The following is a 51807-nucleotide window of genomic DNA, read 5'->3' on the forward strand; positions in this document are numbered from 1 at the left end:
GGCGACGCTTGCGAGGAACTTCCAACACGCTTGATTCCGTCATGATAAGTGTCCACTTATTGATAGGTGGACATCTAACGTGACGGAATTCAGGACTCTGCGGTAGATGGGATCACCGGTCGCTTACCGATACCCGCCAGATAGCGCCAGTTGCCCCAGTTGGAGGCGACGTCGTGATCCAGTAGCTGATGCTCGAACCAGGCCGCTCCCTGGCGCCAGTCCACGCCAAGGTCCTTGACCAGAAAGCTCGCCACGTTCTGGCGCATCCGGTTGCTCAGCCAGCCGGTAGCCGCCAGTTCGCGCATGCCGGCATCGACCCACGGCACCCCGGTCATTCCGCTCTGCCAGCGTTCAAGCGCTTCCGACGCCAGCTCGTGGCTTTGCGGCTGAGCCGCGTCGTGGCCTGGGGACTCGCCCGTGAAGGTGTGTCTGCCCAGCCGCCGTGCATCCCAGTGGAAGTATTCGCGCCATAACAGCTCGACGCGGATCCAGTCGCTGTCCTTGAAAGCTGCCTGCGGATGCGCGCAGTGCTCGGGCAGCGTGGTCTGAAAGCGGTGCAGCGCGTCCAGTATTCGTCGCGGCGACAGACAGCCCAGTGCCAGCCACACGGAGAAGCGGGTCGAGAAACCTGCGCCGCTGAGGCGATTGCGGGTGGTCTTGTACTGGCCGGCGAAGGCCGGGTCCAAGTAATCCTGCAGGCGCTGCAAGCCGGCGGGCTCTCCAAGGGCAAAGGGGTACTCGCCGCGGGAGTCGGCCTGCCAGTGGCGAGCCTTGAGCAGGTGCTTAGCCGCGTCCTGAAAGCCTCGAGGGGCGGCCTCTGGCCAACCGGGAAGCGTGGATGGCGCGTCCAGTGGGGCGGGCATGTCGGGGAGGCTCGGGCGAGCCTTCTCCAGCTTGCGCCGGAAGGCACTGAAACTCTCGGGGAGTGCGGTGAGTGGTTCCGGCAGCTCGTTTTCGTCCAGCAGCAAACCGCTGTTCAATTGCCGCAGGCGACACTGGCTTGCCACCGCGCGTTGCTGGCGTTGTTCCACCAAGCCCGTGGCGCGGCGCGTGATGACGCCCCGACAGCCATATTGCCTTGCCAGCTGCGGAATCAGTCGTGCCGCTTCGCCGTGGAGGATCAGAAGGTCACTTCCCAGCGCCTGAAGTCGCGTGCGCAGCGATTCCAGACTTTCGAGCAGGGCGTGTTGTCGCCCCATGCTGAGCGGCTGCAGGCGTGACTCTCCGGCACTGACGCTGCCGAAGGGCTGAAAGGTTGTCTCCGCCACCACGTGCACGACCAGCAGGTGCGAGGCTCTCTCCTCGAGTGCGGCCTGCCACAACGGGTTGTCATCCAAGCGCAGGTCCTCGTTCAACCATACCAGCCAGAGGTCAGTGGACGTCATCGCGCGCCTCCCGTGCCAGCTGGCGTGCGTTGCGACGACAGCGCTGACTGCAATGGCGTACGTCGTCCCAACAGTCCTGCCACTTTTTGCGCCATGTGAAGGGGCGCTGGCAGGTCTGACATAGTTTGCTGGGCAGGGGCGGTTTGCGATGCATGCTGGCAAGGCTCCTTAAAATCATTACATAACCTATACCATAATTGTACATTGCGCGAAATGGCGGCCAGAAAATCCCCTGTCATCCTGTTGACGAGCGCCTTGCATGCCTGACTCAGTCGCTGCCCAGCAGTTGATCCAGTTGTCGCTCCAGAGTCTGCATGGTGAGCAGCAGATCACGGTATTGGCGTGCATTGACGGCGCCGAGCAGCTCATCCTCGAAACGCCGCGCTTCGGGAATCAGCTCGGCGAGCATGGCCTCTCCCTCGGCGGTGAGAACGAGCAACTGCGCACGCTGGTCCTGCTCGCTCGGGCGACGCAGGATCAGTTCACGGCTCTCCAGTGATTTGACGGCGCGCGAGACGCGTACCTTGTCCATGTGGGTGCGCAGGCTGATTTCCCGCGCGGTCATCGGCACGCCGCGGCTCAACCAGGCCAGCAGACGCCACTCGGCGACATTGATGGCGAAGCGCTCGCCATAGCGGGCGAACATCGCCTCACTGGTACGCTCGGCCAGTCGGTTGAGGCGATAGGGCAGGAACTGGTCAAGATCCAGCTCGCTGTGGGACCGGTCCTGTGAGGCTTCCCCATCAAGGGCATCGCGCGCTTCGGGAGTGTCATCGGTGCGTTGCATCGAGAGTTACCTGTCTCGGTGAGGGGGCTGACCAGCGTTGTCACGACAGTGCATTGCGGTCGAATTAGGTTACCAATGTTACCACTTTCGATAGCGAGCAAGACAAAAGTCGATCACTTGGGAGATTGCTAAGGTATGAATCTGGCTATATGGTTTCATGTGTAACTAATTGGGGCAGTGGCGGTATGTCGTGCCGTGGATGCCCCAGGTCATCAGGAGCCGCGAGCCCACAAGGAGATGAATCGTCATGCGCGAGCGCAACGCTGAGTGTCATTATCACGCCGGTTTTCGAAATCATGTCTCCAGCGAGGCGTTGCCTGGCGCCTTACCGCAGGGCCAGAACTCTCCCCAGCGTTGCCCCTACGGCCTGTACGCGGAGCAGTTGAGCGGCTCGGCCTTCACCGCGCCGCGTAGCCACAATCTGCGCAGCTGGCTTTACCGCATTCGGCCCTCGGTGGTGCAGGGCGCCTATCAGCCCATGGAGATGCCGCAGGTCGCCACCGCACCGCTGGCCGAGAGAAAGCCGGATCCCAACCCGATGCGCTGGGACCCCATCGCGTTCTGCGCTGGCGATTTTCTGGAAGGCCTGATCACGCTGGCGGTCAATGGGGATGCCCAGGCGCAGCAGGGCTGTGCCACGCATCTCTACGCCTTCTCTTGCGGCATGCAGCAGCGCTTTTTCTATAACGCCGATGGCGAATTGCTGATCGTGCCGCAGCAGGGTGCCATCGAGGTGCGCAGCGAGCTGGGCCTGCTGGAAGTCGCCAGCGGCGAGATCGTCGTGATTCCGCGTGGTATCAAGTTCCAGCTCAATCCGCTGGCGGGCCATGCGGAGGGCTGTCGAGGCTATGTGGCCGAGAACTATGGCGCGCCTCTCGAGTTGCCATCGCTGGGGCCCATCGGAAGCAATGGACTGGCCAACCCGCGTGACTTCCTCGCGCCATCGGCACGTTTCGAGGACAAAGCCGGTGACTTCACGCTGGTGGCCAAGTTCGGCGGGCGTTTCTGGCGCGCGAGCCTGGATCATTCACCGCTGGATGTCGTGGCCTGGCACGGCAACTACGCGCCCTACAAATATGATCTGGCGACCTTCAATACGATCAATACGGTCAGCTTCGATCATCCTGACCCTTCGATCTTCACCGTGCTGACATCACCGTCGGACACCGCCGGGGTCGCCAACCTCGACTTCGTGATCTTCCCGCCACGCTGGATGGTCGCCGAGAACACCTTCCGGCCGCCGTACTTCCATCGCAACCTGATGAGTGAGTTGATGGGGCTGATCCATGGCGAATATGACGCCAAGCGCGAAGGCTTCCGTCCGGGCGGCGCGAGTCTGCACAACGCCATGACCCCGCATGGCCCTGACACTGCCACCTTCGAGGCGGCCAGTCAGGCAGAGCTCGCTCCTCGCTATCAGGGCAATACGCTCGCCTTCATGTTCGAGAGTCGCTATCTGTTCCAGTCCACCCCACAGGCCCTGTCGTCGAGCGCTCGGCAGCGCGACTACGGCTCGGTCTGGCAGGGGCTCGCGTCTCACTTTACGCCTCACACCACTCCTCAATCCACCCCTTGATTCACTCCTTAATTCACCCTGCATCAGCGATGAACTTTGACTGTTCATCGTCATCCGACCCCAGGCAATTCCTGCATTATTGCTCACGTTGCTCTTCAAGGAGGCACCCATGAAATTCGCTACCTACCAGGATGGTTCCCGCGATGGAACACTGCTGCTGGTCTCCCGTGACCTGACCCGCGCCGTCAAGGTCGCGGATGTCGCCACGACGCTGCAGGCGCTGCTGGAAGACTGGGCCTCGCTGGCGCCCGGGCTCGAGCAACGCTACGCGGCGCTCAATGATGGCACGCTGACGGACGCCTTTGCGCTGGAAAGCCAGGCGCTGCATTCCCCGCTGCCGCGCAGTTATCAGTGGGCAGACGGCTCGGCGTATCTGAACCATGTCCAGTTGGTGCGTCAGGCGCGTGGCGCCGAGATGCCCGAGACCTTCTGGCATGACCCGCTGATGTATCAGGGCGGCAGCGACAGCTTCCTGGCCCCCGGCGCCGATATCGTGTGTGTCAGTGAGGAGCATGGCATCGATTTCGAAGGCGAGATCGCCGTCATCACCGATGATGTGCCGATGCACGTCAGTCCGGAGCAGGCCGAGGACCACATTCGCCTGTTGATGCTGGTCAATGATGTAAGTCTGCGTGGGCTGATCCCTGGCGAACTGGCCAAGGGCTTCGGCTTCTTCCAGGCCAAGCCGTCGTCAAGCTTCTCGCCCATCGCCGTGACGCCGGATGAGCTGGGGGATGCCTGGCAGCAGGGGCGCGTGCATCTGCCGCTCAGCGTGCATCTCAATGGTGAGAAGTTCGGTGAGCCAGAGTCCGGGCCAGACATGATCTTCAGCTTCCCGCAGCTGGTGGCGCACGCCGCGAAGACTCGCCCCCTGGGCGCCGGCGCGATCATCGGCTCAGGCACCGTGTCCAATCCCGGCAAGGATGGCGGCCCCGGCAAACCGATCAGCGAAGGGGGCGTGGGCTACAGCTGTCTGGCCGAAGTCCGCATGGTCGAGAAGATCCTGTTCGATGAGATTCGCACGCCCTTCATGCGTTTCGGTGATCGCATCCGCATCGAGATGTTTGATCGAGATGGCCAGAGCATCTTCGGCGCCATTGATCAGCAGGTGACGCAGTTGGACGCCTGATGGCGGCGTCGAGAGGCAGAGCTTCTCAGAGACATGTCTCGGGAAGACGTCGTGTACCGGTAAGCCTCAAGCCAACTGGGTGCGAGGTAGTGCGAAGGGGCGGCCGGCATCCAACCGCGTCACAGGGGAGTGCAGCATGAGTTCAATGAGCCTGTATGGCTATTACCGTTCATCTACCAGCTATCGGGTAAGAATCGCGCTGGCGCTCAAGGGGATAGAGGTCGCTCAGGTGCCGGTCAATCTGCTCAAGGGCGAACAGCGCAGCGCGGACTATCTGGCCATCAACCCCCAGGGACTGGTGCCGACCCTGATGGTGGGAGATACCCCCGCACCGGTGGCCCTGACCCAGTCGCTCGCGATCATGGAATATCTGGAGGAGCGCTGGCCCACCCCGGCGCTGTTGCCCTCAGCGCCGGAAGCGCGTGCGAAGGTGCGCTCACTGTGCCAGTTCATGGCCTGTGAGATGCATCCGCTCAACAATCCGCGCGTTCTCAATTATCTGACCGATCGGCTTGAGGTCACCCAGCAGCAGCGCCTTGAGTGGTACCGACACTGGGTCGCTGAGGGCTTCGCGCGTCTGGAAGTGATGCTGGCGGAAAGTGCGGGACGTTTCTGTTATGGAGATAGCCCGGGCATGGCGGATGCCTGCCTGATGCCCCAGCTCTACAATGCGCGCCGCTTCGAGTGTGAACTCAAGGACTACCCGAGGATTCTGGCCATCGAGGCGGCCTGTCAGTCACTGGAAGCCTTCCAGCAGGCCCATCCCGAGCGTCAGCCAGATTGTCCGGCGGCATGATCATTGTCGGTATCCCGAGATGAAAGCGCCTCAGCGGTCTCGACGAGGCGCTTTCATATCTCAGGCCATCGTCTCAACGACAGCACTTGCTGGAGTCGCCGCTGGCGGGTGTCTGCTCGACCACCACGGCAGACGTGGGTGGGGCGCAACAACTGCGGGTGGCGCAGGATGATGGCGGAGCGTCAGGGGCTTGGGAGCTTGCGTCTTGCTCATGCGCAGCTTGCACGCTTTCGGCCTGCTTGGCCTCGCCAAGCTCAACTCGCGCATCGCGAATCACCTGCCAGGCGGACTGCAGGAAGAGGGCGGCAATCGCCGCCCCCAGCAGCACATCCGGCCAGCGGGAACCTGTCCAGCCGACCAGTAGTGCGGCGCCGAAGACCGAGGCATTGGCGATGATGTCATTGCGTGAACATAGCCAGGTGGAGCGCATGTTCAGATCATCCGATTTGAAGCGCCACAGCAGGCCGAAGCAGACCAGATTGACGGCCAGCGCCAGCAGGGCGAAGGCACCCATGCCGTGTGCGGCTGGGGTGACGCCATGGAGGGCCTGATAGCCTGCCTCGCCAAGGACGATCACACCCAGCGCCAGCATCACGATGCCTTTCACCAGCGCGCTCAAGGCACGTTCACGCACGCTGCGGTGCAGGACATAGAGGGTCAGGGCGTAGACGCTGGCATCGCCGAACATGTCGAGTGAATCCCCCAGCAGTGCGGTGGAGCCCAGCCACCAGGCTGCGGTGAATTCGATGAAGAACATGCTGGCATTCAGTGCCAGCAATATCTTGAGTACCTTGCTCTGAGCTCTGCCAGCTCGCCGGACTTGCTTTCGCAACAGCTTTTCATAAGGGGTCTTGGCCTCCTGTCGTATTGCTGACAGCATGGAGGTTATAGTCACTATAAGGTCAAGTCTCATGACACAAGGAACCGAGCGCGAGCCGGGGACAGCAGCGCAAGACCCGCAAAGATCAGCGGCTTTCACAATGTCTGACACAGAGGCTGTCACAGGGGCGATGAGCATCGGTCAGCTGGCCAAGGCCTCAGACGTCCAGGCGGTGACGATCCGCTACTACGAGAAGCAGGGTCTGTTGGCCCCGCAGCGGCGTGCGGCCAACGGCTATCGCGAATATGGCAATGCACAACTGCGCCGGTTGACCTTCATCCGCCGTTGTCGGCGTCTGGGTTTCTCGCTGGATGATATCCGCGCCTTGCTGGGGCTGGCGGATCAGCAGGCGTTGCCGTGCGATCAGATAGACGCGCGCATCGAGGCGCAGCTGGCCGAGGTGCGCAAGCGTCAGCGCGATCTCGCCGTCATGGAGGAGGAGTTGCAGCGCCTGACGCACTGCTGCGCCGGCGGGGTGGTGGCGCAGTGCCGTATCGTCGAGTCACTGTCCGAGACCGAGGAGTAAGGCCCTGGCATTTTCGCGCGCGCAAGGATGACTGAAGGCCGCTGATCGCGCCCGCCTCTGTTGCCGCGCCGCGCCAGCCGCTACAATGCGCGCCATTCGTCTTGTTCTGCTATTCACCCAACAGTGCGCGCGGCGTGCCTCACGTCGGGCCGGATGCCTTTCAGCTCATGTCAGATTCCCAGATTGCCAAGGCGGCGGATGTACGCCGTACATTCGCCATCATCTCTCACCCGGATGCCGGTAAGACCACCATCACCGAGAAGCTGCTGCTGTTCGGGAATGCCATCCAGATGGCCGGCTCGGTCAAGAGCAAGCGGGCCGATCGCCACGCGACCTCTGACTGGATGAAGATGGAGCAGGAGCGTGGCATCTCCGTGACCACCTCCGTGATGCAGTTCCCCTACAAGGACCGCATGGTCAACCTGCTGGATACCCCCGGGCACGAGGACTTCTCCGAAGATACCTACCGGACGCTGACGGCCGTCGATTCGGCACTGATGGTCATCGATGGTGCCAAGGGTGTCGAGGACCGCACCATCAAGCTGATGGAAGTCTGCCGCCTGCGCACCACGCCGATCCTGACCTTCGTCAACAAGATGGACCGCGAGACGCGTGACCCCATCGAGGTGATGGACGAAGTCGAGACGGTGCTCAACATCCAGTGCGCGCCGATGACCTGGCCGATCGGCGTCGGCAAGGGCTTCAAGGGCGTCTACCACCTGCTCAATGACGAGATCCACCTCTACAAGCAGGGCCAGGGCAACCGCATTCCCGATGACGTGCGCATCAAGGGCCTCGATAGCCCGGAAGCCATCGAAGTGCTGGGCGAGGACCTGATCGAAGAGCTGAGCATGGAAGTCGAGCTGGTGCGCGGCGCCTCACACGAGTTCGATCTCGAGGCCTATCGTCGCGGTGATCTGACGCCAGTCTACTTCGGTACCGCCATGGGCAACTTCGGCGTGCGCGAGATGCTCGACGGCTTCGTCGAATATGCCCCGCCGCCCCAGCCGCGTGATACCGATACCCGCGAAGTCACGGCCCACGATGAGCGCTTCACCGGCTTCGTGTTCAAGATCCAGGCCAACATGGACCCGAAACACCGTGACCGTGTCGCCTTCCTGCGTGTCTGCTCCGGCAAGTACGAGAAGAACATGAAGATGCGCCACGTGCGCATCAACAAGGACGTCAAGATTCCTGACGCCCTGACCTTCATGGCGGCGGACCGCTCCCACGTGGAAGAGGCCTGGCCGGGCGATATCATCGGCCTGCACAACCACGGCACCATCCAGATCGGTGACACCTTCACCATCGGTGAGGACATGCGTTTCACCGGCATTCCGCACTTCGCGCCGGAACTGTTCAAGCGCGTGCGCCTGAAGGACCCGCTGAAGATGAAGGCGCTGCAGAAAGGCCTGCAGCAGCTCTCCGAGGAGGGCGCGACCCAGGTCTTCCAGCCCTTCGATAACAACGACCTGATCGTCGGTGCCGTCGGTACGCTGCAGTTTGACGTGGTCGCTCACCGCCTGAAGGAAGAGTACAAGGTCGAGTGTATCTATGAGGCGATCAACGTGCAGACCGCACGCTGGATCTACTGCGATGACACCAAGATGCTGGAAGACTTCAAGCGCAAGGCCAGTGCCAACCTGGCCTACGACGGCGGCGGCTGGCTGACCTACATCGCGCCGACCCGCGTCAATCTGCAGCTGACCCAGGAACGCTGGCCGGACATCACCTTCCGCGCGACCCGTGAGCACTGAGACAGTTGCCGCAACGGAGTTGCCACAACGGCGTTGCCACAGCGGCGCTGCGCTAGCGAGACTGTCGATCACGACATGAAGAACGCCACCCCTCGGGGTGGCGTTTTTGTATGCCCGGATAAAAGGTGGCACTTTTTGTGGCCAGACATGCGTGTAACCCTACGTTTACACAGCCAACCCATGGCGTGGCATCAGCACGGCATAATGTTCGGGTCATGTTGTCTTGCTGGCATCCGTGTGATGAAGCTTGCTGGGGCGAAGGTCGGTAGGGCGCAGACAATGACAACACAATGGCGTGGGATGTGTCTCAGTGCGGGCCATGCATGATGCGTGGCAATCCACCGGATGGTTAGCGAGTGACAGGAGATGACAGATGTCCGGATTCATGCAGGAATTTCGTGATTTTGCCGTCAAGGGAAGCGTCGTCGACATGGCGGTCGGCATCATCATCGGCGGGGCATTCACACTGATCGTCAAGAGTCTGGTCGGTGACATGCTCAACCCGCTGATCGGGCTGCTGATCGGCGGAGTCGATTTCGCCAACTTCTTTGTCGTCCTCAAGGAAGGCGCTCAGGCCGCGCCCTACGCCAGTCTCGAGGCGGCCAAGGAAGCGGGAGCCGTCACGCTGAACTATGGCTTGTTCATCAATGCCATCATCAGCTTTGCTCTGGTGGCGCTGGCGGTGTTCGTGTTGATCCGACAGATCAACAAGCTCAAGAAGGAAGCCGAGGAAGCGCCGGAAGAGGTCACCGACAAGGATTGCCCGTATTGTCTTTCCAAGGTACCGCTGGCGGCGACCCGTTGTGGTCATTGCACCTCCGAGCTGGCGCCGGCAGCGCCGGTGGAGGCGGCCTAGGCCATCTGCGTCAGTCACGACGACTGGCAAGCAATATCGACACTCGTCCTCAAGGGACCGGCCACCAGGCCGGTCCCTTCGTTTGTCTGACACACGCTGATATAGCACGATGGCTGTACGACCATCCCCGGGAGATTCCATGCTGATCGACAGCCATTGCCATCTGGATTTCGCTGACTTCACGCCGGATCGTGAGGCGGTCATCGCGCGTGCCGAGCAGGAAGATGTCTCGGCCTTCGTGGTGCCCGCCACCACGGTGGCAAGCTTCCCGGCAGTGCTGGCGCTGGTGGATTCATCGGCGCGTATCTTTGGCGCCCTGGGACTGCATCCCTATTTTCTGTCCGAGCATGGCGATGACGCGCTGGCGGCGCTTCATCAGGCCCTCGATCAGCATGCTGGCCAGGTCGTCGCGTTGGGCGAATGTGGCTTCGATGCGCGACTGGCCGATCATGATGCCCAATGGCAGCTGTTCGAGGTCCAGCTGAGCATGGCACGCGAATTCTCCCTGCCTGTCATCGTGCACTGCGTGCGCGCCAATGACGAAGTCGCCAAGCGTATCAAGCAGGCACGACTCACCCGTGGCGGCATCATCCACGCCTTCGCGGGCAGTCAGGTGCAGGCGGAGCGCTTTCTCGAGCTTGGCTTCGTGCTGGGGCTGGGCGGCAGCGTGACCTACCCGCGTGCCAACAAGCTGCGCGGAGTGGTGGCGTCACTGCCCGATGATGGCTTCGTGCTGGAAACCGATAGCCCCGACATGCCGCTGTGCGGGTTTCAAGGTCAGCGCAATGAGCCATCGCGTGTGGCCAAGGTCGCGGATGTGGTGGCGGAACTCCGTTCGAGCAGTCGCCACGATATCGCGTTATCCACCACGACGAATGTGCAGCGTATTCTTCAACTGAACGTCTGATCTAGACTGACCTCAAAGGCCAGGCGACAGCCTGCCGACCCGGTTCAGGAGGTCGCCTCATCATCGGTAAATCAATGTCAGATTCTTCAGCATCGCGTTCCTCCTCTCGTGTGCCGGCACACGAGTCTTCTGCTGTCTTCGCGCACGCCTCCCTGCCTGCTGGCCCCCGCTATCGGATGTACCTGCTGCCGCTGCTGTTGCTGGCGGCATTGCTGGCCACCGCCTGGTTGACGGCCAGCCAGATCACGCAATCCCGCGAGGCGGATCGTGAGTCCGACAGGCAGCGGCTGGCCTTGTGGGTCCAGAGTGAACAGCGCCTGCTCGCGGGACAGTTGCAGGAAAACGGCTACTGGGAAGAAGCCGTGACCAGGTTTCTGCGCGAGCCCGAGCTCGACACGACCTGGCTCGAGTACATGTATGGCCCCGAGTTCGCCATCAATACCGGCATACATCTGATCTCTGCCGTGCGTGGCGATGGACAGGTGGCCGCCTGGGTGCAGCACAATGCCGGGTCGCCGGGGGCCGACTGGCTGGGCAAGCAGCCGGTGAGCTGGCGTCGTGCGCTCGCCCCTGTCATGCAGGCGGCCCGCCAGTCACCGACACAACCTCAGCTGGTCTGGTTGATCGTCGACAACCAGCCATGGCTGATCGGCATGCAGGGGCTCTACGAGGATGAGGAGGCCTTGCCAGCGCAGGAAGAGCAGGGGCTGTTGATTCTGGGCATGCCGCTCACGACAGGCCTGCTGGACGAGCAGGCGGCCGTGCTGGGCTTGAAGGGTCTGCAGGTCGTCAGCAACGCCATGCCACAGCCCATCGCGACGCAGCAGGTCTGCGTGGCCTTGCCCGCATCCAGCCGTGCCGATCGCTACAACCATGCCAAGGCCTGCTGGCAGGATGAAAATCGCGTCGCTCAGTTGCTGCAGGAGATGGGCACTCCGCTGGCGGTGCTGCTGTTGATCATTTTGCTGGCGGGCATGGGCACCATCGGCATGTTGGTGCGCGATAGTCGATACCGCAGGGCGAGTCGGGCCTATGGCGCCTACCTCGAGCATCAATACCAGCGCCACAGCATTCTCAACCAGCAGTTACTGAGCGCCCCCTATGAAACCCACACGCCGCAGAATGCGCGGGCGTCTCTCACCCGGTACCTGCAGCGCGTGCGCGAGATGCTGGGGGCAGAGATCATCATCTATCGGCGTGAGGTGGGAAATCCCAACGCCGGCTACCTGATTCTGCAGAGTCACGATGAGCGTGAGTGGTTGAGTGAGGCATCGTTGCGGCGTGATCCTCTCTGGCGCCTGCCGGTGGGGCGCGTGTGCGTGTCAGCCGGTGATCGCTCGCGACGCGATGGGAGCGTCGACAGGAGTGTCGATGAGCAGGAAGATCGCGCGCTGCTGCTGTGTCAGCGACTGGGCGCCAGCCAGCTGATGGGCTATTCGGTCTCGCCGCATCCCGGACGCAGCGAATTGCTGCTGGTGGCCAGTCGCGGCCATCGACTTAACGCCACCGAGATGATGCCGTTGCTGGACATGACTCTCGATACGCTGGTGGTACGAGGACTGGAGCAGGAACGCGTGCTGCTCCAGCACCAGTTGCTCGAGGAGCGCGAGACGGATCTCGATACCGGTCTGCTCAGCCGTGAAGGCATACTGCGTCTGATCAAGGTGCGGATTGACCAGCTGGGCGAGGTCGCGCCGATGGAGGGCTTCGTGCTGATGGCGCTGCGGATCGGCGGCTTGCAGGTGCTCTATGATCATGCCGGCGCCGAGCCGGGCAATCACCAGCTGGAGCAGGTCCAGAAGCGCATCGCTCCCTTGCTGGGCAATTCCGGCGATGTGGCGCGCCTCGAGACCGACAGGTTGCTGATCATGGTCCAGCGCCGGCTGCTGGAAGCGACGCGAGGCGGTATCAGCGGCTGGCTGGACAATCTGCTGAATGCCGTGCGCGACAAGGTCACGCTCAATGATGAGGTGATCTATCTGCAGCCGAGCCTGGGTATCACGCGCTATCCCGAAGATGGCCATCAGGTGGATGCGTTGGTCTATCGCGCCGAACGTGCTTTGCACGATGCCCAGCAATGCCAACGCGAGTGGCATTTCTTCGATGAGGAGGCGGAGCGTGAGTTGCGCCGCCTCAAGCAGCTGGAAGCCGAGTTCACTGTCGCGCTGCGTGAGAATCAGCTCAGGCTGTTCGTGCAGCCGATCGTCGACGGGCGTACCGGCCGCTTGCAGCTGTCGGAGGCGCTGATTCGCTGGCAGCACCCCGAACATGGCTTGATGGGCTCGGCGGACTTCATGGCCATCGTCGAGTCTGCACGCCTGGATGTCGCGCTGGGGCGCTGGGTGCTCAAGGAGAGCATCGCGACCCTGATGCGCGTACACGAAAGCGGCCATGAGCTGCATCTGAGCGTCAACGTGACCGTGCGCCACATGATGGACAAGCGCTTCCTGTCGGACCTGGAAATATTGTTCCGGCACCCGGAGCTATGTGAGCGCCTGACGCTTGAGCTGGTCGAGAGCCAGCTGCCGGATGACATCCAGGCCTTGGCCGTGCTGTTCCAGACCATCCGGGCTCACGGCGTGGCGTTGGCACTGGACGATTTCGGTACGGGCTACTCCTCGCTGTCGCAGCTGCAGCGGCTACCGTTCGACAAGCTCAAGATCGATCGGCAGTTCGTGACTGCGCTGGGCTCCAGCAAGGGGCAGGCCATGATCGAAGCGATGCTGGGGCTGGCGGAGGCCTTCCATCTTGCGGTGGTGGCCGAAGGCATCGAGACGCCAGAACAGCGAGCCGGGTTGCTCGCGCATGGCTGCTCGCTGCATCAGGGCTATCTCTATGCACGACCGATGCCGGTGCAGGAGCTGATCGAGCACCTGATCGCAGGGGATGGTTGGCTGCCGGAAGGGCTGTAAGGGCTGTAAGGGCTGTAAGGGCTGTAAGGGCTGTAAGGGCTGTAAGGGCTGTAAGGGCTGTAAGGGCTGGGAGCCCCGGCAGGCGCCTGAAATCAGCAATCCGTGACAGACAAAAGCCCCGCACGTTGGCACGTGCGGGGCTTTCCTGTGGCGGCTTTCAAGCGATCAGTCCTTCAGGGCGATCAGCCTTTCGAGCCGTACCCTTCAGCCCTTGAGCTGCTCCGGATCGCGACGCTCGACGGCATAGGGCAGCGCGCTGCGCTCAAGCTGGGTGCCATCTTCCAATGCCAATGCGATCTCTTCATCGCGCAGGCTGATCACGGCCAGCAGCTCCAGGCGGCCCTGCTCATCATGGGCTGCCTGCAGCACTTCGCCGAGGGACTTGCCGTCGGGGTTTGTGACCTTGCTGCCCACCGCCGGCAAGTCGGCTGGCTGCGCCGTCGTCAGGCGTTGCAGGCGCTTCTTGACCTGGCCGCGGAAGTGGGCGCGTGCCACGACTTCCTGACCTGTGTAGCAGCCCTTCTTGAAGCTGATCGCGGCGAGGGCTTCCAGATTGAGCATCTGCGGCAGCCAGCTGTCAGTCTGCGCGGACGTGACCCACTGCAGACCGGCGCGGATATCTTCCAGGCCCCAGCGGGTGTCACCGCTGGCGACCACATCGCGTGCGAAAAGCGCCGTGGCGAGGTCTGCCAGGGCGGCATGCGGGCCGACCAGTATCGCGCGCGGGGTATTGCCTGACGGCTGGCGCGCCAGCGCGCAGGCCTGCGGTTCTTCGTCCTCGCTCGACTGCAGGACCGAGCGCATGGCCAGGTCATGCTCGGCCAGCGCAGGTGCCGCGAGGGCGTCGGCACATGCTGCCAGACTCTGCTCGCCGAGCAGGCCGAGCACGCTCAGCTCACTCGACACCTCCAGCGTCACCTTGTAGAAGGGCGCGAACTTGGCCAGATGGGCGCGCAGCGGTTCGGCGGTGCCAGCCGGCATCACCAGCCACAGGCGCTCTTCGCTGACGCGCAGCAGCTGGGCCATGGCCAGAATGCGTCCCTTCGGGGTGCAGAAGGTCGTCAGCGGCGCCAGCTCGCCATCGACCAGACTCAGCTGCTGTGAGGTCTGTCCCTGCAGAAAGCGTTCGCCATCCTTGCCGCAGACCTCGAGTACCTCGAAATTGTTCAGCGGGGCCAGCACATTTTCGGTCCGTACATTCTTGGTCATGTCAGCGAGTGGCATGGAGGCGTCGGCTGGCTCACCCAGCGTCAGGCGGCCGTCCTCGCCGAGCTGGTAGCCGTGGTCTTGCATCAGGGTCTTCAAGGGATTCATCTACCACCATCCTGTTGCGAAGGAGTGAACTGCCGGTGGCGCATTGGCAACCATGCGGCATGTCGGATGCCCGCATTGTCACGCGCCAGCTGGCGGCTGTCAGCCCCTTGTGCCTCAAGTGGCAGTAAAAGAACGGGCAAATCAGTGTTCCCGTCCTGCCAGCCTTTTATGCAGCCTGGTTCGCGACGGTCTGATGGGCGCTGACTGTCAGGCAACCGTGCTATTCTTGACGGCTGCAATGCGCCGCGGCGCCCCTTTTTACTTACTGCATGACAGGAATGACACGATGGCCAGCTTTTCTCTTACTCTGATCGGCGTCGAGAGCGTCAAGGACGTCAACAAGGTCACCACGGCGCTGATGATGATGGATGGCGTCAAGGAAGCCGAGGTCGGGCGTGGCTTTGCCGAAGTCGACGGTCAGGTGCGTTATGACGCACTGGTCAAGACGGTCGAGAAGGCCGGTTACAAGGTCAAGTGACTGCAGTGCGGTGACGCTGACAGGCGGGAAACAGGCAGCGTCTCACGAGCGGGATCACGGACAGATCAGCGACAGGGAGGTGACGAATGAGTATCGAGGTAATCAGCCGTCGGTCAGGCAGTTTCGTGCAACGGGTACAGGTCGCAAGCTTTGAAGAGTTGCTGGTCGATGTGCCGGCGGTGGTCGGCGGCGACGAAAGCGCTCCGGACCCTCATGACTACTTCGATCTGTCGCTGGGGGCCTGCAAGTCGATCACCGTGCAGATGTACGCCCGGCGCAAGGGCTTGCCGTTGGAGGGGATCATCACCACGGTGGACCGGGACGACAGCGACGAGCGCCGTGGCAGCAACAGCGAATATCGCCTCACGGTCAGCATGCAGTTCCTGGCCGAGGAGGGCCATGAGCTGGACGCCGAGACCTGCGCGCGCCTGATCGAGATCTCCGAGCGTTGTCCCATCCATCGCCTGATGACCAGCACCCGGATCTCGGTGACCAGTCGAGAAGCGCCCGCGAGCGCATGAGCGCCGGGCAATCATCTGCCTGTCGTCAGTTGAAGACTCGACTGACTGCCACCATTGAGAGCGCATGAGCAAACCATTTCGCATCGACTCCAAGTTTCAGCCGGCCGGTGACCAACCGGCGGCCATCGAGAAGCTGATCACCGGCCTGGACGCGGGTCTGGCGCATCAGACCCTTCTGGGCGTGACCGGCTCCGGCAAGACCTTCACGGTGGCCAACATCGTGGAGCGCCTGCAGCGTCCGGCCATCGTCATGGCCCCCAACAAGACGTTGGCGGCGCAGCTTTACGGCGAGTTCAAGTCGTTCTTCCCCGACAACGCCGTCGAATATTTCGTCTCCTATTACGATTACTACCAGCCCGAAGCCTACGTCGCCTCCTCGGACACCTTCATCGAGAAGGACGCCTCGATCAACGACCACATCGAGCAGATGCGTCTGTCGGCGACCAAGGCGCTGCTGGAACGCCGCGATGCGATCATCGTGGTCTCCGTCTCGGCCATCTACGGCCTGGGTGACCCGGATCAATACCTGAAGATGCGCCTGCACTTCAATCGTGGCGAGCAGATCGATCAGCGCGGCTTCCTCCGGCGTCTGGCGGAGTTGCAGTACACCCGCAACGACATGGATTTCCGGCGCGGTACCTATCGGGTGCGCGGCGACGTGATCGACATCTTCCCGGCCGACTCCGAAGAGCAGGCGGTGCGTGTCGAGCTGTTCGATGACGAGATCGACTCCATCCGGCTGTTCGATCCGCTGACCGGCGAAGTGGCCGAGTCGGTGCCGCGCATGACCATCTATCCCAAGAGTCACTATGTGACGCCGCGCGAGACCATCGTCGCCGCGGTCGACCACATCAAGGAAGAACTGGTCGAGCGCCTCGATTACCTGCGCAAGCACGACAAGCTGGTCGAGGCCCAGCGCCTGGAGCAGCGCACCCTCTATGACATCGAGATGATGATGGAGCTGGGTTACTGCAACGGCATCGAGAACTACTCGCGCTATCTGTCGGGGCGTGATCCCGGCAATGCGCCGCCGACCTTCTTCGACTACCTGCCCAAGGATGCGCTGGTCTTCATCGATGAGTCCCACGTCAGCGTGCCGCAGGTCGGCGGCATGTATCGCGGTGACCGTTCGCGCAAGGAAACGCTGGTGGAGTACGGCTTCCGCCTGCCGTCGGCTCTCGACAACCGCCCGATGAAATTCGAGGAGTGGGAGAGCATCCTGCCGCAGACCGTATTCGTCTCGGCGACGCCTGGCCCCTACGAGGAAGAGCATGCCGGCCAGGTGGTGGAGCAGGTGGTACGTCCCACCGGGCTGCTCGATCCGGTCATCGAGGTGCGTTCGGCCTCGACCCAGGTGGATGACGTCCTCTCGGAGATTCGCGCGCGCACCAAGGTCGGCGAGCGCGTGCTGATCACCACGCTGACCAAGCGCATGTCGGAAGACCTGACCGAATATCTGGGCGAGCATGACGTGCGGGTGCGCTATCTGCACTCCGATATCGATACCGTCGAGCGCGTCGAGATCATTCGTGACCTGCGTTTGGGCAAGTTCGATGTGCTGGTCGGCATCAACCTGCTGCGTGAGGGCCTCGATATTCCGGAGGTCTCACTGGTAGCGATTCTGGATGCCGACAAAGAGGGCTTCCTGCGCTCGGAACGCTCCCTGATCCAGACCATCGGCCGTGCGGCGCGTAACGCCAACGGCAAGGCCATCCTGTACGGGGATCGCATCACCGATTCCATGCAGCGGGCTATTGCCGAGACCGAACGCCGTCGCGAAAAGCAGATGGCCTTCAATGATGAGCACGGGATCACGCCGCGCACCATCACCAAGTCGGTGGCGGATATCATGGAAGGTGCCCAGGCGCCGGGCCGCAAGAGCAGCCGTCGCAAGGGCAGCGAGCGTCAGGTGGCAGAAGAGACGCCGGACTACGCTGCGCTGGCGGCCGAAGGCCCTCAGGCGCTCGAGAAGGAAATCAGCCGTCTCGAAGATGCCATGTTTGCCGCGGCCAAGAACCTCGAGTTCGAGGAAGCCGGTCGACTGCGCGACCAGATAAACGATGTCCGCAATCGCCTGATCGCGCTGGGCTGACGCTACTCTCCATCCCCCAGCATTCGCGTTGCTAAAGGCATGACCCTGCGCGCCCGACGGTGTTACCCGTCGGGCGCGTGGCGTTCAGGGCTGGCGGGTATCTGACGGGGGAGTGCCATCAGCAAGTTATCCCGTTATCTTGCCTATTGCCTCTCAGATCATCACATTGCAGCTCAGTGCATGGCTCAGGAGCAGGCGGTTGCTCGGGAAGGGCGGCAGCATTGCTTCTCTTACAACCTTGGGCGTAGCCGGGCAGGCGGCTGCGGTGCGTCCTGATGGTGCAAGTGGAGAGGGAAATCCTGTTAACCGCGTGTTGGCATGTGCCAATGACTGGCTTTGATCGTGATTTCCGAGGATTGTCTGGCCACATTGGAAAGCATGGTGCTTTTCGCTATTGGCAGGCTGCTGAGCCGCGTTCATGAGCGCTCAAACGGTCACTTTACATGCGTATTCGCTGCTGCCAATAATGCTTTCAAGGCATTCCTGACGTGTCGACCCCCTGCCGGCAGGCTGGCAGCGGAGCACAAGGTCAGCGGATGACAGACACTGTCGCCAGCCTTTTGCGGTCAGCCCAGCGCTGCCACCAGGCGTCAGTCAGGTCTGCCCGGCCGTAGTACAACAATAATCGGGAACAGGAATTCTCATCATGATGCGCAGGTCTCTTCTCGCTCTCGGTATCGCCGCGGCGATGTCCACCCAGGCTCAGGCCGATATCACCATCGCCATGGCAGGCCCGGTCACGGGGCCGGTCGCCCAGTACGGTGACATGCAGTTCATCGGTGCCGAGATGGCCATCGAACGGATCAATGCCGCCGGTGGCGTCGACGGCGAGATGCTCAAGGGCGTCAAATACGACGACGCCTGTGATCCCAAGCAGGCGGTGGCGGTGGCCAACCAGATCGTCAATGATGGCGTCCAGTACGTGATCGGTCACCTGTGCTCCAGCGCGACCCAGCCGGCCTCGGACATCTACGCCGAGGAAGGCGTGATGATGATCACGGCGGCGTCCACCAGCCCGACCATCACCGAGCAGGGCTATGAGCTGGTCTTCCGCACCATCGGTCTGGATTCCCTGCAGGGGCCGGTCGCCGGGCGCTATATCGCCGAGACGATCAAGCCCACGCACATGGCCGTGATCCACGACAAGCAGCAGTACGGGGAAGGCATCGCCACCGGCGTGCGCGACACCGTCGAGGAGGCGGGCATCGATGTGGTGCTGTTCGAGGGCATCACGGCAGGCGACAAGGATTTCTCGGCGTTGATCTCCAAGCTCAAGAAGGAGAACGTCGACTTCGTCTACTACGGCGGCTATCACCCGGAGCTGGGCCTCTTGCTGCGTCAGTCGCGTGAGCTGGGCTTCGATGCACCCTTCATGGGCCCGGAAGGGGTCGGCAATCCGGACATTTCCAAGATCGCCGGTCAGGCCTCCGAAGGCCTTTACGTGACGCTGCCGCCGGCCTTCGAGACAGACCCGAAGAACGCCGATCTGGTCGCGGCCTTCAAGGACAAGGATCAGGACCCCTCCGGCCCGTTCGTCATGCCGGCCTACACCGCGGTGGAACTGATCGCCGATGGCATCAAGGGCGCCGATTCCACCGACCCGTATGATGTTGCCGAATACCTGCGCGCCAACAGTTTCGACACGCCCATCGGCAAGGTCGAATACGACGAGAAGGGCGATCTGAAGGACTTCAACTTCGTCGTCTACAACTGGCACGCCGACGGAACCAAGAGCGAAGCGGCACATTGATCATCGGCTGGCCTCTGCTCGTCTGAGCCCAGCCTTCGCCACGGCCATGTGACATCTCATCTGGCACCTTATTTGAGACCTCATGTGGCCGTGGTGGATCAACCCCGAGACGCTTCCCGTCATGCCACCTGGCATGGCGGGCTTCTCCGTTCGGTCGAGTCCACGGTGATGCAATATCGCCGTGCCTGCCCGTTGTCGCCGCGCATGCGGCATTTCCCTGACGGTCACCGGCCACAAGCCGAAGACAGTCGCGGCCAAGGGTCGTTTCAATGGAAGACATCCTCTACTTCCTGCAACAGGTCATCAATGGCCTGACCATCGGCAGTACCTATGCCTTGATCGCCATCGGCTACACGATGGTCTACGGCATCATCGGCATGATCAATTTCGCCCACGGCGAGATCTACATGATCGGCACCTACGCGACCTTCATCGTCATCGCGGCGCTGGGCATGCTGGGCATCGCCAACCCCTTCTTCCTGATGGCGGCCGCCTTGCTGGTGGCGGTGCTGGTGTCCTGCGCCTACGGCTTTGCCGTGGAGCGGGTGGCCTATCGCCCGGTACGTGGCTCCAAGCGCCTGATCGCGCTGATCTCGGCGATCGGCATGTCGATCTTCCTGCAGAACTACATGCGTCTGGCCCAGGGCTCGCGGGACATGGCGATCTCCAGTTTGATTCCCGGCGGTTGGGAGTTCGGGCTGGAAAGCTTCGCGGTCAATCTCTCCTATATGCAGGTGATCATCTTCAGCGTCACCCTGGTGTGCATGCTGCTGCTGTCGTCCTTCATCTCACGCTCCCGCCTGGGGCGTGCCTGTCGTGCCTGCTCGCAGGATGCCGGCATGGCGCGTCTGCTGGGCATCAATACCGATATGATCATCTCGATGACCTTCGTGATCGGGGCGGCGCTTGCCGCCGTGGCGGGCCTGCTGCTCGGCATGTACTACGGCGTGGTCAATCCCTACATCGGCTTCCTGGCCGGCCTCAAGGCGTTCACGGCGGCGGTGCTGGGCGGTATCGGCAGCATCCCCGGCGCGATGCTGGGCGGACTGCTGCTGGGGGTCGCGGAGGCACTGACCGGCGGTTACCTGTCCACGGAATACAAGGACGTGGTGGCCTTCGGACTGCTGATCCTGATTCTGCTGTTCCGCCCCTCCGGGATTCTCGGCAAGCCCGAAGTGGAGAAGATCTGATGCCCAAGCTTGCGAAACAGACTTTGAAGAAAGCGGGCACCTCGCCTGCCGAGACGTTGCCGCCCCAGCCTGCCTATCGGCGTCCCTGGTGGTCGGCACTCGCGGCCGCCGTTCTGACCCTCGTACTGGGAGGCTCGGTGTTGGGTGTGCAGCTCGAATCCACCGGCATCACTACCACGGTGCGGTTGATGGGCATGGACACCTGGGGCTGGTTGCTGGCTGCGGCGCTGGCCGTCTTCCTGCATCAGCTGGTACGTCCGCAGATCGAGGAGTGGCGGTCGCGTACCCGCAAACCCTCACGTTTCAGCGTCCCCGATGTGATGAGCGGCCAGAAGCGTCAGCTGTGGATCATGCTGGCCATCGGCGCGCTGCTGATCTTCCCGTTCCTCTCCAACCGCTCGGCGGTGGATCTCGCGACCCTGACGCTGATCTACATCATGCTGGGGCTGGGGCTTAATGTGGTGGTGGGGCTCGCCGGGCTGCTGGATCTCGGCTACGTGGGCTTCTACGCCGTCGGGGCCTATACCTATGCGCTGCTCAACAGCTATCTGGGCTTCAGCTTCTGGGAGGCGCTACCCATCGCTGGGTTGATGACGGCGCTGTTCGGCTATCTGCTCGGCTTCCCGGTACTACGATTGCGCGGGGATTACCTGGCCATCGTGACGCTGGGTTTCGGGGAGATCATCCGCATCCTGCTCAACAACTGGACCGAGCTGACCGGCGGCCCGAATGGCATCGCGCGCATTCCCAAGCCGACCTTGTTCAACCTCGAGTTCTCGCGGCGGGCCGACGAGGGCAACATCGCTTTCCATGAGTACTTCGGCATCGACTACGACCCGGCCCTCAAGGTGATCTACCTGTATCTGCTGGCCTTGATCCTGGTGCTGATCACGCTGTTCGTGATCTACCGCTTGCTGCGCATGCCCATCGGGCGGGCGTGGGAGGCGTTACGCGAGGATGACATCGCCTGTCGCTCGCTGGGGATGAACCCCACCGGTATCAAGCTCTCGGCCTTCACGATCGGTGCGAGCTTCGCCGGTTTCGCCGGTGCCTTCTTCGCCGCGCGTCAGGGTTTCATCAGTCCAGAATCCTTCACCTTCATCGAGTCGGCGATCATTCTGGCCATCGTGGTGCTGGGGGGAATGGGCTCGCAATTGGGTGTGATTCTGGCCGCGATCGCCATGACGCTGTTGCCGGAGCTGGCACGCGAATTCAATGAATATCGCATGCTGCTGTTCGGACTGATGATGGTGCTGATGATGGTGTGGCGTCCTCAGGGCCTGGTACCGCTCAAACGACCGCAGATGGAGCTCGACCGTGGCTGACACACATGATAATCAGGTCCGTGACAAGCAGGTCCGCGACAGGCAAGGCCTCGACAAGGCAGCACCAGCCACCTCCTCACATCGTCAGGCGCGCGCCGCGGGTGGGGCACCGTTGCTGGACGTGCGTGACCTCACCATGCAGTTCGGTGGCCTCAAGGCCGTGGATGGGGTGACGCTTCAGGTACATCCGGGGGAGGTGGTGTCGGTCATCGGACCGAATGGTGCGGGCAAGACCACCGTCTTCAACTGCATTTCCGGCTTCTATCAGCCGACTGGCGGCGAGGTGTATTTCCAGAACCGCGCCATGCATCGTCTGCCGGGCTATCGAATTGCTCAGGCTGGCATGGTGCGCACCTTCCAGAACGTGCGGTTGTTCAAGGAGATGACCGTCATCGAGAATCTGCTGGTGGCGCAGCACATGCACGCCGAACGCAACCTTCTCAAGGGACTGTTCAAGACGCCGGGCTATCGACGCAGTGAAAAGGCGCTGATGCAGCATGCCGGCGACTGGCTGGAGCGAGTCGGTCTGCTCGAATTCGCCAACCGCGAGGCGGGCAATCTGGCCTATGGTCAGCAGCGCCGACTCGAGATCGCGCGCTGCATGGTCGCCAGGCCGCGGCTGCTGATGCTGGATGAGCCGGCGGCGGGCCTCAATCCCAACGAAACGCGCGATCTGGATGATCTGATCGTCAGTCTGACTCGCGATGAGGGCATCTCGGTGCTGTTGATCGAGCATGACATGAGTCTGGTAATGGGCATCTCGGACCACATCTACGTGGTCAATCAGGGCCAGCCGCTGGCGGATGGCAGTCCGGAAGACATACGGCGCAATGATGCCGTGATCAAGGCCTATCTGGGGGAAGAGTGATCATGTGTGAGCATGTCGAAGACGTGACACCCGAGGCCACGCTTGCCGGTGAGGAGCTCGCGCCCCGGGAGGCCATGCTGGCCCTCGAGCATCTGACTACCCACTACGGGCCGGTGCAGGCGCTCAATGATGTCTCGCTGGCCGTTGGTCAGGGCGAGATCGTGACGCTGATCGGTGCCAACGGTGCCGGCAAGACGACGCTTCTGATGTCGATCTGTGGCGATCCGCGTCCGACCAGCGGGCGGGTGTGGTTCGAGGGCGAGGAGATCACCGGTACACCCACGGCGCGCGTGATGCGCGGTGGGCTGTCGGTGGTGCCGGAAGGTCGCCGCATCTTCACCGGCATGACGGTGGAGGAGAATCTTGCCATGGGCGGCTATTACCAGAGCAAGGAGGAAAACGAGCGCAGTATCGAGCACGTGCTGGGGCTCTTCCCGCGTCTCAAGGAGCGCTTTCAGCAGCGCGGCGGCACCATGTCCGGCGGAGAGCAGCAGATGCTGGCCATCGGGCGCGCCCTGATGAGTCGGCCGCGGCTGTTGTTGCTCGATGAGCCATCGCTGGGGCTGGCGCCCATCGTGATCGGGCAGATCTTCGAGATCGTAGAGCAGCTGCGCGAGCAGGGCACCACCATCTTCCTGGTGGAGCAGAATGCCCATCGCGCCCTGTCGATCGCTGATCGCGGTTATGTGCTGGAGCATGGTCGAGTGGTGTTGGCGGACAGCGGCAAGGCGCTGCTGGCCAATGATGACGTGCGTCGCGCCTATCTCGGCGGCTGATGTGGCCGGTCCGTGAGTCGTTGTCGCGCCTCATCTGGGCCAGGCAGAGCCATTGAACGCGCCCCTGTGACCAGACTCCTAGTGGCAGGGGCGCTTTCTTGAGGATGCGATGCAGGGTGCGAGCCAGGGGGCGGGTAGAAGTGGCGTGAATGGCTCAGGCCGAGAGAGGTGTCACGAACTCTTCCGGAGCATAGGCGACGCCGTCATGGATACGGTAATGATCGGTAGGACCGGAGACCTGGCAATTGCTGACGCAGGCCTGGCTGGCGGGAAGCTGGCGCAGGGGATAGCGCACGCCGGATTGACATAGCTCCAGCATCTTCTTGAGCGCGCTGCGCTCACAGAAACCGCACAGGCACTCCAGGGCGTTGTCGAGGCAGTCTTCTTCGCTCATGCCCGCCCCATAGATGCGATTGTCATCACAGACGACGAATCCAAGAGCCCCGGGGGATGTGGCGGGTGTTGTCATGTCTGCTGCCGTTTCAGGTACTGCACTGAGAATGTTGTCAGCCATGATGAACCTCATTGTGGTGGGGTATTCCGGCTTCTTCGAGCCAGTCGCTAGCTTGTCTGCCCATGACCCTCTCTGGTCATGCCTCATCCCAGAGTAGACGGCGGTCGTCAAACTGCCATGCAAATCTGTTTGGTGCGTCAAGGTCAAATCGATGCTGCGTCAGAAATGTGACAGGGAAGTGACATTCAGGTGACTGTCCGGGGCTCATGCCTGACGTTTTCAGGGTGGCTGGCAGCCAGGCGACTGGCGGTAACGTGCGTTGAGCGCCAGCAATATCGCGACACTCTCGACATCGAAGGCCCCGCTGATCGACCCGGGACGAAAGTGTGCCTGGAACGCGGCAATCGCCAATTCGGACCGTGCGACGTCCACTGGATAGCCGTAATGCGTCAGCGCCGTGAGCAGAACCTCTCGTGATGGCAGTCCCTCGCTTGCCAGCTGGCGCTGGAAGCACAGCATGTCAAAGGTGCGTGGCCAGGCACCGATGCCGGCGTCATGCAGACGTTGCCAGGGGAATCGCGGGCCGGGGTCGGTCTTGCGCTCAGGGGCGATGTCCGAGTGCCCGACGATATCCACCGGCTTGATGCCATGGCGCGCGATGATGGGCTTGAGCAGCGCGATCAATGCAGTGATCTGCGCCTCGCTCCACGGTGCGAAGTCACGTGAGGGGGCCCAGCGCCTGGCGACCGCCTCCCTGGCATCTTCCTGCTCGCCTCCCTGCAATGGCTCCAGTGCCAGGGGCCCGGCATTGACGATCTCGATGCCGATGGAGGTGTCATTGAGGTTGCTGCGCTCACCCCACTGGCTGACGCCGGCATGCCAGGCACGGCGCGCTTCCGACACCAGCGGATAGACGCGCGGCAGGCCGGTCTCGGGCATCGGCGCCGACAGCAGATAATGCGCGCTGACCTGAGAGCCGGTCAGGCTGAGCAGGGAGCCGTGCAGATCATCATCGGTGTAGTGAAGTACCAGATGGCGAACCCGTGAATTGCTCTTGCCGTGGGGGGAGGACGTCACCCAGTCGAAGGTATCGCTCCCGACACCAGCGCCAGAACCTGACTGGGTGCTACAGCCTGCCAGCAACATCGTGAGGGCGGCAGCGGCCAGCGATAGCAGGCTTCGCGGGAAGAAGCGTGGCGAGAAGGAGGGGGGTGAACAGTCGCGTGGCGTCATTGAGCAATCATCGTGGCTGAAGAAGGGGAGTCTGCATGACAGGACGGTACCGCAACGGGACGGCGGCAGTCGCCTCGCGATACACGCGACTGCCGGCAGCGAAGCAGGCGGCTCAGGGCGGGAGAGTCTTGCGCAGACTGGGCCATAACCTGCTGAATTCTCATGACTTGCGGGTTGCAGGATTCGCTCTGCCGCCGCGTGCTCGCATGAGGTATAATCCCGCGCACCTGACCTGACGCTCGCCCCGTGGCGGCGCGATTGCCGTGCCTGACAACAGTAATCGCCCCTGTGCCCTGCGCGCCAGTGTGTCTGTCTTTTCCATCGCTTGCCCTTGAGGAGCCGATCCTGATGACCGTGATCCGCCAGGATGACCTGATCCAGAGCGTCGCCGACGCGCTGCAGTACATCTCCTACTACCATCCGAAGGATTTCATCGACGCCATGAACGCGGCGTACGAGCGTGAAGAGAATCCTGCCGCCAAGGATGCCATCGCGCAGATCCTGATCAACTCCCGGATGTGTGCCTTGGGTCATCGTCCCATCTGTCAGGACACCGGTATCGTCACCGTCTTCGTTCACGTCGGCATGAACGTGCGCTTCGAGGCCGACATGAGCCTGGATGACATGGTCAACGAAGGCGTGCGTCGCGCCTATCTTCTGCCGGACAACGTGCTGCGTGCCTCCGTGCTGGCAGACCCGGACGGCAAGCGTGCCAACACTAGGGACAACACGCCGGCCATCATTCACCACAAGCTGGTGCCGGGTGACAGCGTCGAGATCCACGTCGCGGCCAAGGGCGGCGGCAGCGAAGCCAAGTCCAAGTTCGCGATGCTCAATCCCTCCGACTCCGTGGTCGACTGGGTGCTGGAGCAGATTCCGAAGATGGGTGCTGGCTGGTGTCCGCCCGGCATGCTGGGCATCGGCATCGGCGGTACCGCCGAGAAGGCGATGCAGCTGGCCAAGGAGTCCCTGCTCGAGCCGATCGATATCCAGGAGCTGCAGGCGCGTGGTGCCTCCAACCGTGCCGAAGAGCTCCGTCTCGAGCTGTTTGAGAAGGTCAACGCGACTGGTGTCGGCGCCCAGGGGCTCGGTGGCCTGACTACCGTGCTCGATATCAAGGTCATGGATTACCCGACCCACGCGGCCAACAAGCCGGTGGCGATCATCCCGAACTGCGCGGCGACCCGTCACGTGCACTTCACTCTGGATGGCAGCGGCGCGGCAGAACTGCCGGCACCCAAGCTTGAGGACTGGCCGGAAATCACCCGTGAAGCGGGCGACAGCGTCAAGCGTGTCAACCTCGATACCGTGACGCCTGAGGAAGTGCAGAGCTGGCAGCCGGGCGACACCCTGCTCCTCAACGGCAAGCTGCTGACTGGCCGTGATGCGGCTCACAAGCGCATGACCGAGATGCTGGCGCGCGGCGAGCAGCTGCCGGTCGACCTCAAGGGTCGCTTCATCTATTACGTCGGCCCGGTCGACCCGATCCGTGACGAAGTCGTCGGTCCGGCTGGCCCGACCACCGCGACCCGCATGGACAAGTTCACGCGTACGCTGCTGGAAGAGACCGGCCTTCTGGGCATGGTCGGCAAGGCAGAGCGTGGCCCGACCGCGATCGACGCCATCCGGGACAACAAGTCCAGCTACCTGATGGCCGTGGGCGGCGCTGCCTACCTGGTCGCCCAGGCGATCAAGAAATCCCGTGTGCTGGCATTTGAAGACCTGGGCATGGAAGCGATCTACGAATTCGAGGTCGAAGACATGCCGGTGACCGTGGCCGTCGACAGTGCGGGGGTCTCCGTGCACCAGACGGGCCCGGCCAAGTGGAAGGAAATCATCGCTGAGCGTGCATGATGGCCCTGTCGTGATACGCCGTCGTATCGTGTGGATATGATCTGAAGACCCCCGCCGGTGATGGCATGCCGGCGGGGGTCTTCGTCTGTGTGCCGTCGATGTCATGGCATCGTTGCGCGCACTGCTGTGGCATACTCTGGCAACCCTGACGCCTGCAATGGAGCTGCAATGACCGCCTGGTTACTTGGCTTTCTGCTGTTGAGCAGTCACATTCTGGGTGCGATGACCGCCGTCATGGCCCTGATGTCCAGTCGTACCTCCCAGGGTGCGATCGCCTGGATTCTGTGTCTGCTGACCTTTCCCTACGTCGCCCTGCCACTGTACTGGGTATTCGGGCGCCCACGCTTCTATGGTTATGTCAGCGCTCGCGAGGAGCGCGACTCGACCATGCGCCGCGTCTTGATGCGTTTCCGTCCCAAGCTGTCGCCGTGGCTGTCACGCCCGCTGGGCGGCAATCCCACCCATCTGGATGCCATAGAGCGCCTGGCGATGATGCCGGTCACCACCGGCAACCGCGCCAAGTTGTTGATCAATGGCGAGCACACCTTCGATTCGCTGTTTCATGCCATCGATACCGCCGAGGATTACATCCTGATCCAGTTCTTCATCGTGCGAAACGATGAACTGGGGGTGCGTCTCAAGCAGAAGTTGATGCGCTGCGCCGAACGCGGCGTGCGGGTCTGTTTCCTGTATGACGAGATCGGCTCGCGCAAGCTGCCCGACGGCTATCTGAATGATCTGATGGAGTCGGGGTGTGAGGTCAGTGCCTTCAATTCCTCGCGGGGCTGGCGCCATCGTTTCCAGATCAACTTCCGCAATCATCGCAAGATCACCGTCATCGACGGTCGTGTCGGCTTTGTCGGCGGGCTGAATGTCGGCAATGAATATCTGGGCCATTCGGAGCGTTACGGCGCCTGGCGTGATACCCATCTCAAACTTGAGGGCCCCAGCGTGATGGGCCTGCAGGAAGCCTTCTGGGAAGACTGGCACTGGGCGACCGGTGAGGTACTGTCGCTTGAATGGCAGCCGCAGATCAGCTGTGACGAATGTCAGCATGTAGTGATCGTGCCTTCCGGCCCGGCTGACCGCCGCGAGACGGCCAGCCTGCTGGTGCAGCAGGCGATTCACTCCTCGGTCAGCCGCATCTGGATCACCAGCCCCTATTTCGTGCCGGACCAGGGCGTGCAGGATGCGCTCAAGATCGCTGCGCTGCGCGGGGTGGATGTGCGGGTGATGATTCCTGAGCGTCCCGATCACCTGCTGGTGTTCCTGTCGGCGTTCTCGTTCCTGTCCGAGATGATTCGCTCCGGCGTGCGCGTCTTCCGCTATCAGCCAGGCTTCCTGCATCAGAAGGTGATGTTGATGGATAGTCATACGGCAACCATCGGCACCGTCAATCTCGACAACCGTTCCTTCCGCCTCAACTTCGAGATCACGGCGTTCGTGCCCGATCACCAGTTCGCCTCGGAAGTGGAGGCGATGCTCGAAGAGGACTTCCGCCACTGTCGTGAAATCAGCTGCGAAGAGCTGGATGCGCGGCCGATGTGGCGCAAGCTGGTCTCGCGCGCGGCCTATCTGCTGGCACCCATCCAGTAATGCAGCATCCTGCATGCGACAAGCGCCTGGCGAGCTGAGCAAAACTCGCTCGGCAGGTCTTGCCAATCGCCGCGCCAGCAGGCATCTTCTCGCTATAACTGATCGCCTTCTTATTTCTTAAGGGAATAAGGTGAGAGCCTTGAGGTACTTTACGTGCCATGCACGCGAAGCATCGCCGGGGCCGGTGACTTCATGATTCAGCGCTGAGATCCGCCATGACTGCTCAAGACCCCACCGCTAGCCACGCGCCTTCCATCGACTATCAGTTTCGCGATGATGCGGATGTGATCGCCTTCGCGCGCCAGCACGTCGGCGCTCGATATCCGGGCTTCGCGACCGCTGAAGCACTTCAGGTCGAAGAGATCGGCGATGGCAACATCAACTATGTCTATCGCGTCTGCACGCCGGACCGCTCCGCCTCGGTAATCGTCAAGCAGGGCCTGCCCTGGGTGCGCATCATCGGCGAAAGCTGGCCGCTGTCGCTGGTGCGGGTGCGCATCGAGGCGGAAACCCTGCAGTTCGAGGCAGACTGCGCGCCGGACCTGGTGCCGGCGCTTCATCACTTCGATGAAGCTCGTTCAGCGATCGTGATGGAAGATATCGGCGATCACCGCAATCTGCGCCATGCCTTCCTGGAGCGCGCGTCATTGCCACGGCTGGGCGAGCAGATGGGGCATTTTCTGGCCACTACGCTTTACCGCAGCAGCGATCTGGCACTCGATGCCCACGACAAGAAGGCGCGCGTCGCCCGCTTCATCAATCCCGATCAGTGCAAGATCACCGAAGACCTGTTCTTCATCGATCCGTTCTGTGATCACGAGCGCAACCGCATCAATCCGGCGCTGCGCGCGGATGCCGAAGCCCTGTGGCAGGATGCTGCCCTGAAGGTCGAAGTGGCGGAGCTCAAGCACCGTTTCCTGTCCGCGCCCGAGGCACTGCTGCATGGTGATCTGCATGCGGGTTCTATCTTCGTGCGGGAAGACAGTACGAAGGTCATCGATCCGGAATTCGGCTTCTTCGGGCCGGCGGGCTTTGATATCGGCAGCTGGCTGGCAGCACTGTGGCTGGCGGCCTGTGCGCATACCGAGCTTGAGGGAGAGCAGGGCGACAAGCGTGACTACGTAGCGCAGCTGCGCGCCCAGGCGGTCGCCAGTTGGGAGAGCTTCGCTCGTGAGTATCGTGAGCAGGCCACCCATACATCGGATGCCAGCTTCGCTGCGTCGGGCGTGGCAGAGCGTCTGTTGTCTCGCATGTTGCGTGATGCACTGGGCTATGCCGGCTGTGAGCTGATCCGCCGCACTGTGGGGCTTGCGCATATTCTGGAGCTCGAATCCATCAGCGATGAGGCCACCCGCGCACGCGCCGAGCGGCGGGCGCTGGCGCTCGGGCGTGAGTTGATCATGACGCACGAAAGCCTGAGCGATATCGATGCCATCGATGCCCTGGTGGCGCGTCACCTCGCCTGAGGGCTGGCATGCCAGGCAGGAGTCGGGCGTTCAGGGCCCGGCTAGGGTAGACTCTGCGCTCCGCACCCACGCGCTTGCATTTTCACGCGCGTGGTTCAGTCGAGGAGCATGGTGCTTTATCGGGAGAGTGTCTTCCTGCCATTGCCTTTCCAAGACGTCTGCCTTTTCAAGAAGAGATTTTCATGGCCCTGTCTTCCACGCCTTACAAGGTGGATCTGTCGCTGACCGACCTGGATCGCGGCGTCTACGAGACCCTGCGCTTCACGGTGGCTCGTCACCCCTCCGAAACCGAACTGCGTCTCTGTGTGCGTCTGCTGGGCCACGCCCTGTGGTACAGCGAGAACATCGCGTTCGGTCGCGGCCTGTCCGATGTCGATGAGCCGGCGTTGTGGGAAAAGAGCCTCGATGGCCGTATCCTCCACTGGATCGAAGTCGGTCAGCCGGATGCAGAGCGCCTGACCTGGTGCTCGCGACGCACCGAGCGTACCTCGCTGCTGGCCTATGGCAGTCTGCGTGTGTGGGAAACCAAGGTCGTGCCGGCGGTGGCTGGGCTCTCCAACCTGAGCATCGCGGTCGTGCCGGAAGGGTCACTGGACGCCATCACCGAGTCGCTGCCGCGCAACATCAAGTGGACCGTGATGATCTCCGAAGGCACCATCTTCATCACCGATGACAATGGCCAGCACGAGATCAATCTCGAGTGGCTGAAGGGCGAGCGCTGAGCGAATCAGCCTCGCTCCGGCCCAGACACAACGCCCCCGCAAGCCATGCTTGCGGGGGCGTTGTGTCTGGGGGCTCAGTCGGTCCAGGTCGGGCGGGTGAAAGCTCAGATGGCGCTCAGGTCCTTGTCGACCATCAGGCGGCCTCGGCCATTTTCCTTGGCGTGGTAGAGGGCGTCATCGGTGCGCTTGACCCAGCTCGACAGGGTGTCATCGGCGTGCAATTCGCTGGCGCCGGTGCTGAAGAGAATCACGCCATGCAACAGGGGCGAGGCTTCGCAGCGCTCCCGCAGGCATCCATCGAACTTGCGAGCCGTCGCCAGGGTGCCGGGAATCAGGATCATGAACTCCTCGCCGCCATAGCGTCCGGCTTCTCCCGAGAACTCCCGGGTCAACTGGCTGACATGGCGTGAGAACTCTTCCAGTACCGTGTCGCCGTACGGGTGCCCGTGGTTGTCATTGATCAACTTGAAGTGATCCAGGTCGCAGATCAGCAGGCAGGCACTTTGCGAACGCCTGATCCAGGCTTCGACCTGTTCGTGGATGGCGCGGTGATTGTAGAGGCCGGTCAGACTGTCCAGCAGGCTGAGGCGCTCGAGCCGCGCCGCATAGGCATTTGCGATATCACGCTCTTCATGGATACGTCGGGCATAGCCTGCGATCACCACGCTGAGCAGCCCGAAGGCCAGCGTGTAGCTGAAGCCCATATCGAGAAAACGCATGCCTTCGCTGGCATAGCTGCTGACCAGGCCTGGCCTTGCATGCTCAAACGCCAGCAATGCCCATGGCATGAACATCAGGCCGATGACGATGATGCCTCGGCGCTTGGGGTCGGCGGGCAGTACCGCCAATACATAGGCCGACGCCATCAGGTAGAACAGCAGGGTCGGGCCGGTCGCGCCATGATTGAACAGCCAGTTGCCGGGCAGCATCACGAAAGTGACCAGCGCACAGAACAGCCAGGCCATGCGCTGGAACTCGCCATGAAACCGCGAGCGATACCACATCAGGGCGATGAACGCGCTGGTGATGACCAGCACGATGTTGTACGCCGGCAGGGTGAGGCCCAGCAGGGAATTGAAGAGGGCCGAAATCAACCCGATGAAGAATGCGGAAACGAGAAAGCCATGATGGAGTGTCTCTCGGGCGGAGCCGGTCTTGCCGACCAGCCAGCGCCAGGAGGTAACTATCAATTTCAATGGGCTGACCATGTAACCTCGGGCATCGAGATGTCAGTGCACATCAGGCACCAACCGGGAAAGGCTGGATGATACACCACCTCATCATCAGCCACAGCTCGCCAGAGCCAACGAAGGCTACGCAAACCCTATGCTAACGCAGCGTGGGTCATAACTTGTCTGACAAGCCGCTGCGCGAAATGAAGGCGTCCAACTTTGCGTATGAAGCGCAATATATTGCCTGCTCGACGCTGGCGCGATAACCCCTCACACCTTCCCGATGCTGCCCGGCGTCGCTCCGTTACTTCCAGGGCGTGTAGCGGTAGCTGTCGGGGTCGTTGGCATCCGGGCTGTCGGCTTCCTTGAGGCGCACGAGGGTATTGCCATCCTCGTCCTCTTCGACTCCCGTCACTGTCACCGGAAAGTTGGGTGACAAGGCGTCGAGTGCGGGCCATTGCCCCTTGGTGATCTGGCTGCCGGCGGCAGGGGCGCTCTCGGCGCTGACCTTGATGGGGTCGCCGCTGACGCTGGTGCCGCCCTTGAGCGTGGTGGTAAGCGTGAATTGGATCATCGGTCGCGAACTCCTCTGGACGATTGTCGTTCATGGGCGTTGCATTCGAAGGTGCGCAATGAATGCCTGCTTCATGAACATGCGTCGCACCCGGTCATTTTGCAATGCCGACAGCGGATTCAGGCGTCACTGCGACACCAGATCACGACGCAGGTAAAGAAATGTGAGATTCCTGCTTTTCTTTTTGAGATCAATGCGGTACATTACGTCTCGTCTTGAGGGGGAAGCTCTTCCAGACACTGTCGGGACGTGGCGCAGCTTGGTAGCGCGCTGCAATGGGGTTGCAGAGGTCGCAGGTTCGAATCCTGTCGTCCCGACCAGATTCAAGTGAAAAGGCCATCCGGTAACGGATGGCCTTTTTGCGTTTTCGCATGTCCTGAAGATGCCCATCTCGTCATCATTCACTCTCTGCTCTTCATCTTTCAGCTCCCGATTTCCATTCTTCATCATCATTCTCGCGATGACCCGCCTGCCTCACGTATCCCGCCTTCGGTTCGTATTGCTCACTTTCCTTGCCTCTCAGCTCAATCAGCACTGTGCTCGGGCAAGCTCTTTTCTGTTTGATCCAGGCAGATACCACTGACATCTGGCCCAGAAATCGCTGCCGCTTGAGTTGATCTGGATCAATTGACTGTCGGTTCGAAGTGCGGGGCAGGCAGGGTGAGTTCTCTAAGAATGTAAGTATTAGATTTTTCGTATATACTGCGCCAGTCGATATTGGGGGTGATAATGAAAATCATAGACGTTTACACGGCATCCCGATTCAATCCCGAACGATCCATCCTCAGAGAACAGCTGGGCGGAGGCTACGTGGTGCAGACCTGCGCCGTGGCCGCCGAGAACTATTGCTTCGAGGTCTCTCAGTCGCGCCACTTCATCCTGGGGTTTGAGGTCGCGGGCGCACGCAGTGCTGAATTTCTGTCGATCATCACCGAGGATTACGTCTTTCAGTATCCCGGCATCCGCCCGGAAATGCTCTCGGCCTACCTGCAGGATCGCGCCCGACATCCGCTGCGTCGTCGCGCTGCCTCTGCGCCTTCCGCCACTGCGCTTTCCGCCACTGGGTCGGGCGCCGCACGGCGCAGTGTCACCAGCATTGCCGTTGGCTGATGATGCTTGAGGCAACGCTTTCCAGCGAATCTCGTTGCACCGTGCTGAGGTGAAAAGCAGGCCAGATGTATTCAAGAGACAGCCAAGCACAGGGCTAGCGAGGCAGCAAGGAAGACAGCCAGGAAGAGAAGGCTACAAGGACAGTCAAAACGCGCAGGGCAAGGAAGGGTAGAACGCAGCGCTGGGGGGAGGGGAGCCGTTCAGAGAAGACTGCACGGGTTTTTCACTTTTTACGACGTTCACTTTTCGCCGTGCGCTTGAGCGACCCATCTAGTCGCAATTAGTCGCAATGCGGGCGGCGGATCACGCCCGGGCCAGGTAGCGCCTGAACGCCCAGACCGTACTGGCCAGGCTCACACAGCAGAGCAGCGGCAGGGCGACATCGAGACAGGAATCCAGATTCCAGTGCTGCAGCAGGCCGTAGTCCCAGTTCTCTGCCTTGGGTCCATCGCCCTTGTATTCATGCTGAGCGATCTCACGGCCCAGAAACAGGGCGACGGCGATGGCACCTGCCGACCACACGCCAAACAGCGGCCACAGCGCCAGCTGGATCAGCACGGCGATCATGCCGTGCTGAGCGGCACTGCCCAGAATCTCGGCCGTCATGGGTCAGCCATCATGCTTGAGGCCTCATGCTTGAGAGCTCATTCTCGAAAGCCATCTCTCGCCCCCCATTTCTCGGCCCTCGTTTTTCGATCAAGTTCATGCCCCTCACGCATAGCCCAGCGCTTTCTGCAGGCGCTCGGCATTGTCGGCTACCCACTGGGCATTGATCGGCCCCCAGTCACGAATCACGTAGTGGCCGATATTGTTGCGCTGGCCTTCCTCGCGCTGGAATTCACAGACGATCTCGAGCTCACCCAGGGCGGTGATGGTGTCCTGGGCGGTACGCCGCGGCATGCTGGTGGCCGCGATGATGGCTGGCACGCTGGCGATGTCATGCGCGATGAGGTGGGCCACGAACAGGCGTCGATAGAAGCTTGTCTGGGTCTTGCTCAGCGGGGTGTCGGGCATTGGGGCTCCATACGGCGAAGAAGGGGGCTGTCGAGAGGTGATCAGTGGCTCAGGGTGTAGTCGATGGTGGTCACGACTCTGACCTTCTTGATGTCAGGGGTATAGCTGTCGAGGTCCGAGATCGAGAAATAGCCCTGGCTGGCATGCTTGATGTGGCCGACCGTGCTACCGGAATCCTCCGCGAACTGCTGGGCGGCGCGTCGGGCATCCGCGGTCGCGGCCGCGATCATGTCCGGCTTGATGGCTTCAAGCCCCGTGAACAGGAATTCGGTGCGGTAGGCATAGTCAGCCGAGAGCAGGATACCCTCGCGCACCAGTTCACCGGTCAGTGAGGCGCTTTGCTTGACGAGGTCGACCTTGGGCGAGCGCACCAGCACCGTAGCTTCGGCGCGATAGCGCTCATCCGGGCGCTGGGCGTTGTAGCTGTTGGCGTAAAGGTCAGTCACCTGGGGAGAGGTCACGCTGACCTGGTCGGTGGGGAAGCCCTGGGCGGTGAGAAAGGCGCGAATCTTGCGCTCATCATTGGCCAGCGCCTCATGAAGCCCGGTCAGCTGATTGGCATTGACGCTGAAGTGCAGCGGCCAGAGGGCCAGGTCGGCCTTGACCTCGCGCTCCGCGAGCCCCTTTACCGTCACTACACGGCTGGAAGATTCCCATACCTGGGCAGCCTGCTTGAGATAGCTGCCACTCCAGACCATCCCCACGGCCAGCAGGCCGCCCAGCACGGCCGAGCTGATGATATTGCGCATGAATTGTCATCCCTGAGGTGAGTTATGAGTCGTGAACTGGCCGCCGCTTGCGGCGATGTCAGTCCTGTACCTTGCCACGCATGGCCTTGATCTTGCCCTTGCGCGTCTTGCTGTCGACGCGGCGACGCTTGGCGCCCTTGCTGGGCGCTGTCGCACGGCGCGCTTTCTGTACCTTGACGGCATCCAGAATCATCGCCTTGAGGCGTGCCAGCGCATCTTCCTTGTTCAACTCCAGGGTGCGATGGCTCTGCGCCTTGATGATGATGACGCCTTCCTTGCTGATGCGCTGATCCGACAGCTGCATCAGGCGCTCCTTGTAGAAGCCGGGCAGCGTCGAGCGCTGAACATCGAAGCGCAGATGGACGGCGGAGGCGACCTTGTTGACGTTCTGGCCGCCATTGCCCTGGGCGCGAATCTGGGTGAGGTCGATTTCCCAGTCGGCCAGCGCTACCGAATTGGAGATGGTCAGCATATTGAATCTCCTTGTCATGGGACTGTGTGGTGTGTCTCGCCGACACAGTCAATGGAGCGATGGGCCATCTTAGCCTATTCGCGCACTGGCTTCAGAATGGCGGGTGCGTCTGCTTCTCCATTCGGCCTGCTCGCGACGCTGATCGCCTGTCCTCGCGTCACGGCGCGGAGGGCCGTGAGAACTGTCATGAAGAGGAGGAGAAGCGAGGAGGTGACGTGATGATTCTTTCTGATATGGCGTTGAGGGTGGGGGAGTTCAACCGCGTGCTGCCCGAGACGTCAGAATATCGGGTACTCTGCTGGCTGCGTCCTGTGTGAAGACTGTCCAGTTATCCAGACATTCTTGGCAGCACTTTTCCTGGCACTTATGTAATTCCCTCTCCCATCCTCTGCAGAGCGCCTTATGGATATCCCGCATCAGCGTCTTGTCTATTTTCAGGTCACCGTCGAAGCCGGCTCCATCCGGCGTGCCGCAGCGCGTCTGAACATCGCCCCCTCGGCAGTCAGTCGTCAGATAGGTCTGCTCGAAGAGGCCATGGCCGCCTCGCTCATCGAGCGCACCCGTGACGGCGTGCAGCCGACGCGGGTCGGCGAGATGCTGCTGGATTACATCCTGCAGCGGGAGAAACTCGATCAGCACCTCGGCGAACGCCTCGATGCCTATCAGCGGCTGGAAACCGGCGAGATTCGCCTGATCATCGGCGAAGGCTTCGTCGGCGATATCATCAACAGTCCGCTGCGCGCCTTTCGCAAGCAGTACCCCGGCATCACGCTCAAGGTCGATACCGGCAGCATGCAGAGCATCATCGACAGCGTGATCGAGGATGAGGCGGATATCGGCCTGATGTATCACGAGCGGGTCCATCCCCAGTTGCGCTTCTGGCATTCGAGTCCGCAGCCGCTGGTGGCCATCATGTCGCCGGAGCATCCGCTGGCGAGCGAGGCCCATGCGCTGACACTCGAGGAAGTGGCGCAGCACCCCATGGCGCTGTGGGGGCCGAGTCACGGCGTGCGTCAGCTGATGGACGATGGTTTTCGTGAGGCGGGGGTGCGCCCGCATATGGTGGTGCAGACCAATTCCATGGAAGTGCTCAAGCAGGCGGCGCGGTCCGAACTGTGCATCACGCTGTTGCCGGCCTTTGCCGCGGCCCGTGAGCTCCAGGAGGGCGTGTTGATCGCGCGGGATGTGGAATGTGCCAGCTTCCGCCAGGCCCGCGCACATATCATCACGCGGGTCGGGCGGCGCATGCCGCGTGCCAGCCTGCAGCTACTGCGCCATCTTGAGCGCTGGATCGCGGCTTTCAGTGGTCCGCGTCAGGAAGCGCGCTGATAGCCAGGGCTTGTGGTTTAGGGGCTCTGGTTTCGGTTAGTCGAGGCGGGTGCAGCTGGGCAGGCACCTTGCTCAGCCAGCGATCGCACAGATGATGGAGATCATCCTCGTCTGCCGGACACAGCTCCGGCGGCTGACAGCGCTCGAAGACTGCCTTCATCAAGCCTTCCGGCAGGTTGAGCGTGGTGACGAAACTGCGCGCCAGGCGCAGGTCGCGGCGCAGCTGACCGGTGGAGATCCCCGAGTCATAGCGGCCCGGCAGCACCCAGCGCGGAAAATTCACCTCGCTCACGGCACTGCGCCCGGCGCCCAGATTGATGGCATCGATGCACGCCTGGGGTGTCACGCCCGCGCGATAGGCCATGGCGACCGCCTCGGCAGTGGTGATCAGGTGCGCGGCATGCAGATAGTCGCTGGCCAGGGCGGCGGCATGGCCACAGCCGGCGTCCCCGACGTGCAGATGCTGCGTGCAGATGGCGTCGAGCAGCGCTGACATGCGCGTCACTGTCGCCTCATCACTGCCGATCAACAGCGTCAGGCTGTCATTCGCCTCATCGGCCGGATTGCGACTGGTGGCCGCTTCCAGCCAGTGATGGCCGGCAAGGCGTGTCTGCACGGCCAGTTCGCGGCTGAGCGTGACGTCACCACTGCATAGATCGATCACGGTACTGCCTGGCGGCGCCCTGCGCAGCAGGCCTTGCTTGCCCGTCAGTACCTTCTGCACCTGTTGCGATTTGGCCAGCGCCATCAGGTAGACCTCGGCGCGGAAGCACGAATGACTCGCGACTTGCCCCTCGGGCGCCGCCACTGCCATGACGCCCTCGACTCCGGCATGCGCAAGCGCCTGTATGGCCCAAGTGCCAATGGGCGCATCGCCAATCACGCAGATCTTCATGCTGAGCATCCCTCGAGGGTTTGTTCACCTGGCCTCAGGCGGCGGCCAGCAGCTGACGCACCAGCGACGTCCAGTAGCTGACGCCGATGGGCGTGGCAGCATCATTGAAGTCGTAGTGCGGGTTGTGCAGCGAGGCGCTGTCTTCGCCGTTGCCCAGCCAGATATAGGCGCCCGGGCATTCCTGCAGCAGATAGGCGAAGTCTTCCGAGGCCATCGAGGGCGGCAGATCACGATGGACCCGCTGGATGCTCGGCAGCTGCTCGAGAACGCTGGCGCAGCGTTCGGCATGGCCGGGCGCATTGAGCGTCGCGGGATAGCGCGGCTGATAGTCGAAGTTGACCTTGAGACCGTGGAAGGTCGCCATGGCATCGACGGCGTCATGGAAGCGCTGCTGCAGATGCGCGCGCAGTGCCGGGTCGAAGCAGCGCAGGGTGCCGCGCAGTTCGACCTCTTCCGGCATCACGTTGAAGGCATCACCGGCATGGAACTGGGTGATGCTGAGAATCGCGGTCTGGTGCGCCGGCGTCTCGCGGCTGATCAGTCCCTGCAGCTGGGTCACCAGCTGACAGGCCGCTAGGATGGTGTCCTTGCCCAGATGCGGCATGGCGGCGTGGCAGCCGTGGCCGCTCAGGGTCAGGGTGAAGACATCGAAGGCCGCCATCACCGCCTCTTCATGCACCGCCGCCTCGCCGAGTGCCAGCCCTGGCCAGTTGTGCAGGCCATAGATGGCATCCATCTGGAACTGCTCGAACAGGCCGTCCTCGACCATGCGGCGGCCGCCGCCTTCGTTCTCCTCGGCCGGCTGGAACACGAACACCACGCGGCCGGCAAAGTCAGGGTCGCGTGCCAGTTCACAGGCCGCGCCCAGCAACATGGTGGTGTGGCCATCATGGCCACAGGCATGCATCTTGCCCGGTGTGTGTGAGCAATGTGAGACGGCGTTGGCCTCGGTGACATCCAGCGCATCCATGTCGGCGCGCAGGCCGATGGTCTGGCCCGTGCCCAGCTTGCCGTCGAGCACCGCGATCACGCCGGTCTCGGCGAGTCCCGTGGTGACTTCCAGGCCTGCTGCACGCAGGATCTCGGCGACGCGCGCCGAGGTGCGGTGCTCCTCGAAGGCCGTCTCGGGATGCTGATGAAACTCATGACGCCAGCTGCGCAGCAGTGCCTCGTCGATCTTGTCGGGTAGTTGCATGCTGAATTCCTGTGGAAACCGGCACCCTGGAGTACCGGCGTGAAAGTGATGAGAAGGGGGTAGCAAAGTGAGAAGCGAAAGGTAATGCGAAAGGTAAAGCCCGAAGCCCTGGTGATCAGAGCAGTGCCTGCGCCACGACCGCCGAGCCGATATAGGTGCCAGTGAAGACCAGCAGCGAGATGATCACCAGCTTCCAGCCCGCCTGGCGGAACATGCTGAACTCGCGCTTGCTCAGCGCCAGACCCGCATAGCCGAGTACCGGCGTGACGATGGCGAGGAAGTTGACGAAGCCCAGCTGCTCGGTGATCCAGCCGCTGCCCGGGAACCACGGCAGCGTCATCAGGATGCTGACCAGCGATACCCAGGCGATGGCCGGCAGGTAGAAGGGCATGACGCGGGCGACCAGCAGGCCGAGCATGGTCATCACGTACAGGATCAGCATGCCGGGGGCGGCGTCGATCAGGCTGGCGCCATTGATGGTGTTGACCACCCAGCCGACCACGCAGACGGCCGCGACGACCATGGCTGTCTTGCCCAGCTGGTTCTCCGGGCGGTCTTCAACCAGCGCGTCTGAGGCGAGCTTGGCTTCCTCGTCATTCATGGCGTCATCGCTGCCGGCCCGCTTGCGGCTGAAGAAGCGGAACAGGCGCTCGGCGACCGGCAGGGCGATGAACAGCGACACGTAGAGGCCGGTGGCATAGGTCAGCAGGTTGCTGGCGCCGGCGAAGGCCAGCAGCTCTTCGCCCATCTCCGGCAGGGCGCCGGCGATGGCGCCGGAACACGCCGCCACCATGCTGCCGCTGCCGACACCGCAGGCCATGGCCAGTGCGCGCGGGTCGAAGATGTCCAGTGAGGTCAGGTAGCCCGCCATCAGCGCGAACCACAGGGTGCCGAACATGGTGCCCACGACATAGACGCCCATCACACCGACGCCTTCCGGGCCCTTGAGGCCGTATTTGTCGGAGATGATCGCGATATTGGGTTCACGCGCGATGGAGTAGGTCGCGCCGATCGCCTCGCGGCCCATCTTGAGCACCACCACCGCGATCGGCATCGCGATCAGCATGGTGCCCAGGTTGCCCAGCTCCTGCAGGATCAGCGCCGGACCCGCCGAGATCAGCTGCTCGATGGCTGGGCCGATGGTGGAACCGAAGCGGGCGATGAACGGCATGATCGACAGCAGGATGACCGGCCCTGCCGCCGCGCTGACCACCGGCGGGATGAAGCGCCTGGTGCCGCTGAACAGGTGCGGATTGCACAGTACGGCGGCAATGAAGGCATAGAACAGCGGCAACAGCAGCAAGGTGCCGGGGCCGAGCGGGAACTTGAGAATACCGATCAGTTCGGCGCCGAGAGACAGCACCACGACCAGCAGGTGCAACCGCCAGTCCAGGAGTTGAGAAAGGGGCATGTGGGACTCCGCTTGTTATTGTAGTTTCTCTAGCTGATGAAACGTCTGGAATGCAGCGCCTCGGGGTATGCCCGCGGCTGTCGGCTGCCACCCTCTGCCGGGGCGGTCAGCGCAATCCAGTATTGTCAGGAGCGGTGCTCTAAAGAAACACGGAGGGTGTACGAAAAAATAGCGCAGGTCGTCCTTGCCACTGAACCAGACGCCCACAACGCGACGACCCGACACGTCGCGGGAGGCGGCGTGTCGGGTCGTCGGGTGTATCGAACGCGTCGGGTGTATTGAGAGTGTCGGGTGTCTAGAGGGTGTAGAGAGTGACGAGTGTGTCGCGACTGGCCGCAGGCCGCCATTCACGGCCCGGCGGGCAGTCAGTCGCGGGGGATCACGCGCAACAGCTCATGGCAGGCGCCGAGGCTGTGATAGTCACACTTGGCCCCCGGCGAGCTCTTCAGGTCATCGAAGCGCTGGTTGTCGGCATTCAAAAGGCGATACCAGGCACCGTGCTGGTGGTCGATGAAGTGCTGCCAGGCGTAGCCCCACAGGCGCTCGTACCACTCGGCGTAGTGTGAATCGCCGGTGGCCTCGTGCAGCAGCGCCGCGGCCACCAAGCTCTCGGCCTGCACCCAGAAGTACTTGTCGTCGTCGCAGATGGTGCCATCCGGCGCGAAGCCGTAGTAGATGCCGCCACGTTCGCTGTCCCAGGCCAGGTCCAGGGCGGTATCGAACAGACGCTGCGCGGTCGGCAGCAGCCAGTCGTCATCGCGATGACGCTTGAGCATCAGCAGCAGCTTGGCCCACTCCGTCAGGTGACCCGGCTGGAATCCCCACGGACGATAGAGGTTCTTGGGGTCGTCGCGGTTGTAGTCCCAGTCGACGTTCCAGTCGCGATCGTAATGCTCCCAGATCAGGCCATCGGCCTTGGCGGCCTGACGCTGGCAGATGTTGCTGGCCAGGGTCATGGCCCGCTCCAAATAGTGCGCCTCGTCGGTGGCCTCGAAGGCGGCCAGCATGGCTTCACAGGCATGCATGTTGGCGTTCTGGCCACGGTAGTCGGACAGCGTCTGCCAATCAGCGCTGGCCTCGTCGGCATAGAGCCCCGCCTCAGGTGACCAGAACTTGTCTTCCATCAGCGCGCGGGTTTCCTCGAGCCAGCCGCGAGCCTCCCCGATGCCGGCGCGCCAGGCCGTCGCATAGGCCAGCATCACGAACGCCAGGCCGTAGCACTGGTTGGTGTGGTCTGCCTCGCCTTGCTCGCTCAGCGACCACAGATAGCCACCGGTCTGCGGATCGAGATGCACATCGCGCAGGTAGTCGATGCCGTGACGGGTCGCGGCCAGACACTGCTCATCACCGCTGCGCAGGTATTCCATCGCGAAGTTGAAGACCATCCGCGTGCTGCTGACCAGATGACGCGCCGTGGGCGCATACACAGTGCCGTCGTCGCGCCAGGCCTGGAAGTAGCCACCGCGCTCATGGTCTACCGCCTTGGGCAGATAGAAGTCCATGATCGAGCGGATATGCGTGTCCAGAAAACCGCGGCTGGCGAACGTTGCCGGCATGGGCGGTACTGCCTGGCGTGACAGCGGTGCCTTTTGCGGTGCCTGCGCCAGTTGTGAGGCTTGTTGAGGCTGTTGCTGAGACTGTTGCTGAGAGGCGTGCTGAGTCATCAGGAAGCCTCCACGACGCCGGCTGCCGCCTTGCTGGCAGTGAAGCTCTCCAGCGGGTTGAGCCAGTAGAGGTCCATCGCCGCGGTCCAGGAGAAGTCGCGACCGCCACAGCCTTCGCCGGTCACCGAGTTGAAGTATTCGTAGTAGCCGGCGGCTTCGATGCACTTCTGGCTGGCCTGCTTGATCTGGTCGGCCTCGCGGGACATGCCATATTCCTCGCAGCCGATGGCCAGCATCCAGTTGATGTGCAACCAGCTCGGTCCGCGCCAGTAACGCTTCGGCTCGAAGCGGGTGCTTTCCGGATGGGTGGAGGCGACACCGAAGGGCGCCTGTTCCAGCCATTCCTCGAGCAGACCGCCCATGCGCTGCGCCTGGGCGCCGCTGGCGACCCCGGCGAACAGCGGCAGAATGCCGGCGGTGGTGACGTGCTCCAGCAGCACGTTGGCACGCGCATCACGGCTCAGGAAACAGCCCAGCTCGTCGCTCCACAGCGCCTGCACGCCTTCCTCGGTGCGCGCCAGCGACTGCTTGAGGCTGAAGAGCGCCTCGCCGTGGGTGTTGACCAGACCCAGACCGGCGGCATCCTCTTCGCACAGCGCAATCAGGTCGCGGGTGCCACGGTGCAGGATGGAGATCAGGCTGATGTCCTCGACGCGGTACGGGTAGTCGCGATACAGAACCTCAGCGTCGTGCTCGTTCTGCTGGAAGAACTTCACCAGATAGATGTAGCGATCGTATTCGTACTTGTGCGGGCGCTCGGACGGATCGACCAGCCCGGTATCGCGACGCACGTATTCGGCATCGACCGGCGGCACGCCAGCCAGCGGGCCATCCCACTGCGGGCTATTGTCCATGCCCGATTCCCACGGGTGATAGCTGCAGACGCGGCCGGTGTGTTCCGGATCACGATCGCGATAGAACCACAGGTGGTAGCGGATGACGCCGGGCAGGGTAGCGGCCAGTTTTTCCTCGGCAAGCCGGCGATCACGGCCTTCCTCGAACAGCAGCTTCATGACGCTGGCCAGCACCGGCGGCTGGGAGATGGCGCTGGTCGACGGGCTATGCTTGACGCCCCAGACTTCCGGCCCCGGGAAGTAGGTTTCCGCGTCACCGTGGAAGACGATATGCGGCACCATGCCGTTGTCCCACTGACCTTCCAGCAGGCGCTCGACCTCACGCCAGGCACGCGCTTCGTCACCGGCGGCCAGCCAGCCCAGCGCGGTGATGGCGGCATCCCAGTTCCACTGGAAGGGGTAGAGGCCACGCGTGGGCACGGTGTAGCCGCCCAGGTCGTTGAGCTTGAGAACGTCGTGAGCGCTGAGCGCGTCGAGCTTGGCATTCATGTAAGTCGGCTCCGTTCGGGATGAAAGGTTTGGGCTGAAAGGTTGGCTAGAGAGGGGTCGGGGTGCCTTACGCCGACATCAGGTGGCCGCTGTGGTCGTAGAAGCGCACCTTCTCGGCCAGCGGGCGGATGTGGATGTCGCTGCCATTGCCGACATCGAGATCACTCGGCATGTTGACGCGAATCATCTCGTCGCCGAAACGCGCGGTCAGCTGCTTGTGCGATCCCAGCAATTCCGAGACCAGCACGCGCACCGGGGCGAAGTTCTCGGTGGGCTCGAAGCGCACCTCGAAGTCCTCGGGGCGGATACCGCACTTGTGCACCTGCTGGCTCGACTGCTCGGGGCGGGTCGGGTGATTCCAGCGCGCATCCGGCGGGATGAAGTTCATCGGCGGGTTGCCGATGAAGCTGCCGACGAATTCGGTCGCCGGGTAGTGGTAGATCTCGGAGGGCGGCGCGTACTGCTCGATCTGACCACCCTTCATGACCGCGATGCGGTCCGCTAGGCTCATGGCCTCGACCTGGTCGTGGGTCACGTAGATGGTGGTGGTGTCGGAGGCGGCGAGAATGGTCTTGAGCTCGGCGCGCATCTCCAGACGCAGCAGGGCATCCAGATTCGAGAGCGGCTCATCCATCAGCAGCACTTCCGGCTCCATCGCCAGGGAGCGCGCGACCGCGACACGCTGACGCTGACCGCCGGAGAGCTGACCGGAGTAGTGATCGAGACGGTCCTCGATATGCATCAGTGCGGCGGTTTCCTTCACCTTGCGCTGGATATGCGCCTCACTGTCCTTGCGCACGCGCAGGCCGAAGGCGATGTTCTCCGCCACGGTCATGTGCGGGAAGACGGCGTAGTTCTGGAACACCATCGCGATGCGACGATCACGCGGTGCCAGCGAGGTGATCTCACGCTCGCCGATGCGGATCGAGCCGCTGCTCTCGTATTCCAGCCCCGCGATGATGCGCAGCAGGGTGGACTTGCCGCAGCCGGACGGGCCGAGCAGCACGGTGAATTCCTTGTCGCGGATCTCGAGATCGATGGACTTGAGGATTTCCTGCTTGCCGAACTGCTTGCGTACGGCGCTGATTTGGATGGCTGACATGGTCTGACTCCTTTGATCGAGAGCGGCGGCGAGGAAGTGAACTCGCTTGCGAGAGACGATGAAGATCGCCGCCGGTCATTGGCCTGATGAGCGGGCGTACGTTAGCGGTTGGAAATGCCCCACATGCTGAACAGGTACTTCCTGATCGCGAACAGGAACAGCAGCGCCGGGACGACCAGAATCAGACCACCGGCATACTTGATCTCGGCAGGTGACTCGGAAAGGCTCTGCACCAGGAAGGCGGTCAGGGTGCGGTTCTCGACGGTGAGGATTGCCGAGGCGAACACCTCGTTCCACGAGATCACGAAGGCGAACACGGCCGAGGCGGTGATGCCCGGGGCGGCCAGCGGCAGCACTACGCGGCGGAAGGCCTGCCAGCGGTTGCAGCCCATCAGCCAGGCGGCTTCCTCGAGTTCCACCGGAATGCCCATGAACAGGCTGGAGGTGGTCAGCACCGCAAACGGCAGTGCCAGGGTGGCGTGCACCATCGCCAGACCCAGGATGGAGTCATCGATGCCGACCTGGATGAAGATGACGGCCAGCGGCAGCGCCAGCAGCGGCATCGGGAAGGCCCGCGACAGGATGATGATCATGCGGTAGGCATTCATGCCCGGGAACACGAAGCGGGCCAGCGCATAGCCTGCCGGTGCGCCGAGCACGATGGCGATCACCATGGTGAAGACGGCGGCCAGCAGCGAGTTGCCCAGTGCGCTGATCACGCCCTGGTAGTGCCAGAAGAAGTCGAGGGTCTCGAAGCTCAGCGCCGGGGTCAGGGTCTTGGGCCAGCCGGTGATCTGCTCCGGCGTGCTGACGCTGTTGAGCATCAGCAGGGCGATGGGCACCAGCACCCACAGCACCAAGATCGAGACGCCAGCCCGGAACAGCCATTTCCAGGCCATGTCATTGCGACGTGGCTTGTGGGCGGTCTGCGCCACCTGGCGTGAGGAGTCGCCTGAGCGTGATGAAAGAGATGACGGCATGACGGCCTCGGAAGAAGAGGATTTCATCAGCGGGCCTCCTTCGGCACATTGAGGAGCTTGATGTAGAAGCCGGTGATGACCACCGAGATCAGCATGATCAACACCGCGTAGGCCGCAGCGGCACCTGTCTGCTGGTAGAGGAACTGCCAGTCGAAGGTCTCGCTCATCAGTACCGGCATGTCACTGCCGCCCAGCATCATCACTACCGCGAAGACCTCGAGTGCCAGCAGGGTGCGCAGAATCAGCGCCGACTGGATGCTGGGGCGCAGCATCGGCAGGGTGATCTTCCACAGGCGCTGCCAGTAGCTGGCGCCGAACACCTGACCGGCCTCGTCATATTCCTTGGGGATCAGCCCCATGCCCGACACCAGGATCACCAGCACGATGGCGGTACCGCGCCAGATCTCGGCGACCACCACGGCCAGGAACAGCGCGAAGACATTCTGATAGTTGAGCCAGGACGCCGGCGCATCGATCACGCTGACCGCGCTCAGGAAGCTATTGAGGAAGCCGAACTGCTCGAGGATCGCCAGCCAGATGATGCCGGCGGCCAGATCGGAGATGCCCAGCGGGATGGTCCAGATGTAGAGGATGCTGTCGCGCCCCTTGTTCATCTTGGTGACTATCAGCGCCATGCCGATGGCCAGCACCAGCTGCAGCGGCACCACGACCCCGGTCAGCAGCAGGGTGTTCTTGAGTGACGGCCAGAAGTTGAAGTCCTGATAGATGCGCGTGAAGTTGGCTAGGCCCACGTTGCTGTCACTGCTGGTGAAGGCCTCGGCGAAGATCTGGATGAACGGATAGAGAAAGAAGGCACCCATGAACAGTAGGCTGGGGGCGATCAGGTAATAAGGTAGCCAGCGATCGTGCTTCATCTTTGCTCACCTTTGGCGTTGTTGTGATGGCTTGTCGGAATGGTTTGGTGGCACCGGGTCGGCATGACAGGGGTTGGCGTTCCGTCATGGCGACCCGTCGGGGGGTGCCGTTGCTGCTGCTGTATTGCGTGTGTGACGAGTGATGCGTTCTTGAGTGTTGCGTTCTGGTGCCAGCGGCTTACTTGACCGGGCAGGGGCCGTCGCTGGGCGTATCCGGGAGCCAGCAGCCTGCGCCTGATGTGTTGATCAGCGTCTGCAGGCGCGGGGCGAGGATATCCAGTGTCTCCTCGATGTCGGTGTCGCGCAGTACGATCTGCACGAAGGCATCGCGGTAGATCTTGTTGAACAGGCCCGACTGCTGGCCCAGGCCACTGGGCAGCAGCGAGAGCACGGCGTCATCAGCGGAGGACTGGGCCGCGACCGCCTTGCCGGACATGCGAATGCTGGCGGGCAGGTCATCGGGCAGCCCAGCCTCTACTACCGGGAAGAAGTTGGTGGCCCGCAGGGTGCGAATCTGGGCTTCCGGCGTCATCAGATAGCGGACCAGCTTGCGCGAGGCATCGGGATTCGTGGCATTGGCGGGTACCGCCAGGCCAGCGACCACCGGCATGTAGCCGCGTCCGCTGGGGCCGGCAGGGGCCGGGAAGGCCACGTACTGATCCGGCTGCTTGTTGAAGGCATCCTTCAAGCGCGCGGTGTGATCGAAGGCGACCCACACCTCGCCATTGAGCAGCGGTTCCTGCATGAAGCCGTAGGCGGTGGAGCGCGGATTGGTTACCGCCCAGATCTCGCGGAACTTCTGCCACATGGCCACGGCGTCATCGCTGCGGAACTCACGCACCACCGAGTGGGTGAAGGATGGGTAGAGATAGCCTTCCAGGAAGCGGTGGATCAGCCCCTTGCGACCGGCCGGGAAGCCCAGCTTGGGGCTGCCGGTGGCTTCCTGCATGTTGCGGCCCCATGCCAGCAGCTCGTCATAGCTCAGCGCGTTCAGGTCGGCGCCTTCAGGCAGGTAGGGCAGCGCCTTGCGATTGGCGGCCATGATGTAGGTCGCCTGCATCCACGGAATGTAGCGCTGCTGGTCGCCGCCCAGCTTGCCCAGCGTCATGTACTGCTGGCTGATGCCCGCGTCCGCAAGCGAGCCTTGCAGGTCATCCAGCGGCGCCAGAATGCTGGGCGTCAGCGACCCCAGTTCGCCGTGCAGCCCGCCGAGCAGATCCAACGCGCCATCGGGGCTGGTCTTCTCGGCCTCGAGACGCGACAGGAAGGCGCCCGTCTCCTGCGGCATGTAATTGATGGCCTCAGCGTAGGGTGCCAGCGCGATCTCGCGCATCTGCTGGGCCTCTTCCAGCGGTCTGGCCTGGGTGCTGAAGAAGGTGATGTCAGCGAGGGCGGACGTACTGCCCAGCAGCGCCAGCAAAGCGAGGGCGGTTGGCATCTTGCGCATGGAGGTCTCCCCGGTCGGGTGTTGTTTTTCTGGCGTCACGCTGACCACGTTCTGACGGTGGCATTTTGCGATCAGGCATTTTGCGATCAGGCGTTTTGCGGTCAGGCGTCTGGCGTCGTGAGGTCAGTCGATGGTCCTGTGTGCTCAGGCAGTGGTATCGCGCAGCAGCAGGTCGTAATCGAAGCAGCGATGGCGTGGCGCGCCATCCTGCGGCGCCAGCACCAGTTCGATCAGCGCCTGACTGACGGTCTCGAACGAGATGTCCAGGGTGCTGAGGCTGGGCTGGCGGTACATCTGCGGCGGCAGGTTATCGGCGCCGATGATGGCGATGTCCTCGCCGGGTGTATGGCCGCAGGCGCTGACCGCTTCCATCACGCCGTAGGCGAAGATGTCGCTGGCACACACGAAGGCGGTGGGGGCGTTGGCCCCGGACAGCGCTTCATGGGCGACCTGATAGGCGCTGGCATAGCCGTGCGGGCAATGGCGCGAGCTGGGCGCGAGGCCGGCGTCATGCATCGCCTGCAGATAGCCGGTCTCACGTTCGACGGCGGTGTAGAGGTCGCTGAAGAAATTGAGGAACAGGATATTGCGATGGCCCAGGCCAATCAGATGGCGGGTGGCGCGCATGAAGCCGTCGGCGGCATTGATGTCGACCCAGTCGTGCTCGCTGGCGCGGCCGGTACGACCGTGAGTGACGAAGGGGATGCCGCTGTCGAGCAGGAAGTCGACGCGCGGGTCCTGAATGCGGGTACGGGCCACCACGAAGGAATCGACCTTGCCGCCATCGATGAAGCGCTTGTAGGTGTCCAGTTCGTCGCGGTCCTCGGGCACCGTGGTGACGATGAGGTCATGTTCCGGTGCGGCGTCGTGCAGCGCCTGGCCCAGCGCGACCAGCAGGCGGGTGTTGAACTGATCACGAAAGTCGCCCTGGGCGCCGTTCATGATGTAGCCCACCGAGGAGGTGCGGCCTGTTTTCAGGCGGCGTGCGCTCTGATTGGGCTTGTAGCCCACTTCACTGGCGTAGGCCTGCACCCGCTCACGGGTCGTGGCGCTGACATCCTCGAATCCGCCCAATGCCCGCGAGACCGTCGTGACCGACAGGCCCAGCTGGCTGGCGAGATGCTTGAGTGTGATGTTCGGCGGCATGGCACTTTTCCTTTGCGGTAACTGTGAGCGGAAACCGTTATCCGAAACGTTTCGGAAGCGATCTTTTCACTGTTTTGAATACCTTGGCAAGAATGACGAGACCAAAGAATATATCCGTAATAATCCCGACATATGGCGCTGAAAATCGCCGCTCAGGCTGGCGATTGAGCCGGCGCCGATACCACGCTATTTGCACGTAGCGATCTGGCGCATGTCGTCGTAAGGAGGAGGGGGAGCAAGCCATGTGCGTTGTTGTCAGCGGAGCCGTTCCCCGTGGCGTGAGGCGACGCACGACGGGGGTGTTCTTATGACGGGCATGATCACTTGGCGGACCTGGTCTCATGCCTGACATGGCCGCCAGAGCCACAAACGCCGACACCCCGCACAGGGCGGGGTGTCGGCGTCTGGATAGCGATGTTGAGTCAGGCCCGGCGACACTGTCGTAACAGTGTCAAAGCCCAGACATTCAGAGCATTAGTAGTTGCCTTGTGGCGCGAGCTCCGCGGCCTTCTCCTTGCGTGAGGGACGAATCAGGCGGCCCTGCAGTTCCTCAAGCGAGACACCTTTGGTCTCGGGCATGAAGAACAGAACGAAGACTAGTTGCAGCAGCATCATGAAGGCAAAGAAGGCGAACACCGGCCCGCCACTGAAGTGGCTGAGGATGGTCGGCATCAGCAGCGCGATCAGTGCCGCGAAGATCCAGTGCACGGAGCTGCCGAAGGACTGACCCATGGCGCGTACCTTGTTGGGGAAGATTTCAGAGATGAATACCCAGATTACAGCACCCTGACTCATGGCATGTGCAGCGATGAATACGCCAAGCAGCATCGGCACGCCATACCCGCCCATGGCGGAGAAGTCTTGCAGATAGAATGCCCAAGAGATTAGGCACAGTGATACAAGGTACCCGGCGGAGCCGATCAGAATCAGGGTCCGGCGCCCCAGTTTGTCGATCAATGACATACCCAGCATTGTGAATATCAGATTGATGACCCCGATTCCCGCTGTAGAGAGCAATGCAGCACTAGATTCGAGCTGAGCCTCGGCCAAAATCCGCGGTGCGTAGTAGATGATGAAGTTGATGCCAGAAAGTTGATTGAATGCGGCAATCAGGAAAGCAAACAGGATAGGCAGGCGGTAGCGCCAGGCGAACAGGCGGGTATGTTGCTTGGCACTCCCCTCGCTCTCGGTGCCACGAATGATGGCGATTTCTTCGGCGATATCGGCCTTGGGGTTGATCAGCTTGATGATCTCGGCTGCTCCAGCTTCATCATTACGCTTGAGAATCAACCAGCGCGGGCTACGTGGCACTTTGCAGATCATCAACAGATAGAGCGCGGCAGGCACAGCTTCCACGCCCAACATCCAGCGCCAGTTCTCGCCATCGATGAAGCCGATGAAGTAGTTGGAGACAAAAGCGATCAGAATCCCGAAGACGATGTTGAACTGATAGAGCCCGACCAGCGCTCCACGCCGTTCGCGCGGTGCGATTTCCGAGATGTAGATAGGCGCCGCAACGGAAGAGGCCCCCACGCCCAGCCCGCCCAGCAGACGGAAGAACGAGAACACATATGGATCAGTGGCCAGAGCGGAGCCCAACGCCGAGACCAGATACAGGATGCCGATGCCGATCAACGTGGCTCGGCGCCCGAAGTGGTCGGTTGGCCAATTGCCGAAAATGGCGCCGATTACCGTGCCCCAAAGTGCCATCGACATGATGATGAGGCCGTGGTCCAGATCGCTGAGACCCCACTGACTTTGCAGTGCAGTATCAGCTCCTGAGATGACGGCGGTATCGAAACCGAACAGGAAGCCGGCGAGGGCAACCGTGATCGACCATTGAAGTATTCGTGACATGGCGTAGCTCGTCCAATGAGGGCTAGGGTAAGTGACATCAACTTGTGAAACTTAATCGTGCAAGATTGTAGAGATGAATCGTGTCATCGCGCAATCCCAGCATAGCGTGTGCTCTTCAGTCCATCAGCTATACCTTATGGTTAAAGGCATTTCGGTAAGGATTGTCGCTCATTACCTATTTGGGAATTAATTCGCTAGGGAAACACTGCACAAATCCTGCCGTTGGTGCCTGATCGCCACCGACGGGGTAGAATCTAGCAATATCGCTACCGCCTGATAGAGCCATCCGATGAAGCAGATCTCATTCGCCCAAGCAGAGCAT

Annotated in this window: 46 protein-coding genes and 1 tRNA gene; 23 read left to right on the forward strand and 24 right to left on the reverse strand. The window is 62.2% G+C overall.

All coding sequences use genetic code 11. The annotated features are described in order from the left end of the window. Positions 1 to 89: 89 nt before the first annotated feature. The 3 genes from IZU87_RS12925 to IZU87_RS12935 form a co-directional block, all read right to left on the reverse strand. Positions 90 to 1385, reverse strand: a complete 1296-nt coding sequence (locus IZU87_RS12925; protein ID WP_213114780.1) for a DASH family cryptochrome — start codon at positions 1383 to 1385, stop codon at positions 90 to 92. Next, positions 1372 to 1590 (reverse strand): DUF2256 domain-containing protein, encoded by a 219-nt coding sequence (locus IZU87_RS17940; RefSeq protein WP_339926906.1) that lies wholly within the window; start codon positions 1588 to 1590, stop codon positions 1372 to 1374. Before IZU87_RS17940 ends, IZU87_RS12925 begins: the two co-directional genes overlap by 14 nt. Before the next feature lie 63 nt (positions 1591 to 1653). After that, a complete protein-coding gene (locus IZU87_RS12935) occupies positions 1654 to 2172 on the reverse strand; it encodes a MarR family winged helix-turn-helix transcriptional regulator (RefSeq protein ID WP_213114782.1) in 519 nt (172 codons plus the stop codon). Between the two features lie 247 nt (positions 2173 to 2419). On the opposite strand from IZU87_RS12935, the gene hmgA reads away from it, so the two are divergent. The 3 genes from hmgA to maiA all read left to right on the forward strand — a co-directional run bounded on the left by hmgA (position 2420) and on the right by maiA (position 5673). Further along, positions 2420 to 3748, forward strand: a complete 1329-nt coding sequence (gene hmgA / locus IZU87_RS12940) for a homogentisate 1,2-dioxygenase (protein WP_213114783.1) — start codon at positions 2420 to 2422, stop codon at positions 3746 to 3748. Between the two features lie 109 nt (positions 3749 to 3857). Next, complete coding sequence (locus IZU87_RS12945) at positions 3858 to 4877, forward strand: fumarylacetoacetate hydrolase family protein (protein WP_213114784.1); 1020 nt, start codon at positions 3858 to 3860, stop codon at positions 4875 to 4877. 145 nt (positions 4878 to 5022) lie between these two features. Next, positions 5023 to 5673 carry a maleylacetoacetate isomerase gene (gene maiA, locus IZU87_RS12950; RefSeq protein WP_213114809.1) on the forward strand — a complete coding sequence of 217 codons (651 nt, stop codon included), beginning with the start codon at positions 5023 to 5025 and terminating at the stop codon, positions 5671 to 5673. A gap of 73 nt (positions 5674 to 5746) precedes the next feature. On the opposite strand, the gene IZU87_RS12955 is transcribed toward maiA, so the two are convergent. After that, on the reverse strand, positions 5747 to 6451 hold the full coding sequence (locus IZU87_RS12955; protein ID WP_249330602.1) for a cation efflux transmembrane domain-containing protein: 705 nt from the start codon (positions 6449 to 6451) through the stop codon (positions 5747 to 5749). A gap of 202 nt (positions 6452 to 6653) precedes the next feature. Here IZU87_RS12955 and IZU87_RS12960 point away from each other — a divergent pair, with 202 nt between their 5' ends. The 5 genes from IZU87_RS12960 (at position 6654) to IZU87_RS12980 (ending at position 13511) form a co-directional block, all read left to right on the forward strand. Further along, positions 6654 to 7079, forward strand: a complete 426-nt coding sequence (locus tag IZU87_RS12960) for a MerR family transcriptional regulator (RefSeq protein WP_249330603.1) — start codon at positions 6654 to 6656, stop codon at positions 7077 to 7079. 167 nt (positions 7080 to 7246) lie between these two features. Beyond that, the gene (locus IZU87_RS12965; RefSeq protein WP_192838936.1) at positions 7247 to 8836 is read left to right on the forward strand and encodes a peptide chain release factor 3; all 1590 of its coding nucleotides are present in this window, start codon (positions 7247 to 7249) and stop codon (positions 8834 to 8836) included. 373 nt (positions 8837 to 9209) lie between these two features. Further along, a complete protein-coding gene (mscL, locus tag IZU87_RS12970) occupies positions 9210 to 9692 on the forward strand; it encodes a large conductance mechanosensitive channel protein MscL (RefSeq protein WP_054557004.1) in 483 nt (160 codons plus the stop codon). 139 nt (positions 9693 to 9831) lie between these two features. Further along, positions 9832 to 10599 (forward strand): TatD family hydrolase, encoded by a 768-nt coding sequence (locus IZU87_RS12975; RefSeq protein ID WP_213114785.1) that lies wholly within the window; start codon positions 9832 to 9834, stop codon positions 10597 to 10599. A gap of 74 nt (positions 10600 to 10673) precedes the next feature. Continuing rightward, positions 10674 to 13511 (forward strand): bifunctional diguanylate cyclase/phosphodiesterase, encoded by a 2838-nt coding sequence (locus IZU87_RS12980; RefSeq protein WP_213114786.1) that lies wholly within the window; start codon positions 10674 to 10676, stop codon positions 13509 to 13511. Between the two features lie 204 nt (positions 13512 to 13715). Here IZU87_RS12980 and ygfZ read toward each other — a convergent pair whose 3' ends face one another. Next, positions 13716 to 14825 carry a CAF17-like 4Fe-4S cluster assembly/insertion protein YgfZ gene (gene ygfZ, locus IZU87_RS12985; RefSeq protein WP_249330604.1) on the reverse strand — a complete coding sequence of 370 codons (1110 nt, stop codon included), beginning with the start codon at positions 14823 to 14825 and terminating at the stop codon, positions 13716 to 13718. A 286-nt stretch (positions 14826 to 15111) separates the two neighbouring features. Here ygfZ and IZU87_RS12990 point away from each other — a divergent pair, with 286 nt between their 5' ends. The 8 genes from IZU87_RS12990 to IZU87_RS13025 all read left to right on the forward strand — a co-directional run bounded on the left by IZU87_RS12990 (position 15112) and on the right by IZU87_RS13025 (position 23825). After that, on the forward strand, positions 15112 to 15303 hold the full coding sequence (locus tag IZU87_RS12990; RefSeq protein ID WP_054557000.1) for a hypothetical protein: 192 nt from the start codon (positions 15112 to 15114) through the stop codon (positions 15301 to 15303). Between the two features lie 86 nt (positions 15304 to 15389). Next, positions 15390 to 15824, forward strand: a complete 435-nt coding sequence (locus tag IZU87_RS12995; RefSeq protein ID WP_213114787.1) for an OsmC family protein — start codon at positions 15390 to 15392, stop codon at positions 15822 to 15824. A 64-nt stretch (positions 15825 to 15888) separates the two neighbouring features. After that, positions 15889 to 17916: an excinuclease ABC subunit UvrB gene (uvrB, locus tag IZU87_RS13000; RefSeq protein ID WP_192838931.1), complete on the forward strand. Its 2028-nt coding sequence runs from the start codon at positions 15889 to 15891 to the stop codon at positions 17914 to 17916. 649 nt (positions 17917 to 18565) lie between these two features. Beyond that, positions 18566 to 19666, forward strand: coding sequence for a branched-chain amino acid ABC transporter substrate-binding protein (locus IZU87_RS13005; RefSeq protein WP_287024684.1), 1101 nt, complete (start codon positions 18566 to 18568; stop codon positions 19664 to 19666). 269 nt (positions 19667 to 19935) lie between these two features. Then, positions 19936 to 20856, forward strand: coding sequence for a high-affinity branched-chain amino acid ABC transporter permease LivH (gene livH / locus IZU87_RS13010; RefSeq protein ID WP_213114788.1), 921 nt, complete (start codon positions 19936 to 19938; stop codon positions 20854 to 20856). Beyond that, positions 20856 to 22181, forward strand: coding sequence for a high-affinity branched-chain amino acid ABC transporter permease LivM (livM, locus tag IZU87_RS13015; RefSeq protein ID WP_213114789.1), 1326 nt, complete (start codon positions 20856 to 20858; stop codon positions 22179 to 22181). The genes livH and livM overlap by 1 nt, the downstream gene beginning before the upstream one ends. A 112-nt stretch (positions 22182 to 22293) precedes the next feature. Beyond that, on the forward strand, positions 22294 to 23049 hold the full coding sequence (livG, locus tag IZU87_RS13020) for a high-affinity branched-chain amino acid ABC transporter ATP-binding protein LivG (protein WP_082388869.1): 756 nt from the start codon (positions 22294 to 22296) through the stop codon (positions 23047 to 23049). Between the two features lie 74 nt (positions 23050 to 23123). Beyond that, positions 23124 to 23825 carry an ABC transporter ATP-binding protein gene (locus IZU87_RS13025; RefSeq protein WP_043336899.1) on the forward strand — a complete coding sequence of 234 codons (702 nt, stop codon included), beginning with the start codon at positions 23124 to 23126 and terminating at the stop codon, positions 23823 to 23825. 154 nt (positions 23826 to 23979) lie between these two features. Here IZU87_RS13025 and IZU87_RS13030 read toward each other — a convergent pair whose 3' ends face one another. Both IZU87_RS13030 and IZU87_RS13035 read right to left on the reverse strand, forming a co-directional pair. Beyond that, a complete protein-coding gene (locus IZU87_RS13030) occupies positions 23980 to 24339 on the reverse strand; it encodes a hypothetical protein (protein ID WP_175090119.1) in 360 nt (119 codons plus the stop codon). Positions 24340 to 24558: 219 nt separating this feature from the next. Continuing rightward, positions 24559 to 25512 carry an N-acetylmuramoyl-L-alanine amidase gene (locus IZU87_RS13035; RefSeq protein WP_249330605.1) on the reverse strand — a complete coding sequence of 318 codons (954 nt, stop codon included), beginning with the start codon at positions 25510 to 25512 and terminating at the stop codon, positions 24559 to 24561. Positions 25513 to 25860: 348 nt separating this feature from the next. Here IZU87_RS13035 and IZU87_RS13040 point away from each other — a divergent pair, with 348 nt between their 5' ends. The 4 genes from IZU87_RS13040 (at position 25861) to IZU87_RS13055 (ending at position 31150) form a co-directional block, all read left to right on the forward strand. Further along, positions 25861 to 27366 (forward strand): fumarate hydratase, encoded by a 1506-nt coding sequence (locus tag IZU87_RS13040; RefSeq protein WP_213114790.1) that lies wholly within the window; start codon positions 25861 to 25863, stop codon positions 27364 to 27366. Between the two features lie 168 nt (positions 27367 to 27534). Further along, positions 27535 to 28962 carry a cardiolipin synthase gene (gene cls / locus IZU87_RS13045; RefSeq protein ID WP_213114791.1) on the forward strand — a complete coding sequence of 476 codons (1428 nt, stop codon included), beginning with the start codon at positions 27535 to 27537 and terminating at the stop codon, positions 28960 to 28962. 215 nt (positions 28963 to 29177) lie between these two features. Next, the gene (gene mtnK, locus IZU87_RS13050; protein ID WP_213114792.1) at positions 29178 to 30428 is read left to right on the forward strand and encodes an S-methyl-5-thioribose kinase; all 1251 of its coding nucleotides are present in this window, start codon (positions 29178 to 29180) and stop codon (positions 30426 to 30428) included. Positions 30429 to 30610: 182 nt separating this feature from the next. Beyond that, positions 30611 to 31150, forward strand: coding sequence for a YaeQ family protein (locus IZU87_RS13055; protein WP_213114793.1), 540 nt, complete (start codon positions 30611 to 30613; stop codon positions 31148 to 31150). Between the two features lie 104 nt (positions 31151 to 31254). Here IZU87_RS13055 and IZU87_RS13060 read toward each other — a convergent pair whose 3' ends face one another. Beyond that, a complete protein-coding gene (locus IZU87_RS13060) occupies positions 31255 to 32358 on the reverse strand; it encodes a GGDEF domain-containing protein (protein WP_213114794.1) in 1104 nt (367 codons plus the stop codon). 268 nt (positions 32359 to 32626) lie between these two features. After that, positions 32627 to 32896 carry a hypothetical protein gene (locus IZU87_RS13065; RefSeq protein WP_153635913.1) on the reverse strand — a complete coding sequence of 90 codons (270 nt, stop codon included), beginning with the start codon at positions 32894 to 32896 and terminating at the stop codon, positions 32627 to 32629. Positions 32897 to 33139: 243 nt separating this feature from the next. On the opposite strand from IZU87_RS13065, the gene IZU87_RS13070 reads away from it, so the two are divergent. Continuing rightward, a tRNA-Pro gene (locus tag IZU87_RS13070) sits at positions 33140 to 33216 on the forward strand. A 490-nt stretch (positions 33217 to 33706) separates the two neighbouring features. Continuing rightward, positions 33707 to 34006 carry a hypothetical protein gene (locus IZU87_RS13075; protein WP_213114795.1) on the forward strand — a complete coding sequence of 100 codons (300 nt, stop codon included), beginning with the start codon at positions 33707 to 33709 and terminating at the stop codon, positions 34004 to 34006. A 303-nt stretch (positions 34007 to 34309) separates the two neighbouring features. On the opposite strand, the gene IZU87_RS13080 is transcribed toward IZU87_RS13075, so the two are convergent. From IZU87_RS13080 to arfB, 4 genes are all read right to left on the reverse strand, one after another. After that, on the reverse strand, positions 34310 to 34612 hold the full coding sequence (locus tag IZU87_RS13080) for a hypothetical protein (protein WP_213114796.1): 303 nt from the start codon (positions 34610 to 34612) through the stop codon (positions 34310 to 34312). 105 nt (positions 34613 to 34717) lie between these two features. Continuing rightward, positions 34718 to 35020: a winged helix-turn-helix domain-containing protein gene (locus IZU87_RS13085; RefSeq protein ID WP_213114797.1), complete on the reverse strand. Its 303-nt coding sequence runs from the start codon at positions 35018 to 35020 to the stop codon at positions 34718 to 34720. Positions 35021 to 35061: 41 nt separating this feature from the next. After that, the gene (locus IZU87_RS13090) at positions 35062 to 35769 is read right to left on the reverse strand and encodes an SIMPL domain-containing protein (protein WP_213114798.1); all 708 of its coding nucleotides are present in this window, start codon (positions 35767 to 35769) and stop codon (positions 35062 to 35064) included. Positions 35770 to 35827: 58 nt separating this feature from the next. Continuing rightward, positions 35828 to 36241, reverse strand: coding sequence for an alternative ribosome rescue aminoacyl-tRNA hydrolase ArfB (arfB, locus tag IZU87_RS13095; protein ID WP_213114799.1), 414 nt, complete (start codon positions 36239 to 36241; stop codon positions 35828 to 35830). 402 nt (positions 36242 to 36643) lie between these two features. On the opposite strand from arfB, the gene IZU87_RS13100 reads away from it, so the two are divergent. Beyond that, positions 36644 to 37570: a LysR family transcriptional regulator gene (locus IZU87_RS13100; protein WP_213114800.1), complete on the forward strand. Its 927-nt coding sequence runs from the start codon at positions 36644 to 36646 to the stop codon at positions 37568 to 37570. Here IZU87_RS13100 and IZU87_RS13105 read toward each other — a convergent pair. The 11 genes from IZU87_RS13105 to IZU87_RS13155 all read right to left on the reverse strand — a co-directional run bounded on the left by IZU87_RS13105 (position 37542) and on the right by IZU87_RS13155 (position 51485). Further along, complete coding sequence (locus tag IZU87_RS13105) at positions 37542 to 38465, reverse strand: NAD(P)-dependent oxidoreductase (protein ID WP_213114801.1); 924 nt, start codon at positions 38463 to 38465, stop codon at positions 37542 to 37544. The two genes, IZU87_RS13100 and IZU87_RS13105, sit on opposite strands and share 29 nt — an antisense overlap. A gap of 34 nt (positions 38466 to 38499) precedes the next feature. Then, positions 38500 to 39660, reverse strand: coding sequence for a M20 aminoacylase family protein (locus IZU87_RS13110; RefSeq protein WP_213114802.1), 1161 nt, complete (start codon positions 39658 to 39660; stop codon positions 38500 to 38502). A 115-nt stretch (positions 39661 to 39775) separates the two neighbouring features. Next, entirely contained in the window at positions 39776 to 41071 is a 1296-nt protein-coding gene (locus IZU87_RS13115) for a DUF3100 domain-containing protein (RefSeq protein ID WP_131432168.1), read from the reverse strand. 365 nt (positions 41072 to 41436) lie between these two features. Further along, complete coding sequence (locus tag IZU87_RS13120) at positions 41437 to 42735, reverse strand: AGE family epimerase/isomerase (protein WP_339842763.1); 1299 nt, start codon at positions 42733 to 42735, stop codon at positions 41437 to 41439. Then, entirely contained in the window at positions 42735 to 44078 is a 1344-nt protein-coding gene (locus tag IZU87_RS13125) for an MGH1-like glycoside hydrolase domain-containing protein (RefSeq protein WP_213114803.1), read from the reverse strand. Before IZU87_RS13125 ends, IZU87_RS13120 begins: the two co-directional genes overlap by 1 nt. A 67-nt stretch (positions 44079 to 44145) precedes the next feature. Then, a complete protein-coding gene (locus IZU87_RS13130; protein WP_213114804.1) occupies positions 44146 to 45180 on the reverse strand; it encodes an ABC transporter ATP-binding protein in 1035 nt (344 codons plus the stop codon). 101 nt (positions 45181 to 45281) lie between these two features. Next, positions 45282 to 46187 carry a carbohydrate ABC transporter permease gene (locus IZU87_RS13135; protein ID WP_213114805.1) on the reverse strand — a complete coding sequence of 302 codons (906 nt, stop codon included), beginning with the start codon at positions 46185 to 46187 and terminating at the stop codon, positions 45282 to 45284. Beyond that, positions 46187 to 47035: a carbohydrate ABC transporter permease gene (locus IZU87_RS13140; protein ID WP_213114806.1), complete on the reverse strand. Its 849-nt coding sequence runs from the start codon at positions 47033 to 47035 to the stop codon at positions 46187 to 46189. Before IZU87_RS13140 ends, IZU87_RS13135 begins: the two co-directional genes overlap by 1 nt. Before the next feature lie 178 nt (positions 47036 to 47213). Continuing rightward, positions 47214 to 48482, reverse strand: coding sequence for an ABC transporter substrate-binding protein (locus IZU87_RS13145; RefSeq protein WP_213114807.1), 1269 nt, complete (start codon positions 48480 to 48482; stop codon positions 47214 to 47216). A gap of 144 nt (positions 48483 to 48626) precedes the next feature. Then, positions 48627 to 49628: a substrate-binding domain-containing protein gene (locus IZU87_RS13150; RefSeq protein WP_054556976.1), complete on the reverse strand. Its 1002-nt coding sequence runs from the start codon at positions 49626 to 49628 to the stop codon at positions 48627 to 48629. Positions 49629 to 50102: 474 nt separating this feature from the next. Continuing rightward, entirely contained in the window at positions 50103 to 51485 is a 1383-nt protein-coding gene (locus tag IZU87_RS13155) for a sugar porter family MFS transporter (protein ID WP_213114808.1), read from the reverse strand. Between the last annotated feature and the right edge of the window lie 322 nt (positions 51486 to 51807).

The sequence above is a fragment of the Cobetia sp. MC34 genome (assembly GCF_018340035.1).
Lineage (GTDB): Bacteria > Pseudomonadota > Gammaproteobacteria > Pseudomonadales > Halomonadaceae > Cobetia > Cobetia amphilecti.

What these genes read in the sequence shown, in the direction of transcription:
- IZU87_RS12925 (WP_213114780.1), bottom strand. Translation starts at nt 1,385, where the DNA reads ATGACGTCCACTGACCTCTGGCTGGTATGGTTGAACGAGGACCTGCGC.
- IZU87_RS17940 (WP_339926906.1), bottom strand. Translation starts at nt 1,590, where the DNA reads ATGTACAATTATGGTATAGGTTATGTAATGATTTTAAGGAGCCTTGCC.
- IZU87_RS12935 (WP_213114782.1), bottom strand. Translation starts at nt 2,172, where the DNA reads ATGCAACGCACCGATGACACTCCCGAAGCGCGCGATGCCCTTGATGGG.
- hmgA (WP_213114783.1), top strand. Translation starts at nt 2,420, where the DNA reads ATGCGCGAGCGCAACGCTGAGTGTCATTATCACGCCGGTTTTCGAAAT.
- IZU87_RS12945 (WP_213114784.1), top strand. Translation starts at nt 3,858, where the DNA reads ATGAAATTCGCTACCTACCAGGATGGTTCCCGCGATGGAACACTGCTG.
- maiA (WP_213114809.1), top strand. Translation starts at nt 5,023, where the DNA reads ATGAGCCTGTATGGCTATTACCGTTCATCTACCAGCTATCGGGTAAGA.
- IZU87_RS12960 (WP_249330603.1), top strand. Translation starts at nt 6,654, where the DNA reads ATGTCTGACACAGAGGCTGTCACAGGGGCGATGAGCATCGGTCAGCTG.
- IZU87_RS12965 (WP_192838936.1), top strand. Translation starts at nt 7,247, where the DNA reads ATGTCAGATTCCCAGATTGCCAAGGCGGCGGATGTACGCCGTACATTC.
- mscL (WP_054557004.1), top strand. Translation starts at nt 9,210, where the DNA reads ATGTCCGGATTCATGCAGGAATTTCGTGATTTTGCCGTCAAGGGAAGC.
- IZU87_RS12975 (WP_213114785.1), top strand. Translation starts at nt 9,832, where the DNA reads ATGCTGATCGACAGCCATTGCCATCTGGATTTCGCTGACTTCACGCCG.
- IZU87_RS12980 (WP_213114786.1), top strand. Translation starts at nt 10,674, where the DNA reads ATGTCAGATTCTTCAGCATCGCGTTCCTCCTCTCGTGTGCCGGCACAC.
- ygfZ (WP_249330604.1), bottom strand. Translation starts at nt 14,825, where the DNA reads ATGAATCCCTTGAAGACCCTGATGCAAGACCACGGCTACCAGCTCGGC.
- IZU87_RS12990 (WP_054557000.1), top strand. Translation starts at nt 15,112, where the DNA reads ATGGCCAGCTTTTCTCTTACTCTGATCGGCGTCGAGAGCGTCAAGGAC.
- IZU87_RS12995 (WP_213114787.1), top strand. Translation starts at nt 15,390, where the DNA reads ATGAGTATCGAGGTAATCAGCCGTCGGTCAGGCAGTTTCGTGCAACGG.
- uvrB (WP_192838931.1), top strand. Translation starts at nt 15,889, where the DNA reads ATGAGCAAACCATTTCGCATCGACTCCAAGTTTCAGCCGGCCGGTGAC.
- IZU87_RS13005 (WP_287024684.1), top strand. Translation starts at nt 18,566, where the DNA reads ATGCGCAGGTCTCTTCTCGCTCTCGGTATCGCCGCGGCGATGTCCACC.
- livH (WP_213114788.1), top strand. Translation starts at nt 19,936, where the DNA reads ATGGAAGACATCCTCTACTTCCTGCAACAGGTCATCAATGGCCTGACC.
- livM (WP_213114789.1), top strand. Translation starts at nt 20,856, where the DNA reads ATGCCCAAGCTTGCGAAACAGACTTTGAAGAAAGCGGGCACCTCGCCT.
- IZU87_RS13025 (WP_043336899.1), top strand. Translation starts at nt 23,124, where the DNA reads ATGCTGGCCCTCGAGCATCTGACTACCCACTACGGGCCGGTGCAGGCG.
- IZU87_RS13030 (WP_175090119.1), bottom strand. Translation starts at nt 24,339, where the DNA reads ATGGCTGACAACATTCTCAGTGCAGTACCTGAAACGGCAGCAGACATG.
- IZU87_RS13035 (WP_249330605.1), bottom strand. Translation starts at nt 25,512, where the DNA reads ATGACGCCACGCGACTGTTCACCCCCCTCCTTCTCGCCACGCTTCTTC.
- IZU87_RS13040 (WP_213114790.1), top strand. Translation starts at nt 25,861, where the DNA reads ATGACCGTGATCCGCCAGGATGACCTGATCCAGAGCGTCGCCGACGCG.
- cls (WP_213114791.1), top strand. Translation starts at nt 27,535, where the DNA reads ATGACCGCCTGGTTACTTGGCTTTCTGCTGTTGAGCAGTCACATTCTG.
- mtnK (WP_213114792.1), top strand. Translation starts at nt 29,178, where the DNA reads ATGACTGCTCAAGACCCCACCGCTAGCCACGCGCCTTCCATCGACTAT.
- IZU87_RS13055 (WP_213114793.1), top strand. Translation starts at nt 30,611, where the DNA reads ATGGCCCTGTCTTCCACGCCTTACAAGGTGGATCTGTCGCTGACCGAC.
- IZU87_RS13060 (WP_213114794.1), bottom strand. Translation starts at nt 32,358, where the DNA reads ATGGTCAGCCCATTGAAATTGATAGTTACCTCCTGGCGCTGGCTGGTC.
- IZU87_RS13065 (WP_153635913.1), bottom strand. Translation starts at nt 32,896, where the DNA reads ATGATCCAATTCACGCTTACCACCACGCTCAAGGGCGGCACCAGCGTC.
- IZU87_RS13080 (WP_213114796.1), bottom strand. Translation starts at nt 34,612, where the DNA reads ATGACGGCCGAGATTCTGGGCAGTGCCGCTCAGCACGGCATGATCGCC.
- IZU87_RS13085 (WP_213114797.1), bottom strand. Translation starts at nt 35,020, where the DNA reads ATGCCCGACACCCCGCTGAGCAAGACCCAGACAAGCTTCTATCGACGC.
- IZU87_RS13090 (WP_213114798.1), bottom strand. Translation starts at nt 35,769, where the DNA reads ATGCGCAATATCATCAGCTCGGCCGTGCTGGGCGGCCTGCTGGCCGTG.
- arfB (WP_213114799.1), bottom strand. Translation starts at nt 36,241, where the DNA reads ATGCTGACCATCTCCAATTCGGTAGCGCTGGCCGACTGGGAAATCGAC.
- IZU87_RS13100 (WP_213114800.1), top strand. Translation starts at nt 36,644, where the DNA reads ATGGATATCCCGCATCAGCGTCTTGTCTATTTTCAGGTCACCGTCGAA.
- IZU87_RS13105 (WP_213114801.1), bottom strand. Translation starts at nt 38,465, where the DNA reads ATGAAGATCTGCGTGATTGGCGATGCGCCCATTGGCACTTGGGCCATA.
- IZU87_RS13110 (WP_213114802.1), bottom strand. Translation starts at nt 39,660, where the DNA reads ATGCAACTACCCGACAAGATCGACGAGGCACTGCTGCGCAGCTGGCGT.
- IZU87_RS13115 (WP_131432168.1), bottom strand. Translation starts at nt 41,071, where the DNA reads ATGCCCCTTTCTCAACTCCTGGACTGGCGGTTGCACCTGCTGGTCGTG.
- IZU87_RS13120 (WP_339842763.1), bottom strand. Translation starts at nt 42,735, where the DNA reads ATGACTCAGCACGCCTCTCAGCAACAGTCTCAGCAACAGCCTCAACAA.
- IZU87_RS13125 (WP_213114803.1), bottom strand. Translation starts at nt 44,078, where the DNA reads ATGAATGCCAAGCTCGACGCGCTCAGCGCTCACGACGTTCTCAAGCTC.
- IZU87_RS13130 (WP_213114804.1), bottom strand. Translation starts at nt 45,180, where the DNA reads ATGTCAGCCATCCAAATCAGCGCCGTACGCAAGCAGTTCGGCAAGCAG.
- IZU87_RS13135 (WP_213114805.1), bottom strand. Translation starts at nt 46,187, where the DNA reads ATGAAATCCTCTTCTTCCGAGGCCGTCATGCCGTCATCTCTTTCATCA.
- IZU87_RS13140 (WP_213114806.1), bottom strand. Translation starts at nt 47,035, where the DNA reads ATGAAGCACGATCGCTGGCTACCTTATTACCTGATCGCCCCCAGCCTA.
- IZU87_RS13145 (WP_213114807.1), bottom strand. Translation starts at nt 48,482, where the DNA reads ATGCGCAAGATGCCAACCGCCCTCGCTTTGCTGGCGCTGCTGGGCAGT.
- IZU87_RS13150 (WP_054556976.1), bottom strand. Translation starts at nt 49,628, where the DNA reads ATGCCGCCGAACATCACACTCAAGCATCTCGCCAGCCAGCTGGGCCTG.
- IZU87_RS13155 (WP_213114808.1), bottom strand. Translation starts at nt 51,485, where the DNA reads ATGTCACGAATACTTCAATGGTCGATCACGGTTGCCCTCGCCGGCTTC.